Origin of the sequence: Halorhabdus utahensis DSM 12940, assembly GCF_000023945.1 — an archaeon.
Lineage (GTDB): Archaea > Halobacteriota > Halobacteria > Halobacteriales > Haloarculaceae > Halorhabdus > Halorhabdus utahensis.
In genome coordinates, this window is record NC_013158.1 from 2,371,908 (window position 1) to 2,429,227 (window position 57,320).

At 63.9% G+C, this 57,320-nt stretch carries 52 protein-coding genes and 1 pseudogene (1 of these 53 only partly in view); 23 read left to right on the forward strand and 30 right to left on the reverse strand.

Annotated elements, in window-relative coordinates:
• The 3 genes in view from hypE to hypB are tightly spaced (at most 21 nt apart) and all read left to right on the forward strand, a layout consistent with a single transcriptional unit that may run on beyond the window.
• On the forward strand, nt 1–1,059 hold the 3' portion of the coding sequence (gene hypE, locus HUTA_RS11420) for a hydrogenase expression/formation protein HypE (protein WP_015790067.1). 39 nt of this gene lie to the left of the window's left edge; 1,059 of the gene's 1,098 nt are visible here — the last part of the coding sequence; its start codon lies beyond the left edge, outside the window; it ends in the stop codon at nt 1,057–1,059.
• A 1-nt stretch (nt 1,060) separates the two neighbouring features.
• Nucleotides 1,061–1,483, forward strand: a complete 423-nt coding sequence (locus tag HUTA_RS11425; RefSeq protein ID WP_015790068.1) for a hydrogenase maturation nickel metallochaperone HypA/HybF — start codon at nt 1,061–1,063, stop codon at nt 1,481–1,483.
• 21 nt (nt 1,484–1,504) lie between these two features.
• Nucleotides 1,505–2,398 carry a hydrogenase nickel incorporation protein HypB gene (hypB, locus tag HUTA_RS11430; RefSeq protein ID WP_015790069.1) on the forward strand — a complete coding sequence of 298 codons (894 nt, stop codon included), beginning with the start codon at nt 1,505–1,507 and terminating at the stop codon, nt 2,396–2,398.
• Between the two features lie 466 nt (nt 2,399–2,864).
• Here hypB and HUTA_RS15165 read toward each other — a convergent pair.
• From HUTA_RS15165 to HUTA_RS11460, 6 genes and pseudogenes are all read right to left on the reverse strand, one after another.
• Nucleotides 2,865–3,217, reverse strand: a pseudogene (locus tag HUTA_RS15165) (IS4 family transposase); the annotation flags it as partial.
• A gap of 229 nt (nt 3,218–3,446) precedes the next feature.
• Entirely contained in the window at nt 3,447–4,439 is a 993-nt protein-coding gene (locus HUTA_RS11440; RefSeq protein ID WP_015790070.1) for a ribonucleotide-diphosphate reductase subunit beta, read from the reverse strand.
• Nucleotides 4,440–4,478: 39 nt separating this feature from the next.
• Nucleotides 4,479–6,926, reverse strand: a complete 2,448-nt coding sequence (locus HUTA_RS11445; RefSeq protein WP_015790071.1) for a ribonucleoside-diphosphate reductase subunit alpha — start codon at nt 6,924–6,926, stop codon at nt 4,479–4,481.
• On the reverse strand, nt 6,923–7,405 hold the full coding sequence (gene nrdR / locus HUTA_RS11450; RefSeq protein WP_015790072.1) for a transcriptional regulator NrdR: 483 nt from the start codon (nt 7,403–7,405) through the stop codon (nt 6,923–6,925). Before nrdR ends, HUTA_RS11445 begins: the two co-directional genes overlap by 4 nt.
• Before the next feature lie 214 nt (nt 7,406–7,619).
• Nucleotides 7,620–8,798, reverse strand: a complete 1,179-nt coding sequence (locus HUTA_RS11455) for an MFS transporter (protein WP_049941454.1) — start codon at nt 8,796–8,798, stop codon at nt 7,620–7,622.
• Between the two features lie 112 nt (nt 8,799–8,910).
• The gene (locus tag HUTA_RS11460; protein WP_015790074.1) at nt 8,911–10,083 is read right to left on the reverse strand and encodes an MFS transporter; all 1,173 of its coding nucleotides are present in this window, start codon (nt 10,081–10,083) and stop codon (nt 8,911–8,913) included.
• Between the two features lie 83 nt (nt 10,084–10,166).
• On the opposite strand from HUTA_RS11460, the gene hypF reads away from it, so the two are divergent.
• Nucleotides 10,167–12,467 carry a carbamoyltransferase HypF gene (gene hypF / locus HUTA_RS11465; RefSeq protein WP_015790075.1) on the forward strand — a complete coding sequence of 767 codons (2,301 nt, stop codon included), beginning with the start codon at nt 10,167–10,169 and terminating at the stop codon, nt 12,465–12,467.
• Nucleotides 12,468–12,585: 118 nt separating this feature from the next.
• Entirely contained in the window at nt 12,586–14,013 is a 1,428-nt protein-coding gene (locus tag HUTA_RS11470; RefSeq protein WP_049941330.1) for an MATE family efflux transporter, read from the forward strand.
• Between the two features lie 116 nt (nt 14,014–14,129).
• On the opposite strand, the gene HUTA_RS11475 is transcribed toward HUTA_RS11470, so the two are convergent.
• A complete protein-coding gene (locus HUTA_RS11475) occupies nt 14,130–15,779 on the reverse strand; it encodes an NADH-quinone oxidoreductase subunit D (RefSeq protein WP_015790077.1) in 1,650 nt (549 codons plus the stop codon).
• An 80-nt stretch (nt 15,780–15,859) separates the two neighbouring features.
• Here HUTA_RS11475 and HUTA_RS11480 point away from each other — a divergent pair, with 80 nt between their 5' ends.
• Entirely contained in the window at nt 15,860–16,510 is a 651-nt protein-coding gene (locus HUTA_RS11480; protein WP_049941331.1) for a helix-turn-helix domain-containing protein, read from the forward strand.
• A 59-nt stretch (nt 16,511–16,569) separates the two neighbouring features.
• Here the strand turns inward: HUTA_RS11480 and HUTA_RS11485 are convergent, their stop codons facing one another.
• Together HUTA_RS11485 and ilvD are read right to left on the reverse strand one after the other, a co-directional pair.
• On the reverse strand, nt 16,570–17,997 hold the full coding sequence (locus HUTA_RS11485; protein ID WP_015790079.1) for a hypothetical protein: 1,428 nt from the start codon (nt 17,995–17,997) through the stop codon (nt 16,570–16,572).
• Nucleotides 17,998–18,077: 80 nt separating this feature from the next.
• Nucleotides 18,078–19,817, reverse strand: coding sequence for a dihydroxy-acid dehydratase (gene ilvD / locus HUTA_RS11490; protein WP_015790080.1), 1,740 nt, complete (start codon nt 19,815–19,817; stop codon nt 18,078–18,080).
• Between the two features lie 125 nt (nt 19,818–19,942).
• Between ilvD and HUTA_RS11495 the strand changes: the two genes are divergently transcribed.
• The gene (locus tag HUTA_RS11495) at nt 19,943–20,545 is read left to right on the forward strand and encodes a GNAT family N-acetyltransferase (RefSeq protein ID WP_015790081.1); all 603 of its coding nucleotides are present in this window, start codon (nt 19,943–19,945) and stop codon (nt 20,543–20,545) included.
• Here HUTA_RS11495 and HUTA_RS11500 read toward each other — a convergent pair whose 3' ends face one another.
• Both HUTA_RS11500 and HUTA_RS11505 read right to left on the reverse strand, forming a co-directional pair.
• On the reverse strand, nt 20,546–21,235 hold the full coding sequence (locus HUTA_RS11500; RefSeq protein ID WP_015790082.1) for a DUF7504 family protein: 690 nt from the start codon (nt 21,233–21,235) through the stop codon (nt 20,546–20,548).
• Entirely contained in the window at nt 21,232–22,149 is a 918-nt protein-coding gene (locus HUTA_RS11505) for a GAF domain-containing protein (protein ID WP_015790083.1), read from the reverse strand. The genes HUTA_RS11500 and HUTA_RS11505 overlap by 4 nt, the downstream gene beginning before the upstream one ends.
• 144 nt (nt 22,150–22,293) lie before the next feature.
• On the opposite strand from HUTA_RS11505, the gene HUTA_RS11510 reads away from it, so the two are divergent.
• Nucleotides 22,294–25,269 carry a PAS domain S-box protein gene (locus HUTA_RS11510; RefSeq protein WP_015790084.1) on the forward strand — a complete coding sequence of 992 codons (2,976 nt, stop codon included), beginning with the start codon at nt 22,294–22,296 and terminating at the stop codon, nt 25,267–25,269.
• A gap of 29 nt (nt 25,270–25,298) precedes the next feature.
• On the opposite strand, the gene HUTA_RS11515 is transcribed toward HUTA_RS11510, so the two are convergent.
• The 4 genes from HUTA_RS11515 to HUTA_RS11530 all read right to left on the reverse strand — a co-directional run bounded on the left by HUTA_RS11515 (nt 25,299) and on the right by HUTA_RS11530 (nt 30,263).
• Nucleotides 25,299–26,462 carry a sensor histidine kinase gene (locus tag HUTA_RS11515; RefSeq protein ID WP_015790085.1) on the reverse strand — a complete coding sequence of 388 codons (1,164 nt, stop codon included), beginning with the start codon at nt 26,460–26,462 and terminating at the stop codon, nt 25,299–25,301.
• Between the two features lie 7 nt (nt 26,463–26,469).
• Complete coding sequence (locus tag HUTA_RS11520; RefSeq protein ID WP_015790086.1) at nt 26,470–27,939, reverse strand: ATPase domain-containing protein; 1,470 nt, start codon at nt 27,937–27,939, stop codon at nt 26,470–26,472.
• 140 nt (nt 27,940–28,079) lie between these two features.
• Nucleotides 28,080–28,835 (reverse strand): DICT sensory domain-containing protein, encoded by a 756-nt coding sequence (locus tag HUTA_RS11525; protein WP_015790087.1) that lies wholly within the window; start codon nt 28,833–28,835, stop codon nt 28,080–28,082.
• A gap of 102 nt (nt 28,836–28,937) precedes the next feature.
• Nucleotides 28,938–30,263 carry a methyl-accepting chemotaxis protein gene (locus HUTA_RS11530; RefSeq protein WP_015790088.1) on the reverse strand — a complete coding sequence of 442 codons (1,326 nt, stop codon included), beginning with the start codon at nt 30,261–30,263 and terminating at the stop codon, nt 28,938–28,940.
• A gap of 160 nt (nt 30,264–30,423) precedes the next feature.
• On the opposite strand from HUTA_RS11530, the gene HUTA_RS11535 reads away from it, so the two are divergent.
• Nucleotides 30,424–31,392 (forward strand): beta-ribofuranosylaminobenzene 5'-phosphate synthase family protein, encoded by a 969-nt coding sequence (locus HUTA_RS11535; protein WP_015790089.1) that lies wholly within the window; start codon nt 30,424–30,426, stop codon nt 31,390–31,392.
• Between the two features lie 44 nt (nt 31,393–31,436).
• Here the strand turns inward: HUTA_RS11535 and HUTA_RS11540 are convergent, their stop codons facing one another.
• From HUTA_RS11540 to HUTA_RS11555, 4 genes are all read right to left on the reverse strand, one after another.
• Nucleotides 31,437–32,471: an alpha/beta hydrolase gene (locus tag HUTA_RS11540; RefSeq protein ID WP_015790090.1), complete on the reverse strand. Its 1,035-nt coding sequence runs from the start codon at nt 32,469–32,471 to the stop codon at nt 31,437–31,439.
• 51 nt (nt 32,472–32,522) lie between these two features.
• Entirely contained in the window at nt 32,523–34,580 is a 2,058-nt protein-coding gene (gene uvrB / locus HUTA_RS11545) for an excinuclease ABC subunit UvrB (RefSeq protein WP_015790091.1), read from the reverse strand.
• 189 nt (nt 34,581–34,769) lie between these two features.
• Complete coding sequence (locus HUTA_RS11550) at nt 34,770–35,807, reverse strand: saccharopine dehydrogenase family protein (protein WP_015790092.1); 1,038 nt, start codon at nt 35,805–35,807, stop codon at nt 34,770–34,772.
• A 110-nt stretch (nt 35,808–35,917) separates the two neighbouring features.
• Nucleotides 35,918–36,547 (reverse strand): hypothetical protein, encoded by a 630-nt coding sequence (locus HUTA_RS11555; protein WP_015790093.1) that lies wholly within the window; start codon nt 36,545–36,547, stop codon nt 35,918–35,920.
• A gap of 139 nt (nt 36,548–36,686) precedes the next feature.
• Here HUTA_RS11555 and HUTA_RS11560 point away from each other — a divergent pair, with 139 nt between their 5' ends.
• The 5 genes from HUTA_RS11560 (at nt 36,687) to HUTA_RS11580 (ending at nt 40,762) form a co-directional block, all read left to right on the forward strand.
• Nucleotides 36,687–37,757 (forward strand): hypothetical protein, encoded by a 1,071-nt coding sequence (locus HUTA_RS11560; RefSeq protein ID WP_015790094.1) that lies wholly within the window; start codon nt 36,687–36,689, stop codon nt 37,755–37,757.
• 69 nt (nt 37,758–37,826) lie between these two features.
• Complete coding sequence (locus tag HUTA_RS11565) at nt 37,827–38,663, forward strand: RAD55 family ATPase (protein WP_049941456.1); 837 nt, start codon at nt 37,827–37,829, stop codon at nt 38,661–38,663.
• A 75-nt stretch (nt 38,664–38,738) separates the two neighbouring features.
• A complete protein-coding gene (locus HUTA_RS11570; RefSeq protein ID WP_015790096.1) occupies nt 38,739–39,656 on the forward strand; it encodes a hypothetical protein in 918 nt (305 codons plus the stop codon).
• Entirely contained in the window at nt 39,653–40,393 is a 741-nt protein-coding gene (locus tag HUTA_RS11575) for a hypothetical protein (protein WP_015790097.1), read from the forward strand. The genes HUTA_RS11570 and HUTA_RS11575 overlap by 4 nt, the downstream gene beginning before the upstream one ends.
• A 45-nt stretch (nt 40,394–40,438) precedes the next feature.
• The gene (locus HUTA_RS11580) at nt 40,439–40,762 is read left to right on the forward strand and encodes a transcription factor S (RefSeq protein WP_015790098.1); all 324 of its coding nucleotides are present in this window, start codon (nt 40,439–40,441) and stop codon (nt 40,760–40,762) included.
• 570 nt (nt 40,763–41,332) lie between these two features.
• On the opposite strand, the gene HUTA_RS11585 is transcribed toward HUTA_RS11580, so the two are convergent.
• The 7 genes from HUTA_RS11585 to HUTA_RS11615 form a co-directional block, all read right to left on the reverse strand.
• Nucleotides 41,333–41,821 (reverse strand): hypothetical protein, encoded by a 489-nt coding sequence (locus HUTA_RS11585; RefSeq protein WP_015790099.1) that lies wholly within the window; start codon nt 41,819–41,821, stop codon nt 41,333–41,335.
• Nucleotides 41,818–42,132 (reverse strand): CopG family ribbon-helix-helix protein, encoded by a 315-nt coding sequence (locus tag HUTA_RS11590; RefSeq protein WP_049941332.1) that lies wholly within the window; start codon nt 42,130–42,132, stop codon nt 41,818–41,820. Before HUTA_RS11590 ends, HUTA_RS11585 begins: the two co-directional genes overlap by 4 nt.
• Nucleotides 42,133–42,214: 82 nt before the next feature.
• Complete coding sequence (locus tag HUTA_RS11595) at nt 42,215–42,871, reverse strand: hypothetical protein (protein WP_015790101.1); 657 nt, start codon at nt 42,869–42,871, stop codon at nt 42,215–42,217.
• A complete protein-coding gene (locus tag HUTA_RS11600; RefSeq protein ID WP_015790102.1) occupies nt 42,868–43,722 on the reverse strand; it encodes an ABC transporter ATP-binding protein in 855 nt (284 codons plus the stop codon). Before HUTA_RS11600 ends, HUTA_RS11595 begins: the two co-directional genes overlap by 4 nt.
• Nucleotides 43,723–43,724: 2 nt before the next feature.
• Entirely contained in the window at nt 43,725–43,943 is a 219-nt protein-coding gene (locus tag HUTA_RS11605; protein WP_015790103.1) for a helix-turn-helix transcriptional regulator, read from the reverse strand.
• A gap of 1 nt (nt 43,944) precedes the next feature.
• On the reverse strand, nt 43,945–44,355 hold the full coding sequence (locus HUTA_RS11610; protein ID WP_143920371.1) for a hypothetical protein: 411 nt from the start codon (nt 44,353–44,355) through the stop codon (nt 43,945–43,947).
• A 215-nt stretch (nt 44,356–44,570) separates the two neighbouring features.
• Nucleotides 44,571–45,440 carry a ZIP family metal transporter gene (locus tag HUTA_RS11615; protein WP_015790105.1) on the reverse strand — a complete coding sequence of 290 codons (870 nt, stop codon included), beginning with the start codon at nt 45,438–45,440 and terminating at the stop codon, nt 44,571–44,573.
• A 95-nt stretch (nt 45,441–45,535) separates the two neighbouring features.
• Here HUTA_RS11615 and HUTA_RS11620 point away from each other — a divergent pair, with 95 nt between their 5' ends.
• The 6 genes from HUTA_RS11620 to HUTA_RS11645 all read left to right on the forward strand — a co-directional run bounded on the left by HUTA_RS11620 (nt 45,536) and on the right by HUTA_RS11645 (nt 50,089).
• Nucleotides 45,536–47,095, forward strand: coding sequence for a phytoene desaturase family protein (locus HUTA_RS11620; RefSeq protein WP_015790106.1), 1,560 nt, complete (start codon nt 45,536–45,538; stop codon nt 47,093–47,095).
• On the forward strand, nt 47,092–47,973 hold the full coding sequence (locus HUTA_RS11625; protein WP_015790107.1) for a prenyltransferase: 882 nt from the start codon (nt 47,092–47,094) through the stop codon (nt 47,971–47,973). Before HUTA_RS11620 ends, HUTA_RS11625 begins: the two co-directional genes overlap by 4 nt.
• Nucleotides 47,966–48,850 carry a bisanhydrobacterioruberin hydratase gene (cruF, locus tag HUTA_RS11630; RefSeq protein WP_015790108.1) on the forward strand — a complete coding sequence of 295 codons (885 nt, stop codon included), beginning with the start codon at nt 47,966–47,968 and terminating at the stop codon, nt 48,848–48,850. Before HUTA_RS11625 ends, cruF begins: the two co-directional genes overlap by 8 nt.
• 86 nt (nt 48,851–48,936) lie before the next feature.
• Complete coding sequence (locus HUTA_RS11635) at nt 48,937–49,242, forward strand: hypothetical protein (protein ID WP_015790109.1); 306 nt, start codon at nt 48,937–48,939, stop codon at nt 49,240–49,242.
• A gap of 65 nt (nt 49,243–49,307) precedes the next feature.
• The gene (locus HUTA_RS11640; protein ID WP_245529102.1) at nt 49,308–49,739 is read left to right on the forward strand and encodes a type II toxin-antitoxin system VapC family toxin; all 432 of its coding nucleotides are present in this window, start codon (nt 49,308–49,310) and stop codon (nt 49,737–49,739) included.
• An 83-nt stretch (nt 49,740–49,822) separates the two neighbouring features.
• Nucleotides 49,823–50,089, forward strand: coding sequence for a DUF7553 family protein (locus HUTA_RS11645; RefSeq protein ID WP_015790111.1), 267 nt, complete (start codon nt 49,823–49,825; stop codon nt 50,087–50,089).
• A gap of 28 nt (nt 50,090–50,117) precedes the next feature.
• On the opposite strand, the gene HUTA_RS11650 is transcribed toward HUTA_RS11645, so the two are convergent.
• A complete protein-coding gene (locus HUTA_RS11650; protein ID WP_015790112.1) occupies nt 50,118–50,510 on the reverse strand; it encodes a hypothetical protein in 393 nt (130 codons plus the stop codon).
• An 82-nt stretch (nt 50,511–50,592) separates the two neighbouring features.
• Between HUTA_RS11650 and HUTA_RS11655 the strand changes: the two genes are divergently transcribed.
• On the forward strand, nt 50,593–51,294 hold the full coding sequence (locus HUTA_RS11655) for an SOS response-associated peptidase (protein ID WP_015790113.1): 702 nt from the start codon (nt 50,593–50,595) through the stop codon (nt 51,292–51,294).
• Between the two features lie 40 nt (nt 51,295–51,334).
• Here the strand turns inward: HUTA_RS11655 and HUTA_RS11660 are convergent, their stop codons facing one another.
• Complete coding sequence (locus HUTA_RS11660) at nt 51,335–52,291, reverse strand: haloacid dehalogenase-like hydrolase (protein WP_015790114.1); 957 nt, start codon at nt 52,289–52,291, stop codon at nt 51,335–51,337.
• Nucleotides 52,292–52,500: 209 nt separating this feature from the next.
• Complete coding sequence (locus tag HUTA_RS11665; RefSeq protein ID WP_015790115.1) at nt 52,501–55,116, reverse strand: methyl-accepting chemotaxis protein; 2,616 nt, start codon at nt 55,114–55,116, stop codon at nt 52,501–52,503.
• A gap of 214 nt (nt 55,117–55,330) precedes the next feature.
• Between HUTA_RS11665 and HUTA_RS11670 the strand changes: the two genes are divergently transcribed.
• Nucleotides 55,331–55,759: a 30S ribosomal protein S12 gene (locus HUTA_RS11670; protein WP_008523925.1), complete on the forward strand. Its 429-nt coding sequence runs from the start codon at nt 55,331–55,333 to the stop codon at nt 55,757–55,759.
• 2 nt (nt 55,760–55,761) lie between these two features.
• Nucleotides 55,762–56,370 carry a 30S ribosomal protein S7 gene (locus HUTA_RS11675; RefSeq protein WP_015790116.1) on the forward strand — a complete coding sequence of 203 codons (609 nt, stop codon included), beginning with the start codon at nt 55,762–55,764 and terminating at the stop codon, nt 56,368–56,370.
• 162 nt (nt 56,371–56,532) lie between these two features.
• Here the strand turns inward: HUTA_RS11675 and HUTA_RS11680 are convergent, their stop codons facing one another.
• Nucleotides 56,533–57,123, reverse strand: a complete 591-nt coding sequence (locus tag HUTA_RS11680; protein ID WP_015790117.1) for a 50S ribosomal protein L15e — start codon at nt 57,121–57,123, stop codon at nt 56,533–56,535.
• Nucleotides 57,124–57,320: the final 197 nt, after the last annotated feature.

Genomic DNA, 57,320 nt, shown 5'->3' on the forward strand with positions numbered 1-57,320 from the left:
GAGACCGACGGCGACGCCAACAGTGATGGCTACACTGACGACGACGAGGTCATCACCCACGCCCACGGTGCGGGCGGCGGACAGATGACCGAGCTAGTCGATGCAGTGGCCGTGTCCCAGTTTGCCGATGCGGCGGCGGATGTCGGGCTTGCTGCCCTGGACGACGGCAGCGTCCAGCCGATCGACGACGACCACTCGGTGGTCGTCACGACGGACAGTCACGTCGTTACCCCCCTGTTCTTCCGCGGGGGCGACATCGGCCGGCTGGCGGTCTCGGGGACGGTCAACGACCTGGCGATGATGGGCGCGACCGAGCCCCTGGCGCTGACGAGTTCCCTCATCATCGAGGCCGGCACGCCACAGACGACCGTCGAGCGGGTCACCGAATCGATGCGCGAGGCCTGCGAGGAAGCCGGTGCGACGGTCACGACCGGCGATACGAAGGTCATGGGTAGCGGCGAGATGGACACGCTCGCGATCAACACAACTGGCGTCGCCGTCGTCCCGAAGGGCGGCCACGTCCCGGACGCCGGGCTCTCCGTCGGCGACAGGCTCATCGTCTCGGGCACGGTCGGCGATCACGGGATCTCGCTGCTTTCGGAACGCGAGGGCTTCGACTTCGGCGGCGACCTTGAGAGCGACGTCCAGCCGGTCAACGACCTCGTCCGCGCGGCGATGGATGCCGGCGAGGTGACGGCGATGAAAGATCCGACCCGCGGTGGGCTCGCGACGGTCCTCAACGAGATGGCGAGCAAGGCCGACGTGGGCATCGACGTCGAGGAGCGATCCGTCCCCGTCTCGGGGCCGGTTTCCTCGGCCGGCGAGGTACTCGGCATCGAACCGTTCGACGTGGCCTGTGAGGGCGTCGTCGTGATGGGCGTCGCGAGTGAGGACGCCGCGGACGTACTGGACGCGCTCAGAGACAACCCCAAAGGCGAGGACGCAGCCATCGTCGGCGAGGTGGTCGACGATCACACCGGCCAGGTCGTCCTCGATACCGGCTTTGGCCGCCGGTACCTCTCCCCGCCCGAAGGCGAACAGCTCCCCAGAATCTGTTGACATGCACGAGTTCTCCATCGCGACGCAGGTGCTCGACGCCGCCCGGGAAGCCGCGGCCGACCACGGAGCCGATACCTTCGAGGGTATCACTGTTTCGGTCGGCGAAGCGAGCCACGTCAATCCCGACCAGCTGGAGACCTGTCTCGAAGCGGCCGCGGACTCGACGATCACCGACGGCGACCTGACAATCGATATCGAGACCGAGCCCGCCTACGCCGAGTGTGCCTGTGGCTGGAGCGGCGAGCCGGGGGAGATCGATCGTGCGCTGGCGTACGCGCCGAACCTGACCTGTCCTGAATGTGACGCCCGCCTCGAACTCCAGGCCGGCAACGAGTGCCGGCTGATGAGCGTCACGCTGCCAGAGACGGACGACGGGAGCGACCCTGACGCCGCCGGCTCGCCTGACGCGAACACGACCGATTGACTGCGTATACAAGACAATACAATGTATCACACGTCACGACACCCACTCACGGATGCGACGCCGATCGACCGCCTGCTCGACCGTTTGCTGTCGGATTCCGGCGTGCTCGGGCCGCTGGGAGCCCATCGGATGGGGCATGGCGAGGACGATCACGAACACGCTGGCGACGCCGAGGCGGACATCCTCGCCCAGTTCGCCGAGCAGGCCGACGACCTCCACGAGCGGGTCGTCCACGACCACGGAATCTTCGTCGCGGAGTTCCTCGGGGCGACCGGCAGCGGCAAGACCCGTCTCATCGAGCGCCTCATCGAGCGAGCGCCCGACGACGAGGAGATCGGCGTGATCGTCGGCGACGTGGCCGGTGAGGACGACGCCACCCGATTCCGGGAACTGGGTGTCTCCGTCGCCAACGTCAACACGGGCAAGGAGTGTCACCTCGATCCGGGGCTGGTAGAGGGTGCGCTGGAGGACCTGGATCTCGATGCACTCGATACCCTGTACATCGAGAACGTCGGCAACATGGTCTGTCCGGCGGACTTCCCGCTCGGTGCGCAGGCTCGCGTGCTGGTCGTCTCCGCCACGGAGGGCGACGACGTGGTGCGCAAGCATCCCCTCCTCTTTCAGGCCTGCGACGGCGCGGTGATCAACAAGGTCGACATCGCCGAGGCGGTGAATGCTGATCTTGACCTGATGGAATCGGACGTGAGCGAGATCGCCCCCGAGATGCCGACGTTCCGGACCAGCGCCGAACACGGCGACGGCCTGGACGAACTCGCTGCGTTTCTCGATGAGCGGGGCCACGTCCACGCGAGCGATCACGAGGCCTACGTGGCCGGGACCGGGCACAGCCACACGCACGATCACGGCGAGCATGCACACGAGGACGATCACGGACACGCCCACTCACACGACTGATATCGGCTATTCCTCTCTCATTTCCGAGGCGTAGTTGGTTAGATTAGGAATTTGCTTATATATTATAACAACCTTAATTAGACTTATGTATCTACACAATAGGGGCAATAAACCGTACTCACTCGCTAGCGAGAAAACCCATCCAGCGTCGCCAGACGCGTTCACGAAAAACGGCAGCGAAACGCCAGATGACGTAAGCCGGCACAAGATAAAACGCACTCATTGTGACGGCCCAGACACTCCAAGCAAACAGACCTGGGTCTGGACCACCTACTTCCCCCATGGCGAGCACGGCGACGAGCCAGACCGTCGTTGCCTGAAACAGGAGTTCGACTTTTTCCATATGACAATTCAAAATAGACAAAGATAATAAAAATTGTTGCATCCGTTCTAGTTTAGTGGCGGTCAAAGGCGAACTCACCCGATTCAACGTCTCCGGGTAACCGTTGTCTGTGTGGATTTGGATTTCGAGACGTCCGTTCAATTCGGCTCGTCCGGTATCGAGATTCTCGATAGCGTCATCGAGAATCTCTCGAAGGAGTGCAACGAACCGCGGTTCGAACCAATCGTGGAAGGATGCGTAGGAGAGTTCGTCGCAGTTAGCCATCTCGACGTAGCGGTCGAGAAATGCTTGCAAAGACCGGTCTGAGCCAGTAGCGAAGCCAAACGAGAGTGTCTAAAACAGCGCAACGATGTCGAACTCCCGCTCTCGTTGGACGAGATTCGTTGCGCGAGCGTGCTCGCGCAAGTCATCGGAAACGCTCTTTGAATCCGGTCAACAACTACCGAGTCCGGTGGGGAGTAAGTCACACTTCCCACCGGTTTTCTCAACCGGGTAGTTACGACGATATCGAATTAACAGACTGCAACTGGATTCTTCGTAAAACTAGAACGGATGAACCACAACTGTGGTGGAGAGCGTCACAGAATGGTTAATATGATTCTGGCGGCGGTATAGATATTCTCACCAAAAAGTGATATCGACTTTTGCGAGCACTGATACCAGTAGATTCCAGGTGACAGACAAGGGGTTTCGTTGCCGTTCAGTCTACCACTCCAGTGACCCACCGCTCTGGTACTCGGTGACCTGTGTTTCGAAGAAGTTCTTCTCCTTGTTGAGGTCGACCTGCTCGGACATCCACGGGAAGGGGTTCTCAGTGCCGTACTGCTCGGGCAGGTCGAGTTGATCGAGTCGGCGGTCGGCGATGTACTCGACGTAGTCGGCGAACTGCGAGCCACTCATCCCCAGGATCTCCTCGGGGCAGGCCTCGCGGGCGTAGATCTGTTCCAACTCGACGGCCTCCTTGATCAGGTCGATGACCTCGCTATCGAACTCGTCGGTCCAGACGCCCGGGTTCTCGGTTCGGATCTGGTCGATCAGGTCGACGCCGAAACCCACGTGCAGGGACTCGTCGCGCATGATGTACTCGAACTGCTGGCCGATGCCCACCATCTTGTTCTGCCGCTTGAGCCCGAGCATCATGGCGAAGCCCGCATAGAAGAAGATCCCTTCCATGATGACGTAGAAGCCGACGAGATCACGCAGGAGGTCCCGCACGTCCGAATCGCCGTCGATCGTGAACTCGGGGTCGTCGATCGAGCGCGTCAGGTCGACGACGAACTGGTCCTTCTCCTCGATGGATGGGACGCGGTCGTACATCCCGTAGAGGTACTCCGGCTCGAAGCCAAGCGAGTCACAGCAGTAGATGAACGTGTCCGTGTGGATGGCCTCCTCATAGGCCTGCCGGAGGAGGTACTGGCGACACTCCGGGGCGGTGACGTACTCATAGAGGGCCAGCACGAGGTTGTTCGCGGTGAGGGATTCGGCCGTCGAGAAGAAGCCCAGATTCCACTCGACGAGCTGGCGTTCGGCGTCGGTCAGTTCGTCGCCGTTCCACTGGGCGACGTCGTCCTGCATGGGGATCTCTTCGGGAACCCAGTTGTTGTTGACGCCCGCCTCGTAGTACTCGCGGGCCCAGTCGTAGTCGATCGGCAGGATCTTGTTCGGGTCGTGCTCGGCGGCAGTGTCAATTATTGGCATGGGTGGATGGCGCTGTGGGGATTGCAGTCCGCGCGCAGTTCACTGACAGGCGTCACAGGTGGGGTCCTCGACGCTGGCGAGGTCGCTGTGCCCGCCCTGGTCGCGGTCTGTCTCGTTCGATCGGGTCGTCCCGTCCTCGGGATCGCCGCTCGCGTCACGATGCTGGGTCTTGCCGTACTCCGAGAGATCGAGCGTGGACTTCTCGACCTGGGAGGCCCCCAGCGTCCGGAGGTAGTAGGTCGTCTTCAGCCCGAGTTCCCAGGCGGTCGTGTAGATGTCGTCCAGCAGGGTGCCGTCCGTCGAGGGGAAAAAGACGTTGTGGGAAACCGACTGGTCGATCCACGTCTGGCGGTGGGCCGTCAGCCGCAACTGGTGACGGGGGTCGATCTCGAAGGCCCCGCGATACAACTCCCGGAGGTCCTCGGGGATCGCCTCGATCTCCTGGATCGAGCCGTCGTGGTACTTGATCCGGTCGCGCATCTCGTCGTCCCAGAGATCCCGTTCCCGGAGGTCGGCGACGAGGTGGTCGTTGACGATCGTGAAGTCCCCGGACATGTTCGATTTGACGTAGAGGTTCGAGTACTGGGGCTCGATCGAGGCCGTGGTGCCGTTGATCGTCGAGACGGTCGCCGTCGGCGCGATGGCCATCGTGTTGGAGTTTCGCATGCCGTGCTCGGCGATCGACTTCCGGACGGCGTCCCACTCGAGGGTCTCGGTCCGCTCGGTCGGGATCTCGCGGCCGCGCTCCTCTTCGAGCAGGTCGACGGTGTCCTGCGGGAGGATGTCACGGTCCCACTTCGAGCCCTCGAAGGAGGGGTAGGCACCGCGCTCGCCGGCCAGCTCAGAGGAGGTGCGGATCGCGTGGTAGGCGACGAACTCCTGCCACCGGTTGGCTTTCTCGACGGCCTCGTTACTATTCATCGGCACACCGATCTCCATCAGCGCCTCGTGAAAGCCCATCGTGCCGAGGCCGACGGGCCGGTGACGCATGTTGGAGTCTTCGGCCTCCTCGGTCGGGTAGAAACACAGGTCGACGACGTTGTCGAGCATCCGCATCGCGGTCTCGACGGTGTCTTCGAGGTAGTCGCGATCGAGTTCACCGTCTCGCATGTGCGTCGCGAAGTTGACACTCCCGAGGTTGCAGACCGCATGCTCGTCGGTGCTCGTGTTGAGCGTGATCTCCGTACAGAGATTCGACGAGCGGATGGTCCCCTCGTGGTCCTGCGGCGAGCCGATGTTGCAGGGGTCCTTGAACGTCACCCACGGGTGGCCGGTCTCGAACAGCCGCGTCAGAAGGGTGCGCCACAATTCGGCGGCCTCGACAGTCTCGAAGTTCTCGATGTCGCCATTCTCGGCCGCCTGCTCGTACTCCCGATATTTCTCGGCAAACGCCTCACCAGTGGCCTCGTGGAGGTCTCCCACCTCGTCGGGGCTGAACAGCGTCCAGGACTCGCCGGCCTGGACGCGCTCCATGAAGAGGTCCGGAATCCACGCGGCGGTGTTCATGTCCGGCGTCCGGCGGCGTTCGTCGCCGGTCGCCCGCTTCAGATCCACAAACGCCGGGAAATCCAGGTGCCAGATGGCCAGATACGCACAGGCCGCCCCGCGACGCTTCCCCGAGCGGTTGATCGCCGCCGTCACGTCATTGGAGATCCGGAGGAACGGGACGACGCCGGTCGATTCGACGCCCGTAGACTCGATCAGCGCGCCCTCGGCTCGCAGCGGCGTCCAGTCGTTGCCGAGGCCGCCGGACCACTTCGAGAGTTGCGCGTGGTGCTTGTAGGCGTCGAAGATCCCCTCCAGGTCGTCCGGAACGGTCGTGAGATAACAGGAGGACAGCTGTGGATGGGTTGTTCCGCTGTGGAACAGGGTGGGCGTCGAAGGGGTGAATTCGAGCTTCGAGAGGACGTCGTAGAACTCCTTGGCGCGGGCATTCGGGTCGTCCTCCTCGACGGCCAGCCCCATCGCGACGCGCATCCAGAACGCCTGGGGGAGTTCCAGATGCTCGCCGTCGTTCGTTCGAAGGAAATACCGTTGATACAGTGTCTCCATCGCCAGGTACTCGAAGTGTTCGTCCCGTTCGGGCGCGAGATACTCGGCGAGCGCGTCGAGGTCGAAACGGTCGACCAGTCGGGTGTCGAGAAGATCGGTCGCGACCCCGCGCTCGATGTTCTCCCGGAAGATAGTCCGATAGGCGCGATCCAGCTCGGTGCCGGTCAGGTCCTCGCCGATCACCTCGTGGTAATAGCGCTGTCGGAAGACGCGCGCAGCGACGCGCTTGTAGGCCGGTTTCGCTTCGATGCGGGCCGAGAGCGTCCCGAGGATGGCTTCGTACACCTCGGCGCGGTCGGCACCGGCATAGCAGTTCTCGTCGATCGCTCGCCGGAGGGCGGTCCGATCCGACTCGGTGACAGTCGGCTCGCCGTCGGTGGCGCGATCGAGTATCGATGCGATTCGGTCCGTTTGAGTTGGTGTCTGGTGGCTCATGTGTCTGAATCGTCGGGCGGGTCAGTTTCCGCGTCGAGGACGGCGTCGAGTTCCCGTCGGAACTCTTCCGGGTCGGCGAACGCCTCGTACACCGAGACAAAGCGGAGGTACGCGACCTGGTCGCGCTCGCGCAGATGCTCGGAGACCAGGTCGCCGATCTGGGTCGTGGTGACGATCCGTCCCTCGCGTTCGGTGAGTGCGTCGTGGATGGCATCCACGATCGCTGTCACGGCCTGCTCGTCGACCGGTCGCTTTTCGACGGCCCGTTCGATGCCCGCCCTGAGTTTCTCGCGGTCGAACGGTTCGATGGCTCCGTCGCGTTTTTTCACCTGCAGGGACTCCCACTCGAGTCGTTCGTAGGTGGTAAACCGGAAGCCACAGTCCTGGCACTCCCGCCGTCGCCGAATCGAGGTTCCGTCGGCACTCGGTTCCGTGTCGAGGACGTGCGTGCGATCGTTCCCGCAGTCGGGGCAGTCCATGGTTGTCACTATTGAACCCCCGTTGAGGCCCTATATCTTGGAGTCAACGCGAAGCAGCCGCAATATGTGGTGTGTGGGTCACCCCGATAAATCTTTGCCAACCGGCTTGTTCTAGTCCAAGTTCAGTTGTACTATCCGGAGACGCTCGACAGTATCGGGGGGATTGTGTCGGTTAGCGATCGTCGGAGGTGTTTCCGCCGACGATAGATCGATCTCAGCCCCGATCAGGTACTGATTGGCCGGCGAGTGGGCCGAGTTTGAGACCGATGACGATCACGACCAGGGCGATCGCCAGCCCGATCTGGAGCAACATTGCGGTCCCGATCGTCGTCGCCTCGGCGATCACCCCGACGGTGGCCGGGGCGATAAAGAAGCCGGTCTGGGCCGAGACGTTGGCGACGACGTTCACCGGGCCGGTAAAGGAGGGTTTGGACTCGATGCCCATCGAGATGAGTGTCGGGAACAACCCAGAGATGAAAAAGCCGATCACGAAGATGAGCGCAAGCAGTCCGGGCCCGGAGGCGAGGACAAGTGCCGCGTACATCGTGACGACGAGGACCACCCCGACACCGACGAGTACGTCGGTGAACCGATAGCGCTCGGCCAGGTAGCTGAAGGTGAGTCGGCCGGGGACGTACGCCGCCAGATAGATCGACAGCGTGAGATTGGCGACGTTTTCGCTGAACAGTCCCTCCGCGTAATAGGGCAGCCAGTTGAAGAAGACGCTCTCCATGCTGCCGACGAAGACCAGCGCGATCGCCATCCCGTAGATCGGTGGCTCTCGGAGGAGGACTTTCACGTCGTCGAGTTCGAGCGATCGTTCCTCCTCGAGTGATTCGGGGCGGTCGAGTCGCCAGAGGGCCACCAGGATCGGAACCAAGGCGATCGCAAGCACGAGGTACGTCACTCGCCAGGAGAATTCCCACATCACGACCGTCACTACCAGCGGCCCGATCGTCGCGCCGATAGCCCAGACCATCGTATGGAGACTCATGACCCGTGCCCGTGAGTTCGGATAGAGGTGGCTCAGCACAGACCGATCGAGCGACCGGAAGATGCCCGTCGAGAAACTTCGGATCCCGAAGAACACGAGCAAGAGGAGATAGGTCGGCGAGAGCCCCAAAAGGAGGACACTGCCGATCGTCGCGGCCACGCTGATAACGAGAAAGCGCTTGATGTCGATCCGGCCGCTCGCCGTCCCGAAGATGAGCATCGCGAGCACGAACCCGACAGTGCCGACCGGCGTGACCAGCCCCAATTGGCTCTCGGTGACCGGGAAGACGTCCTTGAAAACCGGGACCAGCGCACCCCGGGCCTGGATGATCGCCCCGTCGATCGCGACGAAGGCGAACAGCACCACGGTCCAGGCCCGCCGAGACGCTTGCTGGCTCACTGTCGAATCCTCCCGAGTGCGCACGGGTAAGCCCATTGAAATCCGCTGCTTTCCTGTGGTCTCAGAATTCTGCATCCGGCAGCACTCTCCGTTTGCATCGTGTGCATGTCGATCACGTCGTGGCCGAGGCTTTCCCGGTGGCCCCGAGTTCCAGCACGATCATGACGAGCGCGAGCAGACCAGCCAGGCCGATCTGGACCAGGATCGCGGTCTCGATGTCCGTCGCGTCGGCAAGGACGCCCACGATCACCGGTGCGGTGGAGAACCCGACCTGGGCAGCGACGTTGGCGATGACGTTGACCGGGCCCGAGAACGACGGCATTGATTCGATCCCCATCGAAATCAACGTCGGGAACAGCCCCGAAATCAGGAGGCCGATGCCGAAGATCGAGCCCAGCAGCATGTACCCTTCGGCGACGGTGAAGGCAATATAGGTCAGCATGGTCAGGAGGATACTCGTCACGACGAGCACTCGCGTGAAGCTGTATTGGTCGCTGAGCTCACTGAACACGAACCGTCCGGGGACGTACGCCGCCAGGTAAATCGACAGGACGACCCCGGTGATCCACCCGGAAAAGGTCGCGTCGGCGAAGCTCGGCAGCCAGGTGAAGTAGATACTCTCGATGCCGCCGACGACGATCAGCGCCGCGATCATTCCGTAGACGCCCGGCTGGGACAACAGCGGCCGGAGGTCGCTCAGTTCGAACGTCCGCTCGTTCGTGGTCCCGGTCGGCGCGTCCAGCCGCCACACCAGGACGAACACGGGCACCGTGAGCGCCGCGAGTACCAGATACGTCGCCCGCCAGGAATACTGGCTCAGGATCGCCGTTACCAGGATCGGCCCCGACGTCGCGCCGACTGCCCAGATCATCTCCTGGAGAGTGAAGACCCGAGCCCGCGACTCCGGATACAGGTGACTCAACGTGGGTCGATCCAGCGCCCGGAAGATCCCCGTCGACAGACTCCGCATCCCGACCAGCCCCAGCAACAGCAGAAAGCTCGGCGCGGCACCGATCAACACCAGCGACAGTCCGGTCAGCGCCACGCCGGCGAGGAGAAACTTCCGGATGTCTACCCGGCCACTCGCCGAGCCGAGCGCGAGCATCGCCACCAGATAGCCGACGGTCCCGACCGGCGTGATCAGTCCCAGTTGCCCCTTGCTCACCCCGAAGTACGTTTCGAAGGTCGGGACGAGCGCCCCCCGGGCCTGAATCGTCGCACCACTGACCCCCACGAACAGGAAGACTGCGATCAGCCAGTACGTACGATTATCTATCTCTTCCACATTTCATATTCTGTCCTCGCCGAGTTAAGCGCGTTGAACTTCGGTCGGCAGATTCAACACTGCGGACTGCCGCCTACGACGTAATGAGCGACCGGACGCGTGTGACGGTCTCGGTGACGGGCGTCGTCCAGGGTGTGGGATTTCGCCCGTTCGTTTACCGGACGGCGACCGGAAATGACCTCGCCGGTCGGGTGAAAAACACCGGCGACGGTCGGGTCGAGATCGTTCTGGAGGGCGAGGCCAGGGGCATCGAGTCATTTCTCTCGACCCTCCGGACGGATCCACCACCGCTCGCCCGAATCGAGAACGTGACTGTCGAAGACGGCGAACCCACGGCTCTCGATACCTTCGAGATCGTCGCCTCGACCGACTCCAGCGGTGGCTCGGGCACGATCCCGCCCGACACCGCGATGTGCGACGCCTGTCTCGCGGACCTCCGTGACTCGAGCTCGCGGTTTCACGGCTACTGGGCGACCGCCTGCGTGGACTGTGGCCCGCGATACACCGTCATTCGGGAGTTGCCCTACGACCGCCCCACCACGTCGATGGCTGCATTTCCGATGTGCGACGATTGCCGGGCCGACTACGGGGAGCCGAGCGACCGCCGATACCATGCACAGACGATCGCCTGCCCGGAGTGTGGCCCGACGCTCTCGCTGCTCGACGGCGACGGGAACGCCCGCGCCGGCGGTGACGATGCCATCGCGAAAGCCGGCGATCGACTCGCCGACGGCGAGCTGGTCGCGATCAAGGGCATCGGCGGGACCCACCTCGCCTGTGACGCGACCGATCCGGCCGTCGTCGAGACGCTCCGCGAACGAACGGGCCGCCCCGAGAAGCCCTTCGCGCTGATGGCCCCCGATCTGGAGGCGGTGGAGTCCGTCGCCCAAATCTCGGATACCGAACGCGACGCGCTCGAAGACACCCGTCGACCGATCCTGTTACTCGACGGACGGCGAGAAAATCGACCGGACTGGTTCGACACCGTCTCGCCCGGACTGAAAACCGTCGGCGTCATGCTGCCGTACTCCGGGCTCCATCACCGCCTCTTCGAGCACATCGAGGGACCACTGGTGATGACCAGCGCCAACATGCCCGGCGTGCCGATGGCGACCGACCGCGCGTCGATCCTCGCGGACCTCGATGGGGTGATCGACGCGGCCCTCGTCCACGACCGGGAGATCGTGATGCGGTGTGACGACAGCGTCGCCCGATTCTCGGGTGGGCAGCGCCGCTTTGTCCGTCGGTCGCGCGGATGGGTGCCCGAGTCGTTGCCGCTGCCGTCGCCCGCTGAGACGGCTGAGGACGTACTTGCTCTCGGTGCGGAGTTCGATGCGACCGTGGCGCTCACCCAGGACGGTGCGGTCGTCCCTTCCCAGTACGTCGGCGACGTGGACAACCCCGAGACGGTCGAATACCTCCGGGAGACCGTCGAGCACCTCCGTGACCTGCTCGGAACCGATCCGGACGTGGTGGCCTGTGACGCCCATCCCGATTTCCTGACAACCCGGGAGGCCCGGGAGTACGCCGAGAGGGAGGGCATGGCGGGGCCGGTCCAGGTCCAGCACCACCACGCCCACGCCGCCAGCCTGTTGGCCGAACGTGAGCGCGAGCGGGCGGTCGTCATCGCCGCCGACGGGACGGGCTATGGACCCGATGGGTCGATCTGGGGCGGGGAAGTACTCGACGCGACACTTGCCGACTTCGAGCGCGTCGGCGGGCTTTCGACGTTTTCCCTCCCCGGCGGGACGGCCGCGATCGAACAGCCGGCTCGTCTCCTGGCGAGCCTCCTCGATGGCGGCGACCGGATCGACGAGTTGCTCCTCGCGCGCGGTGCGGTCGACAGTCAGCGTGCAGCGGCGACGGTCCGGCAACAGGTTTCCCAGGGCATCAACACGCCCGAGACGACCAGCGCCGGGCGGTTGCTCGACGCGGTGAGTGCGCTGCTCGGCGTCTGCCCCGAACGCTCCTACGAGGGCGAACCGGCGATGAAACTCGAAGCGGCGGCGGTCGACGGTGCCGTTCTTGACTACGACATCCCGTTCGGGACGCGGGACGGCGCTCGGGTAGTGGACGCTCGTCAACTTGTCCGTGATCTCGACGCGCTCGCCGACGACCACGCGATCAGCGACGTGGCCGCCACGGCACAGTGGGCGCTGGCGGGCGGACTGGCCGACGTGGCCGTCGCGGTCGCCGAGGATCGTGGGGTCGACGCCGTGGGCTTCACCGGCGGCGTCGCGTACAACGACGCGATCACCCGGACGATCCGTGACCGCGTTGTGGCCGCTGGGCTTGATTTCCTCGGCCACGACAGGGTTCCGCCCGGTGACGGCGGGATCGCTTACGGGCAGGTCGCTGTCGCCGCGACCCGGGTTGGTGAGTGAAGCCACGACTCACCGATCGAGGTTCTCACCCCGAACTATCGGCTGCGCGCGATCGAATCGTGTCAGCGAGGAATAACCCAAGAGTATTTAATATATGCGGGCGGAGAATCACTATCCCATGCTTGATGCCTCCCGGGAGGACATCGTCAGCGGATCACTCACGCGCGTTCTGGTCGTGCTCGCTGCTCCGCTGGTCGTCCAGAACTTCGCCTTAGTCGCCCAGGAGGTCGTCGACCTGTTCTGGGTGGGGCGACTGGGTGGGACGGCCGTCGCCGGGGTCGGCCTCGCCGCCGTCCTCGTCGGTCTCCTGTTGGTCCCGTTCATGATGCTCTTTACCGGCACACAGGTCGTCACCTCCCAGCGGGTCGGTGCCGGCGACGAGGCCGCGGCCCGGCGGGTCCCCTTTACCAGTGCCACTCTCGCCATCCCGCTCGCCGCCGTCGTCGGTGTCGCCGTTCTGCTCGGGGCTGAGCCGGTCGTCGATCGCTTCACCGACGAGGCCCAGGTCGCGACGTACGCGGTCGCGTACCTGACAGCCTACATCCCCGCCCTCTTCACCACGTCGCTGTCGGACACCCTCGAGGCCGGCTTCACCGGCTGGGGCCAGACGCGGATCGCGCTGTACGTCAACGCCGTCGCGATCCTCGTCAACGTCGTGGTGGATCCGCTGCTCATCCTCGGCTACGGGCCGTTCCCGCGGCTGGAGGTCTTCGGTGCCGCGCTCGCGACGGGCATCGGCTACGGCGTCGGCGCGCTGGTCGCCCTCGCGGTCGTCCTCCGTGGCCGGGAAGGGTTCAGGCTCACTGCCGACGCCGTCAGGCCACATCTCGCAACCGCCCGCGAGGTCGTCACTGTCGGTGCGCCGATCGCCGGCCAGAACCTCGGCCGGCAACTCGCCCGCCTCGTCGTGATCGCGGTGGTCTCCGTCGCCGGCGGCGCTGCGGGGTTGGCGGCCTACCACGTCGGCTCCCGCGTCGCGACTGTCGCCTTCGTCCCGGCACAGGGTCTCGCTCAGGCGGCGACCAGCGTTGTCGGCCAGAACCTCGGCGCGGAACACATCGATCGCGCCCGGCGAGCGACCTGGATCGGCGTCGTCATGGCCGCGGTCGGCCTGGGCGTTCTCGGCGTCGTCCAGTGGCTCTTCCCCGCGTTCATCGCCCACGTCTTCGTGCCGGGGATGGCGGGGACGGACCTCACCTACACCGTCGCGTACCTCCAGATCCTCGCCTACGGCTACTGGGCGCTGGGGGCGATATACACCGTCGAGGCCGGCTTCAACGGTGCCGGCGAGACGCGGGTGAGCATGGTCTCGACGCTGGCCCAGTACTGGGCCGTCCGCGTTCCGATCGCTGTCGTCGTCTACGTCCTTACCTACGACGTGACCGCCGTCTTCTGGGCGGTCACGCTCTCGAACGTCGCGGCCGCGGGCTGGCTGCTTGCCTATTTCGCCTACACCAGCCGGCGGGGTCTGTTCGAACGTGCCGCCGACCTCCCGGAGTCCGAGCCGGAGAGCGACGGGGCAACAGAAGGCGCTGCGACCGGATGAGCGGCCCCACTCACGCCCGATCTTTCCCTCCGAGAATACTCACGGAACGTGGCGACGGTCGGCGGAGAATCGCCCCGAGCGCCCGGCGAGGCGACCGCGTTGAGTGTGCCCCCGTCTCACCGATCGACTTCGCCCATGATCGTGTCCAGACTGCCGAGCGTCGCTATGAAGTCCGCGATGTACTCGCCGGTGGCCATCTCGGGGAGGGCCTGGAGGTTCGAGAACGAGGGGCCACGGATCTTGAACCGTGCCGGGCTGTCCGTCCCGTCGCTACGGATGTAGATCCCAAGCTCGCCTTTTGCGGCCTCGACAGCCTGGTAGGTTTCGGCGTCGCGTTCGGGCCGCAGCGTCCGGGGGACGTTCGACTGGATGGCGCGATCATCGTCCGGCCAGTCTGCCAGCAGGTCGAGACATTGCTCGACGATCCGCGCCGACTCCTCGAGTTCGCGCATCCGAACCAGCAGGCGGGCGTAGTTGTCACAGCCGTCCTCGGTGACGACCGACCAATCGAGTTCGTCGTAGTAGCCGTAGGGATCGTCCCGCCGGAGGTCGTAGTCGATCCCCGACCCGCGGGCGACTGGCCCCGTGACGCCGTAGGACTTCGCGACGTTGGGGTCGAGATGTCCCGTGTCGAGCGTCCGCAGCTGGAGGATCTCGTTGGCACTGAGGAGGTCGTGGTATTCGGCCAGGCGGTCCGGTAGGTAGGCGAGGAACTCCCGGACACTCTCCAGAAATGCATCGCGGGGCTGGGGTAGATCCCAGGCGACACCGCCGAGCCGGAAGTAGTTGAACATGAGCCGCTGGCCGGTCAGATCCTCCAGCAGGCTCTGGATCCGTTCGCGGTCCTCGATCGCGTACATGAACGTCGCCGTGAAGTCCCCGATCACGTCCAGCGCGTAGGCACCCACTGCGAGGAAGTGACTGAGCATCCGTGAGAGTTCAGCGCTCATCGTCCGCAGGATCTGGGCGTACTCTGGGACATCGATGTCCGCCAAATCCTCGGCTGAACGGGCGTACGCCCATTCGTTGAGCAGCCCCCCACCGCCCCAGTCCCACCGGTCGGGGTAGGGCATGATCTGATGGCGATAGGTGCCTTGCTCGCACATCTGTTCCTCACAGCGGTGGATGTAACCGATGTCGGGTTCGGCGTCGACGACTGTCTCGCCGTCGAGGGTCAACTGGACGTGGAGCACACCGTGGGTCGCGGGGTGGTGGGGGCCGATGTTGAGCAACATCGTGTCCGGACCTTGCTGGTGGTCATCGGCGATCGGGTTGACGTTCTCCCGATGGGTTACGACCTGTGACTGGGTCTGGTCGTATTCCTCCCGGAGCGGGTGGCCCTGCCAGGTCTCGGGGAGCAAAATTCGGCGGAGGTCCGGGTGCCCCTCGTACTCGATACCCAGCAGATCATAGATCTCCCGCTCGTGCCAGTCGGCCGTCTCGTACACTGATGCGCCCGACTGACTCACTGGATTCTCGGCACTCGTCGGAACGACGACGCTGAGTTCGCGAGTCGGCTCGTCGTACCGCCGGAGGTGATAGATCGTCTCGAAGCGGTCGTCGTACTCCTGGCCGGTGACGCAGGCACAGTGGTCGAACCCGGCGCGGTCTCGGAGCGCTTCGAGGACGGCAGCCACGGCGTCGGCTCGGACGACGATTCCGGGGGCGTTTTCGTGGGTCTCGCGGTCGATCACGCCATCGAGATCCCCGACGACCGTCTCCCAGTCCGCCCGTCGCTCGCGACCAGTCCGCTGCACGGCGCACATATGCCGGCGAAGGGGCATTCAGGCAAAGCCGGTTTTGCCGAATTCACTAGTCCCTTGAAGTGCAGGTGGCAAGGCCGGCTGTGAAATCGCTCGCCGCCACCATGCAGGAACCGCCGGACTGGCGCAACCCGATGCACACCTTCATTACGGAGACTGCGGGCTTCGAGCGGGCGGAGCTGTTGATCTGGAACTTCTCGCGGAGCGAACTCGACGTCCTGCTGTTCCGCGTCGTCGGCCCGATCGATCCCTATCGTGAGGCGATCGATGCAGCGCGGTTCGTCACCGACTACGATCTCACGCCGATCGACGATGACGCATTCTACGCCTACGTCGAACACGAGACCCGTGAGATGGACCGACAGCTCCGGGATTCCTTCGACGGCAAACACGTCGTCCTGGTTCCGCCGGTGATCTACCACGCCGACGGCACGACGCGACTCCGGACTGTGGGTCGATCCGAGGCCCTGGAATCCGTGATCGATGCCGTTCCCGACGCGATCGACGTCACCGTCGAGTCCATCGGCGAGTATCGCGGCCCGGCCCGGGGGACCCTTGAGCTGACGGACCGCCAGCGCGAGGTCGCCAGAACTGCCGTCGAGATGGGATACTACGACGTTCCACGGGACGCGTCGGTCGCGGACATCGCCGATCGGCTCGATTGTGCAGCCAGTACTATCTCGGATCACATCCGAAAGGCCGAACGTGCCGTGATGGTCGGGCTGTTCGAGTGATCAGCTTCCCACCGACGATCGGTCTCGATCCGGCAATCTCGAACGGAATGCGTGAGCGGTCAGCCGGCAATCGTCACAGTCGCCGTGGCATTCGACCCTGAGACGGTCATGGCCCCAAGCACGTCCGGGGGCCCGGCGATGACGACGGTCGTCTCCGATCCCAATCGCTTCAGCCGGTAGGCGTACGGCGTCGTCGGCCCCTGGCGCTCGCGGTAGGCACCGAACGCGTCGGCGAATTCAGCCGCGTCATCGGGTGTATCCCACCGGAGCCCCCAGGCGATGGCATTTCGGGATCCGTTCGAGACGGCGAACAGCCGGTCCGTGCCCCACCCCTCGGCACCGGCGGCCGCTCGCGAGCGGTTCAACTCGCTCCGGAGCACGTTCCGGACCAGCAGTTCACCCATCGTGTCGTTCCAGTTGCGGTTTTGGAACAGGGCACGGTTCCAGGAATCGGACGTGTTGAGATTCACGGTGAGGTCCGGTTCGGGGTCGACACTGCCGTTGTGGATGAGTGCCTCGGTTGATTCGGGTGGATTGTGGTATGCATCCGAGAGATTCCGCGGTGAGTCAAGCCTGTCGTGGAGGTACTGCGCGCCGAAGTAATACCGCGACCGGAAGAAGCGATACCCCGGTGTCGCCCGGCGATACTGCTCGGCGAGGACGGACAACTGGCTCGGTTCCTCGGGCATGTGCGTCGCGATATACTCGTCGGCGACGTAGACGGCCCCGCCCTCGATGAGTGCGCCGGCGACGATCCGCTCGTCAGTCGTCTCAGCATCGCGTTGCAACTCGATCAGTGGCAGTGCGCTCCGGAACTGGATGACGTGGGCGTACTCGTGTGCCAGGACCGGTTCGATCGACATTTCGCTCGCGTTCCCGGGGAACAGCTGGACGAGTCGGCCGCCCGCTCTCGTTATTCCGTGGGTCGTGTTCTTCGCCTCCCAGCCAGTCAGGCCGAACACCTGTGGGACCGTCCGGTCGGCGACCCTGTTCGGGACCGAAAACGGCCCCCGCTCGACGACCACACGCGGCTCCTCGACCGACTCCCCCATCAACGTCTCGACGCGCCGAAACACGGTATCGGCGTCGACCGGGAGTGATCCTTCGATGGTCACGGAGTTCTGTTCCGTGGCGGTGTTTTCGGTCTCGGTCGGTTCGGGTGTCGTTGTATCGCTATCTGTCGGTGTGTCGGTCGGCGTCGCTGATTCCGTCGGGCTTTCTGGCCGGGTTTCAGTTGTCGTCTGGGTTGGTGTCTCGGTCACCGTCGGCGTTGGCGCTGTCGTCTCAGTTGCTGTCGTCTGGTCTCTCTCGGACGTGGTTGCTCGCTCGGCCGATCCCGTCTCCGGCGTCTCAGGCGCTTCGGTCGGGGTTTCGGTCGGCGATATCTCCTGGGCCGGTGAGGGTGTCGGCTGCGTGGTGGTCGTACACCCTGCCGTCACGAGGAGGACAACCAGGGCCAGGGCGGCCAGCTGCGAACGGGGGGACATGTTCGTCGGAATGTGACCCAGACAACACTAAACGACTTCGATTTTCTAGAAACTGGTCGCAAAGTGACTGTGTGACCGCGTTATTCCCGCTTGACACCGGGGTTGCTCACCGCACCGTTGGCCGCCGAGTCGAAGTCCCGGTGGTACTTCGCCAGCACACCATTCTCGTAGGTCGGCTCGGGATCGTCGCGCTCGTCGAGACGCTGTTGGATCTCCGCGTCGCTAAGGTCAACGTCGAGCGAGCGCTCGGGAATGTCCACCGTCACGGTGTCGCCGTCTTCGAGCGCGCCGATCGGCCCGCCGACGAAACTCTCGGGGGCGACGTGGCCGATCATCGGCCCGCGCGTCCCGCCGGAGAACCGGCCGTCAGTCAGCAACGCCACGTCGTCCTCGTGGCCCTGGCCGACCACGGCGGCGGTGACGCCGAGCATCTCCCGCATTCCGGGGCCACCCTTGGGCCCCTCACCGCGGATGATGATCACGTCGCCGGACTCGATGCGATCCTCCTGGACGTACGCCATTGCGTCTTCCTCGTCCTCGAAGATCCGCGCCGGCCCCTGGTGGTAGAACTCGTCGTTGCCCGTCGCCTTCAGGACCGCGCCGTCGGGCGCGAGGTTGCCCGTCAGGATCTTGATCGCGCCCTCGGGTTCCTTCGGGTCGTCGATCGAGTAGAGGAAGTCGGCGTCGATCTCTTCCTCGGGCGGGAGTCGCCCCTTCTCTTCTAAGTGCTCGATCTCCTCGGCGAGCGTCCGGCCGGTGATCGTCATCGCATCGCCGTGCAGCAGGTCGGCCTCCAGCAACCGGCGGAGCACGACCGGGACGCCGCCGATCTCGTGGAGGTCGTTCATCACGCTCTCGCCGCCAGGCTGGAGGTCGGCGATCTTCGGCGTCCGACGGCTGATCTCGTCGAAGTCCTCGATGTCCAGCTCGACGCCGGCCTCGGCGGCCATCGCCAGCAGGTGCAGGACGGCGTTGGTCGACCCACCGATCGCCGTTTGCAGCGCGATGGCGTTCTCGAAGGACTCCCGCGTGAGGATGTCCGACGGTCGGCGGCGCTCTTCGATGACTTCGACGGCCAATTCTCCGGTCTCGCGGGCCACGTCGTAACGGCTTTCCTCTTCGGCGGGCGGGCTTGCGCTGCCCAGCGGTGCCAGCCCGATGACCTCCGAGATGGAGGCCATCGTGTTGGCGGTGAACATCCCGCCACAGGCCCCCGCGCCGGGGCAGGCGTTGCGTTCGAGGTCGTCGAGTTCGTCGGCGTCCATGTCGCCGGTGGCGTAGGCGCCGACACCCTCGAACACCTGGACGATGGTGACGTCTCTCCCGTCGTGCTCGCCGGGCATGATCGAGCCGCCATAGAGGAACACAGACGGTAGATCCGTCCGGATCATCGCCATCATCATCCCGGGCATGTTCTTGTCGCAGCCGCCGATGGTGACGAGGCCGTCGACGCGCTCGCCGAACGCGACGAGTTCGACGGAGTCAGCGATGACCTCCCGGGAGATCAGGGAGGCCTTCATCCCCTCGGTGCCCATCGAGATGGCGTCGGAGATGGTGATCGTCCCGAACTCGACGGGCATCCCGCCCGCTTCGTCGGTGGCGTCCCAGGCCGTCTCGGCCACGTCGTCGAGATGGACGTTACAGGGCGTGATGTCGGCAGCGGGGTTGGCGATGCCCACCAGCGGCGAGTCGAAGTCGGCATCGTCGTAGCCCATCGCGCGGAACATCGCCCGGTGGGGTGCCTTGTCGGGTCCTTCAGTGACGTCGGTGCTCGGAAGGTCCTCGTCTTTGTCACGCGAGAACCTGTCGTCGTTGGACATGCCCTATTCGAGTCCCGCAGCGAGTAAAAAGGACCCGGTGGGGCCGATTGTCTCCGATATCCTGTTGTGATGGGATTTGCGACGGACTGGATAGTGATTTGTAGGAGCGGCTCCTCTGTATACTGATGCAGATCGACGCTCTCCATGAACTCTCGAAGGGGGACGTGACCCAGGCAGCGACGGCGACGGCTGATTCCTTTACCGACGATCCACTGTTTCGGTACATTCTTGGGGAGAAATGCCAGCCGGAGTACTTGCGGACGCTATTGAAATATTACATCAAGTACAGCGTGCTGTACGGGGAGGCCTACGCCAGTTCGGCTGCGCTGGACGGGATCGTCCTCTGCGCACGCTCCAGGGAGTACGATTACTCGTTGTTCAAATCCCTTCGGGCTGGAAGCCTCTCGTTGATACGTCTGGGATCCGAAGCGGGATCGCGATTCAAAACGTACGACGCGTATGCTGCGGAAAAACACGAGGCCGTCATCTCAGATCCACATATTTTCATCCAGTTACTGGCCGTTGCCCCCGACCAGCAGGGAGAGGGACACGGCGGGTCCATGCTGTCCTCGGTGGTCGAGAACGCAACTGAGGCCGGCTATCCCTGCTACTTGGAGACCCACACCGAGCGTAACGTATCGTTCTATCGAAAATATGGCTTCGAAACTGCTTCGACAGGTGAGATCCCCGGGACCGACATCACGCACTATTGTCTGTTGCGGGACTAGCTACGACAGCGAGAACGGCTGCCAGCCGCTGGGCTGGGCCGGCAGGCCCTGCACGCGCAGTTCGCCGTCGATGGCTTCGTCGTCGCCGTCGTATTCCCGGACTTCGATGCGGCCGTCGGCGACCTGGCCGAGCGTGTTGACGGTTCGTTCGTCGTGAGTCGTCGGATCGATCGCGAAGACGCCGAGACCGCCGGCACTGTCGATGCGCCCGGCGAGGGTCTGTGCGAACCGGAAGAGTTTCCGCAGGTCGACGTACATCGCCAGCGACGAGAGGCTGATCAGGCCCGTCCGGACGCGCCCATCGACGGCGTCGGCGTACAGCGATTCGTACAGCGCCGAGAACTTCATGCCGATCCCGGTGAGATCGCTCTGTGTCGAGACGTATTTGACTTCGGCGTCGATCTCGGATGGCTTGGGTTCCTGGCCGCTACAGTCGATGATCCCTGTCAACGTCGTATCCAGTGACGGATTCGTCCGCCGGCACGCTTTGAGGAGTTTCTCGGACGTCATGCTCGTCGAGATGAACAGCGACCCATCCTCGACGCTCGTCCCTCCCATCACTAACGAGCGGACGACAGCCTCGGCCGGACTGAACGCCGGTCCGGCGACCAGGACAGTCGACCCTGGATCGATGGGCTCGATCGGCAATCCATCGTCAAAGGCGTAGCCGTCGGTTTGCTCGCCACTCATTGGTCCGCCTCCTCGATATCGCCCACGGCACGCAGTTGGGTATGATACTCGATGAGGTCCATCGCCACAGCCGCCAGGTCTCTGAGATAGGCTTTCTCGGCCGGGGAGAACGACCGCGGTTCGTCGTCGTAGATACACAGCGGCCCGATAACGAGACCGTTGGACGTGATGAGATTCGCCCCCATGTACGCCCGGATCCCCAATTCGATGAGTGAGTCCGCACGGGACTGAAACCGTGGATCCTCGGTCACATCCTCGACGGCCATGACGCCGGACTCCTCGAGGATCGTGAACGTACAGATCGAGTCTTCCCGATCCATTGTCTTCCAGTCTTCGGCTTCCCCGTAACAGGCCAGAAATTCCTGACTGTATTCGGTGATGAGGTTGATCGAGGCCTGCTCGACGTCGAAGTGGGCGGCTGCCAGGTCGGTGATCCGATCGAGTGATTCGATCAACTCCTCGTCGTCGAGGTCGAAGGACTGGAGTGCGGCGAGCCGCTCGGCTTCGGTCTGGGGCATCGGATAGGAGCCCTGGCTTCTGGTTTCGATCGTTGTGCGAACCAGATCGGCCAGCCGCTCCTCGCCGAAGACCGAATCCTTGCCGACGTACTCGGTGATCGCACCACGGAGTTCGATCGTGTCGAGCGTTCCCGGATCGGTGTCGGTATAGAGGATCACCCCCGCATCGGGACAGACGTCTTCGGCCGCGCTGACGATATCGAAGCCCGTCCCGTCGGAAAGGTCGTATTCGGTGACGATCACGTCCGTGTCCGTCCCGAGTAACGCCTCGGCGTCGGCCAGCGTCCCCGCCGTTTCGACGACAGGGTCGAGATCCGCCAGCTGGGATCGGATGGTTTCAGCGGTGTCCTCGCTGGCGTCTTTGTCCCCGTCCACGCAGAGGATTCGGTGAGTCATGGTCACACGTCACAGATCAGGACTCATGTAGCTACTGGATCGCCTCTCAACATCGAAACCGTTGCTCTGTGCGTTGATCGTGAACGGACTGGCCCGTCATCGCGCCTACGAAGGGACTATGCATCGAGCGACCGTACCGAACGTATGCCGGTCGAAGGGTCTGGTGAGATCACTGTCCTGCACGTCGACGACGACCCGGACCTCGCGGCGGTCGCCGGCGAGTACGTGGCGCGTGAGGACGACCGGATATCCGTCGACGTTGCGACCAGCGCCGACGAGGGCCTCACGATGCTCGCCGACGCGTCGATCGACTGTATCGTCTCGGACTACGACATGCCCGGCCAGGACGGCATCGAGTTCCTCGAAACAGTCCGCGAGGCACACCCGGACCTTCCGTTTATCCTGTACACGGGGAAGGGATCAGAGGAAGTCGCCAGCGACGCGATCGGCGCTGGCGTGACGGATTACCTCCAGAAGGAGTCCGGCCCCGACCACTACCGACTCCTGGCCAACCGGATCGTGAACGCGGTCGAGCGATACCGGGCGGGCGAGCGCGTCGAGCGGGCCGAGCAGCGCTATCGATCGCTGTTCGAGGAGATGAACGAGGGGGCGGCGTTGCACGAACTCGTCTACGAGGCGGGCGAGCCGGTCGGGTACGAGATCATCGACGTCAACCGGAACTTCGAGGCGATCCTCGACATTCCGGCCGAGCAGGCCATCGGCCAGCGTGCGGTCGACGTCTACGACGTCGAGGAGCCGCCGTTCCTCGACCGGTACGCTCAGGTGGCCGAGACGGGCGAGTCGATGGAGTTCGAGACCTCCTTTCGGCCGCTGGAGATGCACTTCCACGTCTCGGTGTTTGCACCGAGAGAAGGCCAGTTCGCGACCGTGTTCTCGGACGTGTCCGACCAGCGAGAGACCGAACAGCACCTCCGCCACGAGCGGGCGTTGTACCACGCCCAGAGCGAGGCCACCCTCGATGGGTATCTCGTCGTCGACGAGGAGCGCCGCATCGCCTCGTACAACTCCCGGCTGCTCGAGTTGTGGGACATCCCCGAGGATCTCATCGAGAGTCGAGACGACGAGGCGGTCCTCGATCACGTGGTCGAGAAAACGGTCGATCCCGATGAGTTCCGCGAGGTGGTCGAGTCGCTCTACGACCAGCCAAACGCCGAGAGCAGAGACGAGATCGAACTGGCCGACGGGCGCTGGTTCGACCGGTACTCGACGCCGGTCGTCGGCGAGGACGGAACCCGCTACGGCCGACTGTGGGTCTTTCGGGACGTCACCCAACGCAAGGAACGCGAACGCGAGCTGACCCGACTCTCGGAACGACTCGAACTCGCCGTCGAAGGGGCGAATCTGGGAGTCTGGGACTGGGATATGACCACTGACGCGGTCGAGTTCAACGAGCAGTGGGCCGAGATGCTCGGCCACTCGGTATCGGAGATCGAACCACACCTCGACGCCTGGGAACGGCGGGTTCACCCTGACGACCTCCCGGCGGTCGAGGCGGCACTCGACGCCCACATCGAGGATGAAACACCGCTGTACGACACCGAACACCGGATGCGGACGGCCGAGGGCGACTGGAAGTGGATCAGGGACGTCGGCCGGGTCGTGGATCGCGGCGGGGACGGGGAACCACGTCGCGCGGTCGGTATCCACATCGACATCGACGACCGGAAGCGACGCGAACGGCAACTGCAGTTGTTCCGAAAGGCGGTCGAACAGACCGCCCACGCCGTCTACGTTACCGACGCCGACGGGACGATCGAGTACGTCAACCCGGCCTTCGAGGACGTGACCGGGTATCCCGAACAAGAGGCGCTGGGCAGCGATCCACACATCCTCCAGTCCGGGGAGTACGACGAGGACTACTACGAGGCGTTCTGGGAAACGATCACTGACGGCGAGCGCTGGCGCAAGGAGATGATCGACCGAGACGCCGACGGCGAGCGGATCGTCCTCGAACAGTCGATCGCGCCGATCACGGACGCGGACGGTGACCCGGAGAAGTTCGTCGCCGTCGCCCAGGACGTCACCGAGCGCAAGGAGGCCGAACGCGACCTCGAGCGCGCTCGCGAGGAACTCCGGCAGGTCATCGATCTCGTGCCGGATCTCATCTTCGCGAAGGACCGCGAGGGACGGTACTTGCTGGCCAACGAGGCGACTGCCGAGGCGTACGGGCTCTCGCCCGAGGATGTCGAGGGCGAGCTCGAATCGAACGTCATCCCGGACGTGGAGGATTCCGAAGCGTTCCGCGAGGACGACCTCGCCGTGATCGAATCGGGCGAGCGCCAGGTGATCCCCGAAGAAGAACTGACGACCGCCGACGGCGAGACCCGGATTCTGGAGACGACGAAGATCCCCTACGAGGTCTCGGGCAGCGGCGAGGACGCCGTCCTCGGGTACGGGCGGGACATCACGGATCTCAAAGAGTACGAACGGGAACTCGAGCGCCAGCGGGACAACCTCGAAGTGCTCAATCAGGTCGTCCGCCACGACATTCGCAACGAACTGCAACTCGTCGAGGCCTACGCGGACCTGCTCCAGCGACACGTCGATGGCGTGGAGGAAAACTACGCAAACAGAGTTCTCAGAGCCGCCCGTGGTGCCGCCGACATCCTCGAGACTGCCCGAGACGTGACGGATATCATGCTCCAGGCCGACGCCGATCAGCAGCCGGTCGACCTCGCGAGCACCCTCCGGAACGAGGTCGAGGACCTCCGATCGCAGTACGAACGGGTGGCCGTGACCGTCGAGGGGGCGATTCCGGACGTTTCAGTCCGCGCCGACGACATGCTCGCGTCCGTCTTCCGGAACCTGCTGACCAACGCCGTCCAGCACAACGACAGCGAGAGCCCGGACGTGACTGTCGCCGCCGACACCGACGGGGAGCGCGTGACGGTTCGGATCGCCGACAACGGGCCGGGGATCCCAGAGGAACGCCGGGAACGTATCTTCCAGCAGGGGGAAACCGCCCTCAACAGCGACGGGACGGGACTCGGGCTGTATCTCGTCGCGACGCTTGTCGAGCGCTACGGCGGGACGGTCGCCGTCGAGGACAACGATCCCACCGGAGCCGTGTTCGTCGTTGAACTGCCGATGGCAGCGTGAATCGGCCACCGCTCGACGGACGACCGATCTCAGTCCGCCGCAGGCGCGTTCGGCAACTCGACGACGAACACGACCCCTCGTTTCGCGTCCGTTCCGCCGTCGTCGGCCGACGTCGATCGATCAGCGATCCAGACGTCGCCACCGTGACTCTCGACGAGTCGCCCCACGAGAAACAGTCCCATTCCCGTCCCCTCGCTGTCCATGCCCCGCTCGCCTTCGTCAAAGAGACGATCACGGTGGGCTTCGGGGATTCCCGGCCCGTTGTCCGCAACGGTGACGCGAACGACGTCGTCGCCGTCTTCGACGGTGACTGTGACGCTCGGCCTGTCGGCATCGTTGTGCTGGATGGCGTTGTTGACGAGGTTCCGGAACACCGAGGAGAGCATCTCGTTGGCCAGAACGCGCGTCTCCGGACTCGCCGGCTCGGGCATCGAGATGTCGGCTTCGGGGTGTGTTTGCCGTCGTTTTTCGAGTTCGTCTCTGAGAACTCGATCGAGCGAGACAGCCGAGAGGTCGGGCGTCCCCTCGCCGTGGATCATCTCCGCGATGTCGTGAGCACTCGTGGTGAGCTCGACGACGTGGTTGCCCGCCCGGAGGATCTTCTCGATGGACTGTTCCTTTTCGGCAGGCAACTCCCCTTCGAGGTTCTCCGCCCAGGCCAGGATGACGTGGACGTCGTTGCGGATGTCGTGGCGCAACACCCGGTTCAACACGTCGAGTTGGTCGCGCTGCTGATTCACCGCGATGGATTGCTCCCGCAGCCGAAGCACCGTTTCGACCCGTTCCGCTAGACGATCCTCGGAGACCGGCATGTCGACCATGCCGTCGATGGCCGCCCACAGGTCCGGATACTCGCCTTCGAGTTGGGCTCGGACTTCGCCGTGAGCGACGTCCGGCACGAGCAACAGATACGGCAAAATCGCCCCCTCGCTGGCCTGCCGATCGAGCAGTGCCTCACGGTGCTCTTGCAGCGCTTCCCCGTCGAGCAGGCAGCACTCGAAGTCGGCGGTCCGAATATCGGCGCCCCGCCCGACCGCCCGATACGTCTCGTGGCCCGCTAGCCAATCCTCGAGGACTGTCCGGTTCCCCGGATCGGAGACGAGCACCAAGATGGGCGTCTCCGCCGTTCCGTTCTCGCCGGTGTCTCCCGTCTGGGGTTGTGAGTCCGCCTCCGAGTCCTCAGTCCGTGGCATGGCTGGGTCAGTCCTGGCCCCCGTTGGTGTCTTCCGGAAGGTCGGTCTCTTCCCAGTCCGGCGTCCCCGTGAGGATCCCGCGCAACTGGGGGAGCGGGTCGCCGACGCAGATCCCGTCGGTCGTGATTTCGAGTTCCCGCAGGCTGTGCTCGAAGTCGCTCGTTCGCATCTTCAGCGCCCCGATGACCTTCCGCAACTCGCCGCGGTACTCGACGTGGCGCAGGAAGACGAGATTGTCCGCGAGGTTACTTGTCCGCTCCTCGGTCGCCCGGAAGTCGCCGGTGATGTTGTGCACCTCGTTGACCAGGATCGTCGAAACGCCGGCCGACCGAAGGTATCGACCCACGCGAAGAAGCGCCGCTGTCGGGTCTTCGAGCCCGCGGAGGTTCTGCTTGAATCCCTGTGTGCCGTCGATCATGACCAGTTCGACGCCGTCGTCGACAGCTTCGCGGATCAACTGCTCGAACTCGCCGACGGTGTATTCGTCCGGCTCGATTTCGACGATCGACAGACAGCCCTCTTCGATCACTGTTCGGAGGGGGATCCCGATCGCATCGGCCCGTTTGCGGATGGTTCGTTCGGCCTCCTCGAACTGGAAGAGGACGCCTTCGGTTTTGTCGAGGGCCGCCTCCGTGAGGAATTGGACCCCGGTTGTCGTCTTACCCGCACCGGTCGGCCCGCTCAGGATCGTTACCGTCCCGCGGTCGATTCCCCCACCCAGGAGGCTGTCGAGTTCTGGGACGCCCGAGGAAAGCGTCTCGTCCTCGATCGAGCGCTCCACCTCGCCGGGAACCAGCCTCGGCCAGACGGTCAGCCCCTCGTCGTCGATGCCGTAGAAGTGCTTGCCCCGGCGGAACGACGACCCCCGAAACTTCGAGACCTGGACCGCGCGACTGTCCTGGACAACCTCCAGGGAGACGACACCGTCAACGAGAAACTGCAAATCCTCGTCGGTGACTGTCTCGCCGGCCTGTGAGGTCAACATCACCGTCGCTCCCACGTCCTTGAGGTAATCCAGCAGGCCGAGGATCCCCTTGCGGAACTGTCGCTCGTCGGAAGTCAGGTAGCGGAATTCCGTGATCGGATCCAACAGGACGCGGTCCGGTTCGACCTCGTCGACGACGGTTCGGAGCGAGTCGATGAAATCAGGCTGGTCGACTTCGGCTGACTCGAAGACGTCGTACGATTCCTGCTCGGCAAACTGTTCGCTGGTCGGCGAGAGATTGTGAAAGTGGATCCCCTCGGTCTGTAGGTCGAACGCATCGGCCGTCTCCTCGACATAGGCCTGTGGTTCGCCCAGGTTGACGTAGAGACTCCGCTCGTCGGCCGCGATCCCCGCCGACAGGAAGTACAGCCCGAAGATCGTCTTGCCCGCGCCCGGTGTTCCCCTGACGAGCACGTTACGCCCCCGCACGAGCCCACCGTCCAGGACAGCGTCGAGACCGGCGACGCCAGTAGAAAGTCGGGAGAGTTGCATGGGTGAGAATAGTTCCCACGTAACAAATATCTGTCTCCCGAAATATCGGCAACGATACTTCCGGGGCGTGTGACCGACAACTCACCGGGAAATAGGCCTGGACCGGGACAGCATCGGCCCATTTGATCGAAACTATGCTGTCAGGGGCCGGACTGGGGCTGGGTCCGATCGGCAGCGAGGTACGTTTCCTCGAGGTGCCCTAGAATGCTGTCAACGATGGTCGGGTCGTACGTCCAGGTGCCAAAGAACGACCCGTCCCCGCGCTCCTCGGCCAGCAACGCGCACTTCTGACTGTCCTCGTCACCGCCGTCGAAGGCCACGAACCACGTTTCGGCGATCTCGTCGTTTTCGACCGCATGGATGGTCGCCCCCTCGATGTCTGGCGGTGTCGTGTCGGGGACACCGTAGGCGTGCACGTCGAGCCCGCGCGCCGCGAGATCGGCGTAGATCGATCGTTGCTCGACCAGTTCCGACAGCCGCTGGAACCCGGCGTGGATCGTCCCCGCTCGAACCCGCCTTGCGCGATCCTCGATCTCACGGGTCGCATAGAGCATCTGTTCACTATCGTAGCTGGTGAACGTCGTCTCCTTGAGGTGGCCCAGGATCGATTCGTACTCACCGTCCGCGATCCCGATGGCGTCGGTCCCCGGCGGGACGTTCTCGAGTAACTCCCGTAGCGTCGAGACGGCCTCGATCGAGAGGACCGACTCCCGATCGCTCAGGACGGCGACGTTTGCAGGGGCTCCCGATGCAGTCGTTTCCCCCTCGATACGGACGTTCTGTGACTGGAAGTACACCCGCAGGTCCTCGACGATCGGATCTCCCGGATCACAGTTGAACAGGACGAGATGTTTCTCGTGCTCGCTGATCGCTTCGACGATCTGTGAGAGTGTCATTATCAAGGGACCACGTGACAGACTTTCATATACTTACTGTCCTGGCACCCGTCTAGCCCGGATCATTGGCCCCGGGGCGAAGCTGTGAGCTCGACTCCAGTATCAGTGCCCCTGGTTCAGTCGTTCGACGGTCTCCTGGAGGTTCTGTGTCATCTGTGCCTGTTCTTCGCTGGCTGCGAAGACGTTCTGCACCTCGCTGGCTACTGTCTGGGCCTGTTCTGTGACCTCATCGACCAACGACGCGACCTCCTCGGCACTTGCCGCCTGATCGTCAGTCGCTTCTGCGACCTCTTCGATCCCGTCGGCAGCCTCCTGTACTGCCTCGACGATCTCTTCGAGTGCCCTCATTGACGCTTGGACCTTCTCGATACCATCGTCGACAGTCGCGGTCGCCTGATCGAGGCTCCGGGCGGTTTCTTCGGTGTCCGCCTGAATCCCGTCGATCATTGATTCGATCGTTTCGGCGTTCTGTTGGGCCTGTTCGGCCAGGCTTTTGACCTCCTCTGCCACGACGGCGAACCCCTCGCCTGCTTCGCCCGCGCGGGCGGCTTCGATGTTCGCATTCAGCGCCAGCATGTTCGTCTGGTCGGCGATGTCATTAATCACCTCGACGATGTCGTCGATCTCATCGACCCGCGCACGCAGGTCATCAAGGTCCGCGGTCACGTCGGCGGTTGCCCGATCGATCGCCTCCATCTCCTCGATGGCGTCCTCGGCCGTCTCGTGGCCGTCTGCAGCGCGTTTTTCGGCCAGTTCGCTGACTGTCGCAACTTCCTCCGCACTCGAGGCTACCTCCTCGATCGATGCGCTCACGTCCCCGATTTCCGCGGCCACCTCGTTCATCGAGTCGGTCATCCGCTCGGCCGTCGAACTGATCTCGTCGGCACTCGAAGCGACGCTGTCGGCCGTCTCGTTGAGTTCACCCATCGAGTGTTCGATCTCCTGGGCAGCGGCTTTGACGTTCGAAATGTCAGTGAAGCTCTCGGTGATCCCGACGACCGCTCCCTGTTCGTCGGTGATCCGCTCCGAAACGAGCAGGGTCTGTTTGGTTTCGCCGTTCGGTAACGTTTTCTCCACCTCGACTTCGACGCGCTGTTGGCCCTGCTCCATCAGCTGTCGGACGGTGCAGTTTTCCGTCCCGCAGAACTTCCCGGAGAGCTGATTCATGCACTTCAGCGTCGCTTGCTGGTCGGTGTCCATGCCGGTCCAGTCTGTCATCACCCGGTTCTGCTTGACAACATTGAACCCTTCGTCGATCACTCGCTGTGCGGTCCCCGAGGTATCGTACAACTGGTCAGGATCGTCTTCGATGACGACCGCCAGATCGGATCCTTCCGGACTCTCTCCCTCTGATTCGGACACGTCCTCCCATTCGACCGACCCCGTCTTCTCGTCAGTGCGGGGGGCTCGTTCTGTCTGCTTGCTCATACAGGACGTTTCAAATAAATTTATAATAAGTATGTGGGGCTGATTATCAAATCAGATAACCGGTGGCGTGTTTGACACAACAATCTCGTGGCAGGTCGTTGTCGATCGCTGCTGTCTCGGGACACCAGCCTTCAAGACACTCCTCGCGTTACACCCCTCAATGACGCGCGTCTCGATCGGCGCACGGCTCCACGCCGGCTTCCAGAACCTTTCGCTGGCCCGCGATCGGCTCTATGGCGGTATCGGGTGGGCGATCGACGAACCGCGGCTCGTTGTTGACGTCGAGCGGGCCGAGGAACTCGTCTGCCCGGACGAAGCGGTCGAACCCTATGCCCGCCGGGCCATCGAGGTGCTTGACGTGCCCGGCGCGGCGATCACCGTCGAGCAGCGCTTCGAACGCCACGCCGGACTGGGCAGCGGCACGCGACTCGCCCTGGCCACGCTGATGGCCACCGCCGACGTTTACGACGTCGCTCTGGACGTCCGTGACCGCGCTCCCGACCTCGGGCGCGGTGGTCGAAGCGGGGTCGGCATCGCGACCGTTCTCGACGGTGGCTTCGTCGTCGACGGTGGCCATCTGGTCGAGCGCTTCACCCACAGTCCACCCGAGACGGGTGCCTGGACCACGCCGCCGGTCGTCGCCCGCCACGCGATTCCCGACTCCTGGCGGTTCGTCCTCGTCACGCCCGATGTCGAGACTGGCAAGCATGGAAGCGACGAGGACGCGAGCATGCGCTCGATCGTCGAAGGGGCCGATCCGGGGATCGCCGACGAGATCGCACCCCTTCTGACCCAGCGCCTCCTGCCGGCGATCGCCGGTGGAGACCGCCGGACCTTCGGTGACGCGATCACCAGACTCGGCCGGCTCAACGGGGCCTGGTACGCCGACGAACAGGGCGGGGTCTATCGCCCGCCGGCCGGCCGGCTCATCGAGTCGCTCTCGTCCGTCTCGGGTGTCGATGGCGTCGGCCAGTCCTCCTGGGGGCCGACGGTCTATGCGATCACTGGCGTAGAGACCGCGGATATCGTCCGGGAAGCTGCCGAGGACGCCCTCACCCGGAACGACGTCGAGGGAGACGTCCGCGTCGTCGCCCCGGACAACGAAGGGTACCGACTGTTGGACTCTTGATGGACTTCTCTTGGCACCATCCTCGACCGTGAGAACGAACCGAGTTATTGCGTCAAGAGGTGGTCGGCGAGGAACTGCTCCTGGCTCGGTAGCGTCTCCTCGCGCCACTCGTCGTTGTCGATCATCCCGTGGCCGGCACCATCCCCCGTGAGGACGTCGACCGGCACGCCGGCGTTCCGGTAGGCGTCAGCCAGGGCCGTCGTCGACCGATACGGGACGACGTTGTCATCGGTGCCGTGGATCAACAGTGCCGGCGGATCGTCGCCCTCAACGTGACTGACGGGTGACCCCTCCTCGAGACGCTCCGTCGGGGCGTCCGCGCCGAAAAAGGCCGCGACGAGCGGGTTCTCTCCGATCCCGGATTCAGTGAAGTCGTAGGGGCCGCTGTAGCCGACGAGTGCGTCGACACCGACCGGGACGTCCGGGTGGAACTCGTCGGGCTGGAAGTTCTCGTGATCGGGCGCGACCGCCACCAGCGCGGCCAGGTGTGCCCCGGCGGAGTAGCCGGCGAGCGCTCCGCGCTCGCTATCGATTCCATACTCGCCGGCGTTGGCCCGGACCCACTTCACGGCCGCGACGACGTCCCGAACCGCCGCCGGATACTGCTTCTCCTGGGCCAGACGGTACTGAATATCGGCGACGGCGAAGCCTTCCTCGACAAGTCGATCGAACATCGGCCGGTGGCCCTTGTCACCGCCGATCCAGCCGCCGCCGTGGGCGTAGACGACGAACGGGCTGGATTCCTCGGTCGATGGGAGATAGAGGTCGAGTCGAAGCGTCCGCTGGGGCGTCTCTCTGAACGCGACGTCGGTGATCTCTTCCATCGATTCGGCGGTTGTCGTCGGCTCTTCGGTCGTCGGTTCGTCCGTCGCCGTCGGCTCCTCGGTCGTCGTCGCGGTTTCTGTGGGCGTTGGTGCTGACGTCGTCGAACGCTCGGAAGGCTCGTCCGTCGGCGTCTCCGGGTCCGACGGTTCCTGGGTACTCGTCGTCGAGTCGTCCGTCTCGGTTGTACAGCCGGCACCGGCGGCGAGCAGTGCCGTCAGCACGCCACGCCGCGTCCAGGTCGGGGGACCAGTCATACTCGCCCGTGAGACGTGACAGCTAAATAATAGTGTGTGGTTTGGCCCCGATCAGCGTTCGGGAGCCGGGACGCCGTCCTCGCCGGGTCCATCCGGCCCGTCCAGATCGTACTCCTCGCGCAACTCCCGGATGCGATCGCGGATGTCCGCCGCGAGTTCGAACTCCAGGTTGTCCGCCGCTTCCCCCATGCGCTCCTCCAACTCCTCGATCAATCTGGCTGCAGCCTCTTCGTCCTCGGGGTCGGCCGTCGCCGACCCGCCCGTCTCGGTCTTGCTCCCCGGCAGGTTCGTCTCGCCGATGGCCTTCTCGATAGTCGTCGGTTCGTGGCCGTACTCCTCGTTGTATTCGCGTTGAATCCGCCGCCGCCGCTTCGTCTCCGCGATGGCCGATTCCATGGCGTCGCTGGGCTCGTCGGCGTAGAGGACGACCTTGCCGTTGACGTTCCGGGCGGCCCGGCCCATCGTCTGGACGAGCGTCGTCTCGCTGCGGAGGAATCCCTCCTGGTCGGCGTCGAGGATGGCGACGAGACTCACTTCCGGGATGTCAAGGCCCTCACGGAGGAGGTTGATCCCGACGAGCACGTCGAACTCGCCGGCGCGCAAGCCCCGAACCAGCTCGTGGCGCTCCAGGGTATCGGTCTCGTCGTGCATGTACTCGACGGCGACGCCCGCCTCTTCGAGGTATTCGGTGAGATCCTCGGCCATGCGCTTGGTCAGGGTCGTCACCAGGGCCCGCTCGTCGTCGGGCAGGGCGTCGAGGCGATCCATGAGATCGTCGACCTGCGACTCGGCGGGACTGACCTCGATCTCGGGATCGACCAGGTAGGTCGGGCGGACGATCTGCTCGACCACCTGGTCACTCTGCTCGCGCTCGTAGTCGCTCGGCGTCGCGCTCACGTACAGCGTCTGATCCGTTTTCTCCTCGAACTCCTCGAAGGTCAGTGGGCGGTTGTCGTAGGCCGTCGGCAGTCGAAACCCGTTCTCCACGAGCGAATCCTTCCGGGATTTATCACCCTCGTATTGGCCCTTGATCTGGGGGATCGTCTGGTGTGACTCGTCGACGACCGTGAGGAAATCGTCGGGGAAGTAATCCAGCAGGGTGTAGGGTGCCTCGCCCGACTCCCGGTCCGAGAGGTGGACGGAGTAGTTCTCGATGCCAGAGCAGTAGCCGGTCTCTTCGAGCATCTCCAGGTCGAAGGTCGTCCGTTCCTCGATGCGCTGGGCGGCGACGAGATCGCCCTGTCGCTCGAAGTAATCCACCCGCCGTTCCATCAGCTCCTCGATCTCTTCGATCGCATTCTCGATTTCCTGCTCGGGGATCGAGTAGTGCTCGGCGGGGTGGATCAGTGCGGCGGGTTCCTCGCTCTGTAACTCGCCTTCGAGAGGATCGAGCTTCGAGATGCGGTCGATCTCCTCGCCCCACAACTCCACCCGGAGGGCGTAGCGGCCGTACATCGGGTAGATCTCGACGGTGTCCCCGCGCACTCGGAACGTCCCCTGCGTGAAGTCGACGTCGTTGCGCTCGTAATTGAGGTCGACGAGTCGGCCCAACAGCTCGTCGCGGTCGATCTCCTGGCCGACTTCGAGGCGGAGGGACATGTCGACGTAGTTGGCGGGGTCGCCCAGTCCGTAGATGGCCGAGACCGACGCGACGACGATGACATCGTCACGGGTCAATAGGGATCGGGTCGCGGAGTGGCGAAGGCGGTCGATCTCGTCGTTGATCGAGGCGTCCTTCTCGATGTACTTGTCGGTCTGCTCGACGTAGGCCTCGGGCTGGTAGTAATCGTAGTAGGAGACGAAATATTCGACGGCGTTGTCGGGGAACAGTTCACGGAACTCCTCGTAGAGCTGTGCGGCGAGGGTCTTGTTGTGGGCGATCACGAGGGTGGGTTGTTGGATCTCTTCGAGCACCCACGAGACGGTGTTGGTCTTGCCTGACCCCGTCACACCGAGGAGGGTCTGTTCGTCCATGCCCGAGCGATAGCCCTCCGCCAGTTGCGCGATGGCGTTGGGCTGGTCGCCTGCCGGATCGAACGGCGCGTCGACGCGGAACTCGCTCTCGGCGTCGGGGCGGTCGGGCGAGAGGGGGCCGCCGGTGTCGCTCATCGTGTCTGTCGTAGTCGCTTGAACCACTTGACGCCCTCGCTCGATTCGGTTGGTAGCTCGTATCTTCGTTACCGGCTGTAAAAGCAACGTAACTAAAATATCCTGAACAATATCTTGGTTAGCGAACAGCTGTAGGGATAGATTTACGTTCAGTTTTCGATGCGACTACGGCTAATCCAGATCGAGCATTCACTCGTCGAGAAACCCGTCGACGCCGTCGAGTTCGAGGACGTAGTCGGGTCCAAACGCCGTCGCTGGCGTCTGGTAGCCAGTGATGTCGGCATCATCCTCGACCCGTTCGAGGGCCGTCGTCGCCGCGTCGACCGTCAGCGCGTACGTTTCGGGCGTTTGCAGTCGTGCCGTCGCCGTTCGCTCGCCGTCAGTCGCTTCTCCCCAGAGCGACACCCGGTCGCGATCCCGTGCCTGTTCGGCTGGCCCGCTCACGAGCGCCCGGGCCAGTGCTTGCAGCCCATTTTTGACGGGAGGGACGGCCAACAGCGGCGTGAGATAGTGGCCCGCCCGGAGCAGATATTCGGCGTATTCGGGCGCGCTCAGATACACCTCCACGTTCTCGATGCCGGTCGTGTAGTAGGCCGTCGAGACATCGCCCATCGGCGCGCCCAAGGCGTGTTTCGGTCCCGATCCGAAATCGATCGTTCGCGTTCTCGATCCCGACGGTTCCGACGTGAGTCGCCCGTCACGTCGAACCATCCCCCCGGTATCGAGTTGTCCGATTGCCGTCGCCAGCGTCCCGCCGGAGACCGACCCCGGCGCATCGATCCCGAGTCTGAGGTGGGTCGCCTCCGGGAGTCTGTCGTGGAGATGGGCCGCCAGGCAGTCCGTCGGGACGACGTCGAAGCCCACGCCCGGGAGCAGACAGACGCCCGCGTCCTCGGCGTCCCGGTCCCGTTCAGCCAGTGTCTCGAAGACCGGGATCTCGCCCGTGATGTCGAGGTAGTCGGTTCCGGTTGCCAGACAGGCCGCGACCATCGGCTTGGCGGTCTCGACGAACGGGCCCGCGCAGTTGAGTACCACGTCGATCCCATCGAGATGGCTCCGGGCCGCACCGACGGCGAACACGCGGGAGTCGACACCGAGTTGGATCGCGAGTCCGCGGGTCTTCGTCCCGTTGCGCCCCGCGAGAATGACGTCGAGCCCGCGGTCCACCGCTTCCCGGGCGATGCGCTCGCCCGTATAGCCATACGCGCCGTAGATGAGTGCCGTCATGGTCCCATATCAGTCTTCACTGACAAAAGTCCGGTCCTGTCGATCACCGCTGGCGATTCGAGGGATACCGACGCTCGGATCGACGAACCCCGGAAGGCTCGCTCTCCTGGTCAGCAGACGGGCTTCGGATTGACGCCCATCGACTCCAGCGATTCGGTGTAGGCGTCGTAGGCCGTCTGGATCGCAGCGGAGGCCGCTTCGGCGGCCTGCTCCCAGTCGTCGTCGCTTTCACAAACGGATTCGAGCAACTCCCCGGCACGCTCCAGTTGCGGATCGAGGTCGCCACCCACGTCTCGAAACAGCTGTGCCGTCTGTGGGTCGGCTTCGCCGACGAAGTAGCCGGTGAACTGCTCTTTTGACTTCTCGGCGGCGATCGTGCGGCCGACAAATCCACCAAGGCGCTCGACGGTTCCATCGAGACCGCGGAGATAGTCCTGGATTGCGGGGACGCCCTCGCTTGGCTCGTGGTCGTCGAGTTTTCCGGCGACGCGCTCGTAGTGGTCGCGTTCTTCGGCGGCGGTCTCCTCGAAGGCGTCGGCGGCCTCGTCGTTGCCCTCGTCAGCTGCCCACTGTTCGTAGGTGACGGCGGCGTGGTGTTCGGCGTCGGCAGCGGCCGAGAGGACGGTTTCGTCGTCCATGTCTCCCGCTGTGTCGGCGTACAGGGCTTTCGAGGACCCGAGTCGCGAGAGGGCGGTGTCGTTGTCGTCGCGGATTTGGTGGCTGAACTGCTCGGCGTTCATGTCTCCGGGTTGGCCCGCCCTGGGTTAGAAGCCACCGATGCCTGCAAAACTAGATCGTGGTCGCCGTTTCATTTCCTGTTCTCCCAGGTGAGAGCCGGGCAACCGCACGCCTTTCCGGCTGGCGGTCGAGGACTCTCTCATGGGCGACGCGAGCGGGGACGTCGGCGAGGACCGGCCGAGCGACACGATGCGCGAGCGGGTGCCGGCGAGCAGCCGCAAGTTCTGGCTGTTGCTCGTCGTGGATCGCTCGGCCGTCGCGGCCGGGATCGTGGGCGCGATCTTTCTCGCGCTGGTCGCCATCGGTCAGTTTCATCCCGCCGGCACGCCGGCCCTGTTCACCCAGGGCGATCCACTGGAGACGCTGTTTCAGGGGCTGCTCACCGCGATCATCACCGGCGTCACGCTCGTGCTCACGCTGAGCCAACTCGTCCTCTCACAGGAACAGGGGCCGATCGGCGACCAGCGCGAGCGCATGGAGGGCGCGATGGCGTTCCGTCGCGACGTCGAGGACGTGATCGAGGAACCGGTGAGTCCGGCCCAGCCCTCGGCATTCCTGCGGTCGCTGGTCACACTCACGCGCCGCCGGGCCGAGGCCGTCGGGGACGCCGTCGCGGCCATCGACGATCCCGCGCTCACCGAACAGGTCGACCCGTTCGTCGACAGCGTCGTGGAGAACGCGGATACGGTGGCCCACAACCTCAAGGGGTCACAGTTCGGCGAGTTCGACGTCGTCTTCTCGGCGCTCAACTACAACTACTCCTGGAAGCTCTACGCTGGGCGGCGAATTCGGGCCGAGCACGACGACGTTCTCACCGAGGCTGCCGACGACGCCCTGGCGGAGTTGATCCAGGCGCTCGAACTGTTCGGCCCGGCGCGCGAGCACTTCAAGACGCTGTACTTCCAGTGGGAGCTCATCGATCTCTCGCGGGCGATGCTGTACGCCTCGATCCCGGCGCTTCTCACCGCTGTCTCCGGTGTGCTGTACCTCGATCCGACGGTGTTGTCGGGGACGCTGCTGGGCGTTCGAACCGGTGTGCTCGTCGTGAGCGGGGCCGTCGCGGTCTCGCTGCTCCCGTTTGCGCTCCTGCTCTCCTACGTCCTCCGCATCGTGACGGTTACCAAACGAACCCTCTCGATCGGCCCGTTCATCCTGCGAGAAACCGACCGTACCCATGACCTCACGGCTGACACCGAGACGGATCGTGAGTAGTCAGGCTTCGACCTCATGGACATCGACGCCCGCCGTAACACACAAGCCCGCCCGCCGAGACCCATCGGTATGGAACGCATCCCCCTGGGAATCCAGCGGATGGACTCGATCGTCAACGGCGGGGCCCCGCGGGGGACCGTCGTCTTACTTTCGGGCGAATCAGGGGCCGGCGCACGCGAGTTCATGTACACCAGCGCGCTCATCAACGGGCTGGCGACGGGCGATCCGGAACTGCACGACCTCTATTACGGTGATCTCGCGGCCGACGCGACGCTCCCCGAGGAGATCCACTACGTCTCCTTTAGCGCCGGGGAGTCACAGTTCCGGTGGGAAGTCTCCCAGACGATCGACGACGAGATCGTCGAGGCCGGACTGCAGGCGGTGACGTTTCACGATCTCTCGACGCATTTCTTCCACGAGAGCCCGCTCCCGCGGGACTGGTACGCCGAGCGGACGGCCAGCGTGACCGATCTCCGATCGCGGACCGACCGCGAGGAGCTATTGTCGGCCTTTGGCGATCTCATGTCCACGCACGGCCCTGACAATCTCGTCGTGATCGACTCGCTGACTGACCTCATCAGCACGACCGGTGAGGAGGTCACGTGGTCCGACATCAACTACGTGGTCAAGGGACTCCAGAAGGCGGCCCACTCCTGGGACGGCTTGATCCTTGCCCACGTCAACCACGAGACGGTCTCGCCCGAACGCCTCGGCCAGCTCGGTGACGCCGTCAACGGCACGATGCGATTCGAGTGGGAGAGCGGCGGCAGCACGCGTGCGCGGACGCTCGTCATCAAGCAGTTCCGTGGCGTCCTCTCACAGCTCGAAGACGAGGACATCGTCCGCTTCGAAACTGAGATCGACGATGCCGGCTTCGATATCAGCGACGTCCGGAAGATCAGGTAACCCTCCGCATCCGCCAGTATCGATCGCGGGAATCGGTGGCAAACCCTTAACTATCCGCTCGCGGAATCTCTGGTGATGGCGAGCGAGTCCACGGATTCGCCGGACGCCGCCGTTCAGTTGCCGCCTGAGCTTGACGAATGGCTTGCCCAACACGCCGCTGAACTCGATGTCGAGCGGGACGAGCTCGTGGCCCGTCTGCTCACGACGTATCGGACGACCGCCGAACGCGTCGAGGGCGACGTCGATGCGGATCTGTCTGTTCTCCTCGACCGTGAGCACATCGAGTCGATCGTTCGGGACGTCCTCGACGAGAACGAGCCCCGAGATGGCAGTGGGGAGATCGAAGCAGCAACCGAGGCGCTCACCGACCGCATCGAGGAGGTCGATGACCGCTTCCAGGAGAAGCTTGACGACGTCCGCTCGCGCGTCGTTCAGGTCAAGCGGGAAGCCGACGCGAAGGCACCCGCGGACCACGACCACGACGCGTTCGACCGCCTCGACGTGATCGAGGAGCGCCTGGATTCGCTCGAAGCCGACTTTGCGGCCCTATCCGCCGATGTCGACTCGCGTGCTTCCCAGTCGGCGCTCGAGGAACTGGCCGACGACGTCGCGGCCACCGACGAGTCGCTGACGGCTCAGGACGACCGCCTCGACGACGTCGAGGAGAAACTCCAGACGGTTGCCTGGGCGATCAGCGACCTCCGTGAGGCCCAGGCGCGAGACGAAACTGAGACCGTCGACCGGATCAAGGCCGCTGCCGGTCGTCACGACGTAAGCCGGGCTGTCTGTGAGAACTGCGGCGACGGGGTCGAGATTGCGTTGCTGACCCGGGCTGCCTGTCCCCATTGCGAGGCTGCGGTCACGACCGTCGAACCGTCGAGCGGGTTCTTCGGCAAGCCCCGACTCGTCACTGCCACGCCGATCGAGGGGACTGTCGAGGACGACGCCGACGGCGACGTCGGGGCCCCTGATCGACGGGGTGATTCACCGTGAGCGACGACGACCCCGATACACGAGAGGACGATTCTGACCGACGAGAGGATGATCCTGCCCAATCGGAGCCGGATGATTTCGGATTTCCGGCGTCGGATCGGGACGATGTCGAGGCGGACGATTCGAACGAGCAAGCGGCGGAACCGGCCGCGGAGACGCCAGACGACGCGACCGATCCGTTCGAGCGCCTCGATGGGCCGGATCGCCCCCCGGGCGGTGATCCGTTTGCGGAGATCGACGAGACCGCTCCCGAGCAGGCCCCAGACCGCTCGTCGTTCGACACCCTGGGATTCGAACAGACTGGCGAGGACAGCCACGAATCGGACCCTGAGCCGACCACCGACGCGTCCGCCGAGGCGACCCCCGGCGAGTCGGCTGCGGAGGACCCGTTCGATCGACTGGGTGGCCAGCGCCGTCAGGGCGACCCCTTCGAGGGACTCGGGGAGACGGCGCGTGATCCCGCCACGAGCGCCGAGACCGACGACGACCTCTGGGAGAACCTCTCGCGGTCGGCTGCCGAACCCGAGACGGAAACCCGCGGCGAGCGCCGCTTCGCCGAGGTGGACAAACACAGCTACTGTGAGAACTGCGAGTACTTCTCGGAGCCCCCTGATGTCGAGTGCGCCCACGAGGGGACCAACATCGTCGAGTTCGTCGACTACGAGACGGTGCGGGTCGCCGACTGTCCGGTCGTCGTCGAACGGGAGGAACTCGCCGAGATGGACGACGAGCGCTGATCGCAGACGGGCAGGCTTTTGACTCAGAATCCCCTTTTGACACGTATGCAGTTCTGTGAGGAGTGCGGTTCGATGATGCATGCAGACGGCGAGGAGATGGTCTGTCAGAGCTGTGGCTATCGGGAAGCCAAGGATCAGGACCTGGCCGACGATTTCGTCTCGACGCAGGATCAGACCGACGACGACCTGATCGAGACCGAGGAGGACGCCAACTTCGAGGGCAAGCCCACCGCCGACGACGTCGTGTGTGACGAGTGTGGCCACGGGGTTGCCTGGTATACGATCAAGCAGACCGGGTCCGCGGACGAACCGCCGACGCGCTTTTTCAAATGTAAGGAGTGTGGGCACCGCTGGCGGGGGTATAGTTAAAATACGCACTCGGCGGTGTTCAGATAAGCATCAATCAAAGAGCTACTTTCTGCTGGTGAATATGCTGAATCCTGGTGGACCGAAAGGGCGAGCCACGCGTGGCGGCTGCGAGGCGGTTGCACCGCCTCGAACTCGCGGCGCACAGCGCCGCGCATGGCCCGTGCGAATAGCGTGGGAGCGAAGCTCCCACGAACAATGCGAGCGGGCCATCAGCCCGCGAGCATACGGGCGCTTCGCGCCCGTGAGCAGACACTACAGGACGCGGATCGTCCGAAGCGCGTGGTCCGAAAGAGCGAAGTCGTCCGAGAGAGCGCAGCTCTCTCGGGATCACGAAAGAGCGCGACGCGCTCTTTCGGACGACTCTTTCGTCATCTGCTCGCGGATTCGTTGGACGTAGTCCAACGCTCATCTCGGAAATCTCCGATTTCCGGCGACAACGAGCGCGAGACGCGAACGGAGTGAGCGTCTCGGATCGCTCGAACGGGGAGCGTAGCGACCCGTGAGAGTCGCGGGACCGGAACTGACGAGGGCTTTCAGAGTGGTGTCGCTCTTTTCAAATTCTCATTAGAACTATCCCCCAAACAACTCTTTCGCCCGCCGATAGATCGGCGCGCCGAGCCAGTCCCGCTCGTCAGCCAATTGTTCCACAGCCGCCAGTGCGTCCTCGCCATCCAGCACGTCCCGTTCGACCAACGCCCGCAACAGGATCGGCGAGATGGCGATCCGTGTCTCTGTCACGGCCTGGAGTTCCGGGAGCGCACGCAGGTCGTCGGTGATGAGGAAGTCGGCGTTGCGTTCCCGGGCGAGGACAACCGCGCTCCCTTCGCCAGCATCGATCCGTCCCGACTCGATCGGTTCGTCGACTTCGTGGACGGCAAGGGTTTCCTGCCGGTCGAGCACCGCTTGGGCGGCCCTGCCGTGGCTGTCCGCGTAGTCGGCCATCTCCTGGAGTTCCGAAAACACCGTCTCCGTAGTGCGGACATCGAACTCCGCGAGGAGGAGATCCAATCGGTTGATCGACGCGAGTGAGACCAGCGCGCTCGTGTCCGCGACGATCATGCCTCGTCGTCGAGCGCGGCGAGATCGGCTGCCAGTTCCTCACCATCGTCGAGCAGCGACTTCGAGGCCCGGACGGACTCGGCGTCCTGCCGGCCGACGAACGCCTTCAGCACGTCGAATCCGATTTCGTCGTCCAGATAGAGTTCGACGACCGCCTCGCGGAACCGCTCGTCGTCCTCGACCTCGGCCAGATACTCCCGGAGGGCTTCCTTGACGATCTCCGTCCGGTCAGCGTGGCTAACCTCGGCGGCCACGTCGGCTTTCTCAACCAGTTCGTCCGGCAACCGAAAGTTGACCCGTTTAGTCCCCATGTGTGGGTACATTGTATGTACAGATTCAAATCGGTTTCGCCGGCTTCTTCGTCGGTGCAACTGGAGGCGGATGGATCCCAACTCACGCCAGCACGACACGCTCGGGCGGCACCCGGCGAAGTGCGAGCAGTCCGAACAGCGCCAGCACAACTGCCAGCCCAATCGTCCCGGCGACGGCCATCTCCAGCGATAGCCCCCATTCGAGTAGTCGCTCCGGGAGCGCGTTCAGCCCGATGAAGGCGACGATGCCGCCGAAAAAGACCAGCCGCGGCGTCTCGAAGTACAGCACTGCGGCGACCGCCCCGGCCGCGAGGCCGACAGCGAGGATGCCGATGACCGGCGCGTACCCGAGGACGAGCCACGCCGCGAACCCGGCGTCGATTCCCAGCGCGACGATCGTTCCGTACCCCAACAGGAAGCTGATCGCCGCGATGGCCGTGACCTTCGCCCCGAGGACCTGCCAGGTCGGCCCGGGCATCGTGAACACGCGATCGAACACGTCAGCCTGTTTCTCCCGGATCGTCGCCGTCAGCCCCAGTGTCAACACGAGCAGGTAGGTCACCTCGAAACCGAGGAAGAACAGGTAAAAGCGCCGGAGTTCGAGTGGAAGAGCCGATCGCGTCAGCAGTTCTAGCAGGGGCGTCCCCATGAAGAGGAACCCCACCACACCCGCCGAGAGAAGGAGACTCCGGTAGTTGACGTTGCGCGCTTCCAGCAGACAGAGCTGGCGGAATCTCATGTCTCGACCCCCAGCGCGGAGAAATACAGTTCCTCGAGGTCGATCGTCCTGGCGTCGGCCGGCGGATCGTCGTCGCTGACGACGTACACCTCACCCGCCTGCTCGGTCGCGATGTCGGGTCGCGGTTCGTCCATGACCCGCACCGAGTTCGACAGCGGCGTCTCGACGACCGTCCGCCCATCGGCGATCACGGCGACGCGGTCACAGAGTGCCTGGACGTGCTGGAGGTCGTGAGAGCTGAACACGACCGTCCGGCCCGCCTCCCGCAGGCCGTCGATCAACTCGCGCATCCGGGCCTGGGTGCCGGGATCGAGGCCGGACATGGGTTCATCGAGCACGAGCAGATCGGGTTCGTGGACCAGCGCCGTCGCGACCGACGCCTTGCGTTGCATTCCCTTTGAGAGATCCCGAAATTTGCGATCGTGGGCGTCGGATTCGAGTCCGACCTCGGCCAGGCAGGTCTCGATTCGTTCGGTCGGGACGCCGTAGACGTGACAGGCGTGGGCCATCGCGTCGCGAACAGACCATCGCGGCTGAAGTGTCTCGTACTCGAAGACGACGCCGACACGGTTCAGCACGGCATCGTCGGCGCGGGGATCGTCGCCGAACAATGAGACGGTTCCGCCGTCGGTGGGCAGGAGGCCGAGCAGACACCGGAAGGTCGTGGTCTTGCCCGCGCCGTTCGGGCCGACGACGCCGTAGGTCTCGCCGCCGCGGACGGACAACTCCACGCCGTCCAGAATCCGGGTGCCAGCGATCGACTTCTCGAGGGCGGTCGCTTCGAGGACGGTTTCGCCGTCCTCGCCCTGTGCATTGCGGTTCTCAGTGGCTGTAGCAGTACTCACGTGCATGGCTACTCGGGTTCGTGGGTGGTTTCGGGGAGGTCGAACACCTCCTCGACGTGCGTATCGAACTCGCGGGCGATGCGCCAGGCCAGTTCAAGCGAGGGGTTGTACTCGCCTTTCTCTACGTAGAGTATCGTCTGGCGGGTCACGCCGACCGCCTCGGCCAGTTCGGCCTGGGTGAGATTGGCGTCCTCGCGGCGCTCTTTGATCGTCGTCTCGAAATCCATATTATCTCTCCAGACGGCGAGCGCGAACGAGGTTCCATCCTTTATGCAGCACCGAGGAGACAATCCCGGCAACCCCGACCCAGACGAAGACGATCTCGCCTTGCTTGATGAACATCGCGAGGGGGCCAGTCAATTCGCCCTGCGCCTCGAACACCGCACCGAGCACGTAGGCGAGGAACCCGACGGCGAAGAGGACGTACAGCGCCCGACCTGCGGCGGTCCGGATCAGCGTTTGCACCCGTTCGTCGTTCTCCTCGATTCCGAGCCAAGCACCAAGCCAGTGACTCGCCGGAAGAAAGCCGACGAAAAGCACGCCGCCGAGCGCGATAGTCGGGGCGGACTCGAACGTCATGCCGACGTTGAGTAGTCCGATCACGACAAGCAGGTACAGGGCCCGGATGATTCGATACACTGTCTTGGACTGATCCACACCGGTGTTAGATCTGGTTAACATTGTGTGTTAGATTTATCCAACACTGAATTACTTAGTTTTTGCGGGGACGGGGATGGTCTCGACTTCAACGCGTCGAACCTGTTCGTCACCGGGAGATTGGCCACCACCATATTCTTGTGAATACTCGTCTGGGAACCGAAAACAGATCCACGCGCGAATGTGAAAACGGAGGGCTACGGCACGAGCACCCAGGCGACGACGACCGCCACGCCGCCCAGACTCGTCGAGAACAGCGACTGGACGCGCAGGCGATCCAGCAGTTCGTGGGAGGTTTCGGTGATGCCCGCAGCCTGGTCGATCTCGCCGCCCACTTCACAGGACGGCAGGAAGTCCATCGCGACGTGGAGGAACACGCCCGAGGCGAACCCGAAGATGGCCGCGTTGATCGTCGCCGAACTCGGGAGCGAGAGCATGGCCACCGGCAGCGCTGTCAGGCCAACGCCGGCCGAGGGCAACAACAGCGGGAGGGCTGATTCGCCCTCAAGCGTCTGTCGGCGCGCGGCCGCATAGCCCGCTGGCCCCTTGTGGGAGACGATCGCCAGCCCGAGCAGGATCCCGAGCTCGGGCATCTGGCCGTAGATGATGCCGATGATCAATCCCGCCGAGAGCGCGTGAGCGGCCAGTTCCGTGGCTGTCGTGTCCATCGGCAGATCGAGGTGGGAGAGCCGATGCCCGATCGTGTGAGCGTTGTACCCGACGAGAATCCCGGCGGCGATACCGAACCCACCGACTTTAGCATGCTGGCCGATGGCCTGCGGAACCAGAAACGCCGCGGCACTCGCGATCATCGCCCCGCTGGCCAACCCGTACCCCCAGACGAGCCCTCGCGGATGGCTCCGCTTCGACATCGCACCGACGACCGCGCCGCCGGCCATCGCCCCGAAGGCGACCCAGGAGATGACGACTAACTTCCCCAGATTGTCCTCCGGTTGTGCTGTCAGCAACGCCAGAACCGTCAGTCCGACCAGCGCAAGCGTCGAGACGCCCCCCAGCAGGGTCTCCTGGCGAATGTTATTAAGATACTGCCTTGGTTTAATATCCATTACCTGGGCGTTCCGTGCCGACAGATATGAACGTGTCGGTGAGGGTCGACCCCGTTGCCGACATTTAAGCGGGAGCCACTCGTTGGTTGAGCGCGATGACCAGTTCAACGGATTTCGACGTCACTATCGTCGGCGGGGGCTTTGGCGGGCTTTCGGCGGCCTGTCACCTCGCCGACGCCGGTGTCGACGTGACGATCGTCGAGAAAAACGAGGCCGTCGGGGGCCGTGCCTCCCGACTGGAACGTGACGGGTTCGTCTTCGACATGGGGCCATCGTGGTATCTCATGCCCGAGGTGTTCGAACGCTTCTTCGAACATTTCGGTCACGAACCCGAGGATTACTACGAACTCGAACGGCTGGATCCGCACTATCGGATCTTTTTCAAAGACAACGAGGCGGGAAGCGCCTCGGAACGGTCGAGCGGACAGGCCCTGCAGGCAGGGAGCGACGTGGTCGATATCAGCGCGAACCGCAACGAAAACCGCGAACTCTTCGAGTCCTATGAGGACGGGGCCGGCGAGGCCTTCGATGCGTATCTCACGACGAGTCAGCGCCACTACGAGATGTCCATGGAGAACTTTGTCTACGAGTACCGTCCGTCCTGGAAAGACTGGATCGACCCGTCGCTCATGAAGACTGGCACACTCGGACTGAAACTGTTTCAGTCGATGCAAGGCCACGTCGAGGACTATTTCGAGAACGAAAAACTCCAGCAGATCGTCCAGTACACGCTGGTCTTCCTCGGCGGCTCGCCATCAAACACGCCCGCGATCTACAACATGATGAGCCACGCCGACTTCAACCTCGGCGTCTACTATCCCCAGCCCGTCGACGGTGGACCGGGCGGCATCGGTGCCGTCGTCGACGCGATCGTCGATCTCGCCGAGGAACTGGGCGTGACCATCGAGACCGACACCGAGGTCACCGAAATCACTCGCCGCAAGGACGGGTTCCTCCTGGAAACGGCCGACGGCGACCAGCGCCGTCCCGACGTGGTCGTCGCCAACGCCGACTACGCCCACGCCGAGCAGGATCTCATGCCGGCCCACGAACGCCAATATGACGCCGGCTATTGGGACGACCGGACCTACGCCCCTTCGGCGTTTCTGCTATATCTCGGCGTCGAGGGCGAGGTTCCCGAACTCGAACACCATTCACTCGTGTTTCCGACCGACTGGGGCGAGTACTTCGACGACATCTTCGAGGATCCGGCCTGGCCCGAGGATCCCTCCTACTACCTGTGTGTCCCCTCGAAGACCGACGACGACGTGGCTCCCGAGGGCCACACCAACCTCTTTGCGTTGGTCCCGATCGCCACCGAACTCGATGACCCACAGGAGACGCGGGATCGCTACCGCGACAAAATCATCGCCGACATCGCCGAGAACACCGGCGTCGAACTCGAAGACCGGATCGTCGTCGAGGAACAGTTCTCCATCTCCGAGTTCGCCGACCGGTACAACGCGACGAAGGGCACCGCGATGGGGCTGGCACACACCCTCCGCCAGACGGCGATGCTCCGGCCGCCCATCGAGTCTTCGGCGGTCGATGATCTGTACTTCACCGGGGGCTACTCGACGCCGGGGGTCGGCGTGCCGATGTGTCTGATCAGCGGCGAACACGCAGCCGAGGCCGTCCTCGAAAACAGTCGATGATGACGGCACCGTCCGGACGCGCGGGGCGGTCGAGCCTGCTCGATCGGCTGCGGTACCTGCTGGTTCTCTCCCGACCCCGCTTCTGGCTGTATCTGGCGGGGCCGGTCATCATCGGCGTGGTCTACGCCGCCGACTCGACGGCCGACCTCATCACCCCGCTGTCGGTCGCGCTGTTCGCGTACTTCCTCGTGCCCGCGAACGTCTTTCTCTATGGTGTCAACGACGTCTTCGACGCCGACATCGACACCGAGAACCCCAAAAAGGACGAGGGACCGGAAGTCCGCTTTTCGGGCGAGCGGTGGGTCCTTGCCGTCGTGATCGGCTCCGGACTGCTCGCAGTTCCCTTCGCGCTCGTCGTTGGGCCTGCGGGGAAAGTCAAGCTCGGGGCCTTTCTCGTCCTCGCTGTCGAGTACAGCGCCCCACCCTTCCGTTTCAAGACGACGCCCGCCCTCGATTCGCTGTCGAACGGCCTGTACGTCCTGCCGGGCGTGCTCGCGTTCACGGCCGTCGCGGGCGAGTTACCACCCACGCCGGCGATCGTCGGCGGGTGGCTCTGGACCATGGCGATGCACACGTTCTCGGCCATCCCCGACATCGAACCCGACCGCCGTGCCGGGATCGCCACGACGGCGACTGTCCTCGGTCAGCGCCGGACGTACGCCTACTGCGGGATCGTCTGGGCACTTGCCGCCGGGGCGTTCGCTCTGATTTACCCACTTCTGGGGGCCACACTCGCCGTTTACCCCCTGTTGCAGGTCGGAATCGCCGTCTCGGGGGTCGCGGTCGACCGCGCTTACTGGTGGTTCCCGGCGATCAACACCGTCGTCGGCATGGCCCTGACGATGGGCTATCTCTGGAGGCTGATGTACGGTGGTTGAGTTCGACCGCCGACGGCTGGAGGCCAGACTCGACCGATACGTCGCCGAGAACCGCTTTGCCATCGCGGTCCTCTTCCCCGCGATCGGGGCCGTCATGCTCGTCGCCAGCGCGGAGGGATGGTTCCCGGGTATCCTGGAGTTCAACCCCTACCTCGTCTTGTTCGGGACGGCCGTGATGCGCCTCCCGCTGATCGCCGGCGTCGCGCCGCTGATCGACCGCCGGGCAGCCCTCGCGATCGTCGGGCTGACGCTTTACACGTACGGGATCGAGTTTCTCGGCGTTCTCACGGGGCTGCCCTACGGCGACTTCGAGTACGTCATCGACCTCGGGCCGATGCTGCTGGATGCAGTGCCGGCGGCACTCCCGATCTTCTTCTTCCCGCTGGTGTTGAATGCCTACCTGCTCTGTCTGCTCCTGCTTGGCGACCGTGCCGCGCTGACACGAATTCGACTACCCGCGGTCATCGCGACCGTCCTCGCGATGGATCTCGTGCTCGATCCGGGGGCCGTGGGCCTGGGCTTCTGGGAGTACGCCCCGCCACTCACGGGTGACGGTGCCTGGGCGAGTGCGACGGCGATCCACTTCTACGGCGTGCCGCTGTCGAACTATCTCGGCTGGATCCTGAGCGCGAGCGTCGCCGTCCTCGCCTTTGACCTGGGCTTTGAGCGCGCCGGCCTGCTCGACAGACTCGACCGGACTGGGTTCATGCTCGATGACCTCGTGAGTTTCGTGATCCTCTGGGGCGCGATCAACGCCTGGTACGGCAACTGGCTGGCCGTCGGCGTTGCCGGACTGTTCGGTGTCGGGTTGCTCGCCACCGACCGGTTTGACTTCGAAGTCCGCGAAACGGTGCCGCTGGTCGACTTACGACAGTGAATTCGGACGAACGGGATATCTCATGGTTCTACTCATGGATAGATTTTATATTCCATGAGATTGTACTTCTTGGCAGAGAGACAGTAATGAGCAGCAACGATACCAGGCACGTCCAAACAGAGCTGAACAAAGACGAGTACGAGCAGTTTCAGAAATTCGCTGAGAAGCGTGATCTATCGCTCAAAGAGGCAGGACATCGGGCATTGCTCGAATGGATCGAACGACGCCAGGATGTCGATCCGACCGATCCTGCGTTCACCGTTCTCGACGAGATCGAAGACCACTCACTATCGACGACGGAGACGGACGCTCGCGAGGAAGACGATCTCGTCGAGGAGTGGCACGGACGTGACGCATCGATCTCGCTGGCTGACGATCCGGCGTCTCGGTGACCATGGCGGAGCCAGTTGAGACGCCGGTCGGGACGGTTACGCCGGAGCATTTCAGGCCCTCGGCAGTGCATCATCAGGCCGTTCTCGGTCCGAAGTTCCTCTATGCGTTGTTCAACCCGCGTGACGAGATGCACGCCGTTTCCCGTGCGTTCATGACGTTCATCCGCGACGGAGAGCTGCCGTATCGGCGGCTGATACTCAACGACCACATCGTGGACGAAGCCGCCACCCGATTGAAGAAGCAGGCGTCGATTCGGCACGCAGTGACGTTTCTGGAGACTATCGAAGAGAGCACTCTCTATCAACTCGAACCGGTCCCCGGCGACGTATTCGAGGCTGGGACAGGTCGCTTTCGAGAGTGGACCGATCTCGATGCGTCGTGTACGGACTTCGTCGTCGCATCACACATGGCCGACCTGGACATCGAGTACCTCCTCACGTACGACCAGCATTACGAAGCCTTCGACATCACGACGGTACCGTATCTCAGTCAGTGACCAAGACTTGCTTTTGTCCGAGATACCGACCCGTCCTTGCCCCAGGCGTCACGCCTTTAGAAGCTCCCCTGTCATCCTGAGTTATGACACGAACTGAACTCGCCACGGCGAGCGACACACTCGAATCAGCGGTTGACAGTGCCGGGGACAACGCGGACCGACTCGCGGATCTTGCGGGCCAACTCGACCAGCTGGCCGAGGCCGAGCGCGGTCCCGATCACGGCCGCATGGCGCGAATCCAGACCGCGCTCAACGAGATTCAGCAGGATGTCGATGACGAAACGGCCGCCACCATTCAGGACGCCCGGACGGAGATCAGCGAGTATCGGTCGACTGTCGACGGCGTCTAACGTTTACTACGGCGAGATCCGCCGATCCTCACTCCGACTCGGGGACAGCCTCGACGCGACGTTCGACTGCCCACTCGGTCTCAGTACCCTCACAGAGCCGCTCGTAGAACTGCTGGAGTCCGTCGGATTCGGTCGCCGGGAGCACGTGCAACTGGAGTGCGCCATCCCGAATCGACACCCGGAACACGTCGCTCGTTTCCTCGTCGCGGACCAGATAGACGACCATCGGGAGGTCGTGAAAGTCGCCGTGTCGATACGGCCCTGACTGGAGGATGGTCTCCAAGAGCACCTGGAGATCGATCCCCTCCGGGTCCGTCGGTTCGAGCCGAAAGAGCACGGATCCCTTATACGAGAGGCGTCCCGCCCGGTCGTACTGTCGGCGGGGGCGGGCCGGGATCGCGAACGACGGCAGATCTGTCATGCAGACAGTGTGTCGTTGGGCGGCCCCCGATTTGAACCTACGGGCGCATACCACTTTTCTCGACGGCGCTCCGAGGGAACGTATGTGCGGTCGATACGGGCTGTTCACGCCGCCCACGGAACTCGAAACTCGCTTCGATGTCACTGTCCAGGCTGCCTTCGAGCCGACGTACAACGCCGCGCCCGGAGAATCGCTCCCCGTCATCGCCGACGACGAGCCGGGAACAATTCGAACCGCCGAATGGGGCCTCATCCCGTCGTGGGCCGACGACCCCGACGAGCACCGCCACATCAACGCTCGTGCCGAGACGCTGTTCGAGCGGTCGAGTTTCCGCGAGGCGGCCCAACGGCGGCGCTGTCTGGTCCTCGCCGACGGCTTTTTCGAATGGGGGTCGCCTGACGGCCAGCGCCGCCCCTACTTCTTCAGACGATGCGATGGCGATCCCTTCGCCATGGCCGGGCTCTGGGAACGGTGGGAACCGCCCTCGACGCAGGTCAAACTGGGTGCGTTCGGTGGCGATACGGTCTCAACGGACGCTGCCCCGGTCGAAACGTTCACTATCGTCACGACGGCGGCGAACGCAACTGTCGAACCGGTTCACGATCGCATGCCGGTGGTGCTACCACCCGATCGGGAGCGCGAGTGGCTCTCGGCTGATCGGGAGACGGCAACCGCGTTGCTGGAGCCTGCGCCGCCGGACCACCTGCGCGTCGATCCTGTTACCCGGGCCGTCAACGATCCAACCAACGATCGGCCCGACCTGGTCACGCCGGTGGCGGAGTGATCGAGCGCCACGCCGCGTTCGTTCTATCTGCTCAGGTCGATCAATTCGTCTCGATCCCGAGCGCCCCAAACGTCGTTTCGAGGACGTCCGCGAGGCTCGTCGCCTGTGGGACCCGTATGGCGTCGGTTCCACTCGGTAGCTTCCCGGGGCGGATCTCACTCGCCTCGATCGTCCGGTAGTCGCTCGGGAGGTCGTCGCCGACGTTCCCCCGCCCCGCGACGGCCACGAACAGGTCTGCGGCGGCCGCCATCGGGAGGTCGTTCGCGGAATCGCCGGCCGCCAGGACGTAGTCCCACCCGCGCTCGGCCCGCATTCGCTCGACTTCCGCCCCCTTCTTGATGAACGTATAGTCGCCGGTGAACCGCCCCTCGACCGTCTCGAAGTCGGTGCCGACTGCACTGACGTCCGCACCGACGAGCCCCGCGTACGGCCGGGCGATGTGCGTCGGTACGTCCGTGACGAGGACGACGTCGATATCGGCTGCGGCGGTGAGAGCAGCAAGCGTCTCCCGGATCGACGGGTCGACCCGGAGATGAGAGCTGGCGACCTGTTCGAAGGCCCGCTCGGTCCGATCACGTCGACGGCCTTCGAGGAAGGCCCCGTACTGATCGAGGATCCGGCGTTGCATGTCCCGATAGCCCTCCGTCTCTCCGGTCGCGGGAGCGCCGGACGCCCGCTTCGCCCGATAGCGGATGAGCCGGACGAGGGCCCGGGCGGCCGCGCTGCCCAAACCCACTCGATCGAACACGTCACACACGCGGAGGGCGCCCAGCCAGCGCCGGCGGGACTGGTCCTGGCCGGCATATGCTGCGACCGTGCCGAGTGCCTCGGTCAGTAACTCTCGCTCTCTCCCCTCGATCGGCAGGTCACTGGCGTAGGGCAATACCGCCAGCGACTCCACGAAGATCGACCCGTGGCGGTGGATCGTTCCATCCACGTCCAGACAGAGTCCGACTCGATCACCGTCCGCAATCGGCCCGGCGGACGCGGATACCATTGTGCGTCTGGTTGTGGGGTCGGTGTGTTGAGTGTATCGACTCACCGTCAGATTCAATCGGTTCAGGCAGGGTCTCATCACGTTTCCGACTGCCCGCTCATCCCGCGTCGGTGATATCGATATCCCGAACCGACTGTCGACTGTAGCAGAACAACCCGCTTTCGCCCCGATCACCGACCCCTGGGACGGAGTCGAGGCGTTCCGACGCGTCAGCGATCGGTGTCACCGCCGTCGGGTGCCGCCTCGGAGTCGTCCATCGCGGCCCCATCCTCACCACCAAGTCCGATATCGTCGTCTGCTTCGTCCGGTTCCTGTCCGTCGACCAGGTCGACGCCGTTGTCGCTTTCCTCTCCACTGTCGACGCTCCAGTCGGCTTCGCCGTCCGCCGCTTCGGTCTCGTCTATCGCCGAATCGGTGCCGAACTCGAATCCGGTGTCGTCTTCGTTCCGTTCGGTGGCCGTGTCACTGTCGCCTTCGACCTCGAAGCGATCGATGACGTCCCTGAGTTCGGTGGATTGCTCCGCCAGTGACTGGATCCGACTGCTGACTTGCGTGATCGACGCCGTCTGTTCCTCGGCGGCGGCCGAGACGTTCTCGGCCTGGCTCGCGGTCTCCTCGCTGATCGAACCGACCTCGTCCATCATCGCGACGACCTCCTCGGTGCTTGCGGCCTGGTCGTCGGTCGCGTCGTTGATCGACTGGATGCCGGTGTTGGCTTCCTCGACCTGCCCGACGAGTTCCTCTAAGAGCTGGACGGTGTCTTCGACGGTCTCGATACCGTCGGTGACGCTCTCGCCCATATCGTGCATGTCGTCGGCGACGTGGTCGGTCGCCGACTGGACGTCCTCGATGCGCCGTTCGATGTCCTGGGTCGCGTCGCTCGTCTCGGCGGCGAGGCTCTTGATCTCGTCGGCGACGACGGCGAAGCCTTCACCCGCTTCGCCCGCGCGCGCGGCCTCGATCGAAGCGTTCAACGCGAGCATGTTCGTCTGATCGGCGATCTCGTCGATGAGTTCGACGATCTCCTCGATCTCGGTCATCGCCGATTCGAGGCTCTCGACCTCCTCGATGGTGGCCTCGGCCTGGCTCTCGACCGCGTTCATCTCCTCGACCGCGTCCGAGCCGTATTGCCGCCCGGTCTCGCCGAGTTCAGCGGCCTGCTGGGACTTCTGGGCGACCTCGTCCGCGGAGGAGGCCACCTCCTCGATCGTCGCCGAGAGGTCGGTCAACTCGTCGGCGGCGGCCTGGACGTTCTCGTTCTGGCGGTCGGATCCGTTTGCGATCTCCTGGACCGAGGAACTCACGTCCTCGCTTACCCGTTTGACCTCGCGGGCACTCGAAGCGATGTCCTCGGCGGAGTCGTCGACATCCGCGGCGAAGGTCCTGACCTGTGTGAGCGCGTCCTGGAGCTCCGCCAGCATCTCGTTAGCCGCGACCGCGATGTCTGCCATCGCCTCGTTCTCGGCGGTTTCGTCGAGCCGCTGGGTCAGATCACCGTCGGCCGCATTGGCCATGACGGTGCTGAACTCGTTGGCCTTGGTCTGGAGAGATTCGGCTAGCTCCTTGGCCTCAGCTTCGGACACCTGGGCCTGCTTTCTGGCGGCTTCGATCTCCTCGATGGACTCCTGGAGGTCTGCCCGCATCGAGTCAAGCGACTCGCCGAGCTCACCCGGAACGTCCTCGTCCATGACCGGATCATCGAAGTCCTGGCGAGCCAGCGCCTCCGATTTGTCCGCGACGACGCCGAGGTACGATCGCGTCTCTCTGAACGCGTCCCGTACCTGGCCGATCTCGTCGATCCGACCGTCGTCTTTGATATCGACGTCGAGATTCCCGGCCGCGATCTCGTTTGCCCCCTCGCTGACGGATCTCATCGACGGGATGATGTCCTGCCGGACGAACAACGTCAACGCCAGCAGTCCCGCAAGTGTAACTCCGATCACGATTATCAACTGGTTGGTGACCGAGTCCCGCAGGGCGAAGGCCGTCGACTTCGGCGCGTGTTCGAGGGCAATCCAGTCGGTCTCGTTGACTGGCGCGTATCCCACTAGCTCGTCTCCTTGCGATGTCACGCCGACGCTTCCGTTTCTGGCTTCCTGAATCATCTCGACCGTCCCGTTCCCGCCGCCGTACGCCGTCAGCGTCACGTTTTTGTCTTCGTCAAATAGTATCGTCCCGTCCTCGTGGACGACAGTCGTCGATCCGTTCTCGATCGACGCCGTGAGGTCGCTCGCACGGCCGTGCACATCGTAGACGAGGATCATCCCGGTGGTCGCATCCGGCGTCCGGCTGATGTAGGCGAGTCTCGTCTCTCCATCGACGGTGTAGAACGTCCGAGCCCCGGTACTGTGATCGCCGTTCGCCGGGGTGATGCCGTTCCGTTCCCACGACAGGTTCCGGGCGGCGAGGGGTTCTCCCTGCAGACCGTCCGTCGTTGATCTGATTATCTCCCCGTTTTCGATGTTGACGTAGTGGATCGTCGTAAGCAGATCCCGCGCCAACACTTCGCCGGAGATGGTGTCTTTGATCCCGTCAGCGTTGAACTGCGAGGTCATGTAGTGGTTGGCGATCATCGTCGCGGTGTCACGCTGCCGTTGATCCCACTGTTGCATCGAGTCCGCAGTCTGGGTGACCGACGATTCGAGCTGCTGGGTTCGCATGTCCGTCAGTTGTGCCCCGACTGAGGACTGTGCGAGAAATCCGACCACCAGAACGAACACTGTCACGACAGCGACGACCAGCAGAAACTTCCGGACGTATCGTTTCCTGATCTGGTCCGGCAGTAACCGCTCGATCTGATTACTAATCCCTGACGACTTGCTCATTATCCGTCACTGCTTTCCCTCTTTCCCGGGGGGTTGCCTAAGTGTTGCCCCGTCAGTATCAAACTAAATATGCACAGTGTAAAATTCGGAAAATATCGCGTGATGGCGGCGATCCGTCGATCATGTGGTTCGATCCCATTCGCCACGATAGAACGGTTGACGGTGTCGGAAAAAGAAGACGCTTAAGTAGCTTCACGGGGTATTCCCGGTCACTATGGCAAACGGCAAGTACGCCGCACGCAAGCTCAAAAAGGATCGCCAGCAACATCGGTGGTCCGACTCGAAGTACGCCCGCCGCGAGCGCGGCCTGGGCGCGAAATCGGATCCCCTCGAAGGTGCACCACAGGGCCGCGGCATCGTCCTGGAGAAGGTCGGGATCGAGGCCAAACAGCCCAACTCGGCGATTCGGAAGTGTGTCCGGGTCCAGCTCATCAAGAACGGCAAACAGGTGACTGCGTTCTGTCCCGGTGACGGCGCTATCTCCTTTATCGACGAGCACGACGAGGTCACGATCGCGGGCATCGGCGGCGCGAAGGGTCGGGCGATGGGTGACCTTTCGGGCGTCAACTACAAGGTCGAGAAAGTCAACGGCGTCTCGATGATCGAACTCGTTCGCGGGAACGCCGAGAAACCGGTGCGATAACCATGAGTGCCGAGACAGACGCCGAGGCCGACGCCGAGGCCGAAACGGAGACGACTGGCGCAAAACTGTTCGGTAGCTGGGCAACAGACGACATCGAGTTCCGCGACCCCTCGACCGAACGGTACATCACGGTCACGCCGATCGCCCATACGATGGGTCGTCACGCCAAAAAGCAGTTCCAGAAGTCCGAAATCTCCATCGTCGAGCGCCTCATCAACCGGCTGATGCAGACCGAGGAGAACACGGGCAAGAAACAACAGAGTACGCGCCTCGTCCGTGAGGCTTTCGAGATCGTTCACAACAACACCGACGAGAATCCGATCCAGGTTCTCGTCCGGGCGATCGAGAACAGTGCGCCCCGCGAGGAGACCGTTCGCCTCAAGTACGGTGGCATCAGCGTGCCCAAGGCCGTCGACATCTCCCCGCAGCGCCGCGTCGATCAGGCCCTGAAGTTCATCGCCGAAGGGACCCACAACGCGTCGTTCAAGACGCCGACGGACGCCGAGGAGGCCCTCGCCCAGCAGCTGATGGGGGCTGCCAACAACGACGTCCAGACCTACGCCGTCAACCAGAAAGAGGAGAAAGAACGCGTCGCGGCTGCGGCCCGGTAATCGGTCTCTTTGCGTTCTGTCGTTGCACGGTCGGGTTCGATTTTCTCGCGCTTCCTCGAGCTCCCGGTCTACCAATAACGATAGACACAATGGCTCCGTCTGCTGAGCCCGTAGCAGCCACTGCTGTCGTCTCTGAAACCGATCCGCAAAACGGAGGGTCGGTTACTTCGCGCGGCCGCTGTCGCCGCTGTTGCTCGGCCGGGTGTGTTCGGTCCCCTTGCCGCGACCGTTGAGGCCACGGTTGCGCTGTCCGGCACTGGTCAGCCCGCGCATCGCGCGACTTTCGTGCTCGTCGTCACAGATCCAGTTGAGGTCGTCGTCGTTCTCGATCGCGGGGTGGTTCGGATCGACTAGGATCGTCTCGAACCACTTCTGGCTGCCGTCTTCGCCGACCCAGTATGAGTTGAGCACGCGAAGGTTGCGGTACTTCCGGGAGGCGCGTTCCTCGGCGACGCGCTGGAGGTTCTTCCGGCGCGTGATCCGGGTGACGCCCTGGCGTTTCGAGCGTCGACCGGCAATGTGTCGCTCCTTGCGAGCGCTGCCCTTGCGGACGCTCACGCGAGCGACGACGATACCCTGCTTTGCCTTGTAGCCGAGCGACCGGGCGCGGTCGAGTCGCGTCGGTCGCTCGACGCGTTCGATCGCCCCTTGCTCGCGCCAGCGCTGCATGCGCTGCCACTGGAGTTCGGCGACCTTTCCTTCGTCCGGGTTCTTCCAGGCGTCTCGGATGTGTGAGTAGAAGCTTCGTGCCATATCTTTCACCGCGGGCGTTGGGTGGTTCAGCCGGCTCCGCCGGCCACATTCCGACCTGCCTAAACAGGTGCCCGCTGGCTGCCCGCCGACCAGCGAGTTACTCACTCATACTTCGGTCGTCCTCTTAAGGAATTCGAACTTCCGTGAGTGAGATTGTTTTCACGGCCTGCAGAAGGCTGTGACCGCCGCATTCAAAA

Coding starts and splice junctions, on each gene's coding strand:
- hypF (WP_015790075.1), top strand. CDS start 10,167: ATGAGCGACCGGACGCGTGTGACGGTCTCGGTGACGGGCGTCGTCCAG.
- HUTA_RS11660 (WP_015790114.1), bottom strand. CDS start 52,291: ATGGTATCCGCGTCCGCCGGGCCGATTGCGGACGGTGATCGAGTCGGA.
- HUTA_RS11535 (WP_015790089.1), top strand. CDS start 30,424: ATGACGCGCGTCTCGATCGGCGCACGGCTCCACGCCGGCTTCCAGAAC.
- HUTA_RS11510 (WP_015790084.1), top strand. CDS start 22,294: ATGCCGGTCGAAGGGTCTGGTGAGATCACTGTCCTGCACGTCGACGAC.
- HUTA_RS11655 (WP_015790113.1), top strand. CDS start 50,593: ATGTGCGGTCGATACGGGCTGTTCACGCCGCCCACGGAACTCGAAACT.
- ilvD (WP_015790080.1), bottom strand. CDS start 19,817: ATGTCCAACGACGACAGGTTCTCGCGTGACAAAGACGAGGACCTTCCG.
- HUTA_RS11620 (WP_015790106.1), top strand. CDS start 45,536: ATGACCAGTTCAACGGATTTCGACGTCACTATCGTCGGCGGGGGCTTT.
- HUTA_RS11550 (WP_015790092.1), bottom strand. CDS start 35,807: ATGACGGCACTCATCTACGGCGCGTATGGCTATACGGGCGAGCGCATC.
- HUTA_RS11485 (WP_015790079.1), bottom strand. CDS start 17,997: ATGTCCCCCCGTTCGCAGCTGGCCGCCCTGGCCCTGGTTGTCCTCCTC.
- HUTA_RS11665 (WP_015790115.1), bottom strand. CDS start 55,116: ATGAGCAAGTCGTCAGGGATTAGTAATCAGATCGAGCGGTTACTGCCG.
- HUTA_RS11585 (WP_015790099.1), bottom strand. CDS start 41,821: ATGATCGTCGCGGACACGAGCGCGCTGGTCTCACTCGCGTCGATCAAC.
- HUTA_RS11635 (WP_015790109.1), top strand. CDS start 48,937: ATGAGCAGCAACGATACCAGGCACGTCCAAACAGAGCTGAACAAAGAC.
- HUTA_RS11605 (WP_015790103.1), bottom strand. CDS start 43,943: ATGGATTTCGAGACGACGATCAAAGAGCGCCGCGAGGACGCCAATCTC.
- HUTA_RS11530 (WP_015790088.1), bottom strand. CDS start 30,263: ATGAGCAAGCAGACAGAACGAGCCCCCCGCACTGACGAGAAGACGGGG.
- uvrB (WP_015790091.1), bottom strand. CDS start 34,580: ATGAGCGACACCGGCGGCCCCCTCTCGCCCGACCGCCCCGACGCCGAG.
- HUTA_RS11425 (WP_015790068.1), top strand. CDS start 1,061: ATGCACGAGTTCTCCATCGCGACGCAGGTGCTCGACGCCGCCCGGGAA.
- HUTA_RS11475 (WP_015790077.1), bottom strand. CDS start 15,779: ATGTGCGCCGTGCAGCGGACTGGTCGCGAGCGACGGGCGGACTGGGAG.
- HUTA_RS11470 (WP_049941330.1), top strand. CDS start 12,586: ATGCTTGATGCCTCCCGGGAGGACATCGTCAGCGGATCACTCACGCGC.
- HUTA_RS11515 (WP_015790085.1), bottom strand. CDS start 26,462: ATGCCACGGACTGAGGACTCGGAGGCGGACTCACAACCCCAGACGGGA.
- HUTA_RS11595 (WP_015790101.1), bottom strand. CDS start 42,871: ATGAGATTCCGCCAGCTCTGTCTGCTGGAAGCGCGCAACGTCAACTAC.
- HUTA_RS11505 (WP_015790083.1), bottom strand. CDS start 22,149: ATGACTCACCGAATCCTCTGCGTGGACGGGGACAAAGACGCCAGCGAG.
- HUTA_RS11440 (WP_015790070.1), bottom strand. CDS start 4,439: ATGCCAATAATTGACACTGCCGCCGAGCACGACCCGAACAAGATCCTG.
- HUTA_RS11570 (WP_015790096.1), top strand. CDS start 38,739: ATGGCGAGCGAGTCCACGGATTCGCCGGACGCCGCCGTTCAGTTGCCG.
- HUTA_RS11540 (WP_015790090.1), bottom strand. CDS start 32,471: ATGACTGGTCCCCCGACCTGGACGCGGCGTGGCGTGCTGACGGCACTG.
- HUTA_RS11495 (WP_015790081.1), top strand. CDS start 19,943: ATGCAGATCGACGCTCTCCATGAACTCTCGAAGGGGGACGTGACCCAG.
- HUTA_RS11580 (WP_015790098.1), top strand. CDS start 40,439: ATGCAGTTCTGTGAGGAGTGCGGTTCGATGATGCATGCAGACGGCGAG.
- HUTA_RS11525 (WP_015790087.1), bottom strand. CDS start 28,835: ATGACACTCTCACAGATCGTCGAAGCGATCAGCGAGCACGAGAAACAT.
- HUTA_RS11555 (WP_015790093.1), bottom strand. CDS start 36,547: ATGAACGCCGAGCAGTTCAGCCACCAAATCCGCGACGACAACGACACC.
- HUTA_RS11520 (WP_015790086.1), bottom strand. CDS start 27,939: ATGCAACTCTCCCGACTTTCTACTGGCGTCGCCGGTCTCGACGCTGTC.
- HUTA_RS11625 (WP_015790107.1), top strand. CDS start 47,092: ATGATGACGGCACCGTCCGGACGCGCGGGGCGGTCGAGCCTGCTCGAT.
- HUTA_RS11675 (WP_015790116.1), top strand. CDS start 55,762: ATGAGTGCCGAGACAGACGCCGAGGCCGACGCCGAGGCCGAAACGGAG.
- HUTA_RS11670 (WP_008523925.1), top strand. CDS start 55,331: ATGGCAAACGGCAAGTACGCCGCACGCAAGCTCAAAAAGGATCGCCAG.
- HUTA_RS11445 (WP_015790071.1), bottom strand. CDS start 6,926: ATGAGCCACCAGACACCAACTCAAACGGACCGAATCGCATCGATACTC.
- HUTA_RS11615 (WP_015790105.1), bottom strand. CDS start 45,440: ATGGATATTAAACCAAGGCAGTATCTTAATAACATTCGCCAGGAGACC.
- HUTA_RS11680 (WP_015790117.1), bottom strand. CDS start 57,123: ATGGCACGAAGCTTCTACTCACACATCCGAGACGCCTGGAAGAACCCG.
- HUTA_RS11500 (WP_015790082.1), bottom strand. CDS start 21,235: ATGAGTGGCGAGCAAACCGACGGCTACGCCTTTGACGATGGATTGCCG.
- HUTA_RS11645 (WP_015790111.1), top strand. CDS start 49,823: ATGACACGAACTGAACTCGCCACGGCGAGCGACACACTCGAATCAGCG.
- HUTA_RS11650 (WP_015790112.1), bottom strand. CDS start 50,510: ATGACAGATCTGCCGTCGTTCGCGATCCCGGCCCGCCCCCGCCGACAG.
- HUTA_RS11600 (WP_015790102.1), bottom strand. CDS start 43,722: ATGCACGTGAGTACTGCTACAGCCACTGAGAACCGCAATGCACAGGGC.
- nrdR (WP_015790072.1), bottom strand. CDS start 7,405: ATGGACTGCCCCGACTGCGGGAACGATCGCACGCACGTCCTCGACACG.
- hypB (WP_015790069.1), top strand. CDS start 1,505: ATGTATCACACGTCACGACACCCACTCACGGATGCGACGCCGATCGAC.
- HUTA_RS11565 (WP_049941456.1), top strand. CDS start 37,827: ATGGAACGCATCCCCCTGGGAATCCAGCGGATGGACTCGATCGTCAAC.
- HUTA_RS11590 (WP_049941332.1), bottom strand. CDS start 42,132: ATGGGGACTAAACGGGTCAACTTTCGGTTGCCGGACGAACTGGTTGAG.
- HUTA_RS11560 (WP_015790094.1), top strand. CDS start 36,687: ATGGGCGACGCGAGCGGGGACGTCGGCGAGGACCGGCCGAGCGACACG.